The 57,671-nt window shown below is 30.3% G+C and carries 44 protein-coding genes and 1 other annotated feature (1 of these 45 running past the window's edge); of the genes, 36 read left to right on the top strand and 8 right to left on the bottom strand.

The window, feature by feature from the left end:
- From VIM70_RS06905 to VIM70_RS06885, 5 genes are all read left to right on the top strand, one after another.
- Positions 1 to 437, top strand: the 3' portion of a protein-coding gene (locus VIM70_RS06905; RefSeq protein ID WP_331945007.1) for a heme-degrading domain-containing protein. The gene continues 34 nt to the left of window position 1, outside the view; 437 of the gene's 471 nt are visible here — the last part of the coding sequence; its start codon lies beyond the left edge, outside the window; its stop codon occupies positions 435 to 437.
- A gap of 12 nt (positions 438 to 449) precedes the next feature.
- A complete protein-coding gene (locus VIM70_RS06900) occupies positions 450 to 1,340 on the top strand; it encodes a Cof-type HAD-IIB family hydrolase (RefSeq protein WP_331945006.1) in 891 nt (296 codons plus the stop codon).
- A 110-nt stretch (positions 1,341 to 1,450) separates the two neighbouring features.
- Entirely contained in the window at positions 1,451 to 2,212 is a 762-nt protein-coding gene (locus VIM70_RS06895; RefSeq protein WP_331945005.1) for a DeoR/GlpR family DNA-binding transcription regulator, read from the top strand.
- Positions 2,213 to 2,234: 22 nt separating this feature from the next.
- Positions 2,235 to 3,275, top strand: a complete 1,041-nt coding sequence (locus VIM70_RS06890) for a Gfo/Idh/MocA family oxidoreductase (protein WP_331945004.1) — start codon at positions 2,235 to 2,237, stop codon at positions 3,273 to 3,275.
- A gap of 1,193 nt (positions 3,276 to 4,468) precedes the next feature.
- Complete coding sequence (locus VIM70_RS06885; RefSeq protein ID WP_331945003.1) at positions 4,469 to 6,127, top strand: glutamine--tRNA ligase/YqeY domain fusion protein; 1,659 nt, start codon at positions 4,469 to 4,471, stop codon at positions 6,125 to 6,127.
- Positions 6,128 to 6,207: 80 nt separating this feature from the next.
- Here VIM70_RS06885 and thrS read toward each other — a convergent pair whose 3' ends face one another.
- Positions 6,208 to 8,145 (bottom strand): threonine--tRNA ligase, encoded by a 1,938-nt coding sequence (gene thrS / locus VIM70_RS06880; protein WP_331945002.1) that lies wholly within the window; start codon positions 8,143 to 8,145, stop codon positions 6,208 to 6,210.
- Between the two features lie 119 nt (positions 8,146 to 8,264).
- Positions 8,265 to 8,468: a binding site (T-box leader), on the bottom strand.
- 250 nt (positions 8,469 to 8,718) lie between these two features.
- Between thrS and VIM70_RS06875 the strand changes: the two genes are divergently transcribed.
- Positions 8,719 to 10,842 (top strand): putative bifunctional diguanylate cyclase/phosphodiesterase, encoded by a 2,124-nt coding sequence (locus VIM70_RS06875; protein ID WP_331945001.1) that lies wholly within the window; start codon positions 8,719 to 8,721, stop codon positions 10,840 to 10,842.
- 89 nt (positions 10,843 to 10,931) lie between these two features.
- Here the strand turns inward: VIM70_RS06875 and VIM70_RS06870 are convergent, their stop codons facing one another.
- Positions 10,932 to 11,141, bottom strand: coding sequence for a DUF1450 domain-containing protein (locus VIM70_RS06870; RefSeq protein WP_331945000.1), 210 nt, complete (start codon positions 11,139 to 11,141; stop codon positions 10,932 to 10,934).
- A gap of 175 nt (positions 11,142 to 11,316) precedes the next feature.
- Between VIM70_RS06870 and VIM70_RS06865 the strand changes: the two genes are divergently transcribed.
- The 3 genes from VIM70_RS06865 to VIM70_RS06855 all read left to right on the top strand — a co-directional run bounded on the left by VIM70_RS06865 (position 11,317) and on the right by VIM70_RS06855 (position 13,620).
- Positions 11,317 to 11,997, top strand: coding sequence for a response regulator transcription factor (locus VIM70_RS06865; RefSeq protein ID WP_331944999.1), 681 nt, complete (start codon positions 11,317 to 11,319; stop codon positions 11,995 to 11,997).
- A gap of 3 nt (positions 11,998 to 12,000) precedes the next feature.
- Positions 12,001 to 13,404: a sensor histidine kinase gene (locus tag VIM70_RS06860; protein WP_414648676.1), complete on the top strand. Its 1,404-nt coding sequence runs from the start codon at positions 12,001 to 12,003 to the stop codon at positions 13,402 to 13,404.
- An 84-nt stretch (positions 13,405 to 13,488) separates the two neighbouring features.
- On the top strand, positions 13,489 to 13,620 hold the full coding sequence (locus VIM70_RS06855) for a hypothetical protein (RefSeq protein ID WP_331944998.1): 132 nt from the start codon (positions 13,489 to 13,491) through the stop codon (positions 13,618 to 13,620).
- A 33-nt stretch (positions 13,621 to 13,653) separates the two neighbouring features.
- On the opposite strand, the gene VIM70_RS06850 is transcribed toward VIM70_RS06855, so the two are convergent.
- On the bottom strand, positions 13,654 to 14,565 hold the full coding sequence (locus VIM70_RS06850; RefSeq protein WP_331944997.1) for a transposase: 912 nt from the start codon (positions 14,563 to 14,565) through the stop codon (positions 13,654 to 13,656).
- A gap of 324 nt (positions 14,566 to 14,889) precedes the next feature.
- On the opposite strand from VIM70_RS06850, the gene VIM70_RS06845 reads away from it, so the two are divergent.
- Positions 14,890 to 15,828 carry a serine hydrolase gene (locus tag VIM70_RS06845; protein ID WP_331944996.1) on the top strand — a complete coding sequence of 313 codons (939 nt, stop codon included), beginning with the start codon at positions 14,890 to 14,892 and terminating at the stop codon, positions 15,826 to 15,828.
- Positions 15,829 to 15,945: 117 nt separating this feature from the next.
- Here VIM70_RS06845 and VIM70_RS06840 read toward each other — a convergent pair whose 3' ends face one another.
- Positions 15,946 to 17,100: an acyltransferase gene (locus VIM70_RS06840; RefSeq protein WP_331944995.1), complete on the bottom strand. Its 1,155-nt coding sequence runs from the start codon at positions 17,098 to 17,100 to the stop codon at positions 15,946 to 15,948.
- A gap of 245 nt (positions 17,101 to 17,345) precedes the next feature.
- Between VIM70_RS06840 and VIM70_RS06835 the strand changes: the two genes are divergently transcribed.
- Both VIM70_RS06835 and VIM70_RS06830 read left to right on the top strand, forming a co-directional pair.
- Complete coding sequence (locus VIM70_RS06835; RefSeq protein ID WP_331944994.1) at positions 17,346 to 19,070, top strand: phospho-sugar mutase; 1,725 nt, start codon at positions 17,346 to 17,348, stop codon at positions 19,068 to 19,070.
- Positions 19,071 to 19,181: 111 nt separating this feature from the next.
- On the top strand, positions 19,182 to 19,526 hold the full coding sequence (locus VIM70_RS06830) for a hypothetical protein (RefSeq protein WP_331944993.1): 345 nt from the start codon (positions 19,182 to 19,184) through the stop codon (positions 19,524 to 19,526).
- Between the two features lie 163 nt (positions 19,527 to 19,689).
- On the opposite strand, the gene VIM70_RS06825 is transcribed toward VIM70_RS06830, so the two are convergent.
- Positions 19,690 to 19,959 (bottom strand): late competence development ComFB family protein, encoded by a 270-nt coding sequence (locus VIM70_RS06825; protein WP_331944992.1) that lies wholly within the window; start codon positions 19,957 to 19,959, stop codon positions 19,690 to 19,692.
- A 184-nt stretch (positions 19,960 to 20,143) separates the two neighbouring features.
- Complete coding sequence (locus VIM70_RS06820) at positions 20,144 to 20,350, bottom strand: TIGR00366 family protein (RefSeq protein WP_333783842.1); 207 nt, start codon at positions 20,348 to 20,350, stop codon at positions 20,144 to 20,146.
- A 79-nt stretch (positions 20,351 to 20,429) separates the two neighbouring features.
- On the opposite strand from VIM70_RS06820, the gene addB reads away from it, so the two are divergent.
- The 4 genes from addB to VIM70_RS06800 all read left to right on the top strand — a co-directional run bounded on the left by addB (position 20,430) and on the right by VIM70_RS06800 (position 33,117).
- Positions 20,430 to 23,984, top strand: a complete 3,555-nt coding sequence (addB, locus tag VIM70_RS06815) for a helicase-exonuclease AddAB subunit AddB (protein WP_331944991.1) — start codon at positions 20,430 to 20,432, stop codon at positions 23,982 to 23,984.
- Complete coding sequence (addA, locus tag VIM70_RS06810; RefSeq protein WP_331944990.1) at positions 23,984 to 28,081, top strand: helicase-exonuclease AddAB subunit AddA; 4,098 nt, start codon at positions 23,984 to 23,986, stop codon at positions 28,079 to 28,081. The genes addB and addA overlap by 1 nt, the downstream gene beginning before the upstream one ends.
- A gap of 88 nt (positions 28,082 to 28,169) precedes the next feature.
- Positions 28,170 to 29,429: an exonuclease SbcCD subunit D gene (locus VIM70_RS06805; RefSeq protein ID WP_331944989.1), complete on the top strand. Its 1,260-nt coding sequence runs from the start codon at positions 28,170 to 28,172 to the stop codon at positions 29,427 to 29,429.
- The gene (locus tag VIM70_RS06800; RefSeq protein WP_331944988.1) at positions 29,410 to 33,117 is read left to right on the top strand and encodes an AAA family ATPase; all 3,708 of its coding nucleotides are present in this window, start codon (positions 29,410 to 29,412) and stop codon (positions 33,115 to 33,117) included. Before VIM70_RS06805 ends, VIM70_RS06800 begins: the two co-directional genes overlap by 20 nt.
- Before the next feature lie 365 nt (positions 33,118 to 33,482).
- On the opposite strand, the gene VIM70_RS06795 is transcribed toward VIM70_RS06800, so the two are convergent.
- On the bottom strand, positions 33,483 to 34,328 hold the full coding sequence (locus VIM70_RS06795; RefSeq protein ID WP_331944987.1) for a DUF4405 domain-containing protein: 846 nt from the start codon (positions 34,326 to 34,328) through the stop codon (positions 33,483 to 33,485).
- Positions 34,329 to 34,629: 301 nt separating this feature from the next.
- Between VIM70_RS06795 and VIM70_RS06790 the strand changes: the two genes are divergently transcribed.
- Complete coding sequence (locus VIM70_RS06790; RefSeq protein WP_331944986.1) at positions 34,630 to 34,899, top strand: DUF1294 domain-containing protein; 270 nt, start codon at positions 34,630 to 34,632, stop codon at positions 34,897 to 34,899.
- A 360-nt stretch (positions 34,900 to 35,259) separates the two neighbouring features.
- Here the strand turns inward: VIM70_RS06790 and VIM70_RS06785 are convergent, their stop codons facing one another.
- Positions 35,260 to 36,048, bottom strand: coding sequence for a nitrilase-related carbon-nitrogen hydrolase (locus VIM70_RS06785; RefSeq protein ID WP_331944985.1), 789 nt, complete (start codon positions 36,046 to 36,048; stop codon positions 35,260 to 35,262).
- 338 nt (positions 36,049 to 36,386) lie between these two features.
- On the opposite strand from VIM70_RS06785, the gene VIM70_RS06780 reads away from it, so the two are divergent.
- The 19 genes from VIM70_RS06780 (at position 36,387) to ltrA (ending at position 57,492) form a co-directional block, all read left to right on the top strand.
- Positions 36,387 to 37,223, top strand: a complete 837-nt coding sequence (locus VIM70_RS06780; protein WP_331944984.1) for a YihY/virulence factor BrkB family protein — start codon at positions 36,387 to 36,389, stop codon at positions 37,221 to 37,223.
- A gap of 852 nt (positions 37,224 to 38,075) precedes the next feature.
- A complete protein-coding gene (galU, locus tag VIM70_RS06775; protein WP_331944983.1) occupies positions 38,076 to 38,984 on the top strand; it encodes a UTP--glucose-1-phosphate uridylyltransferase GalU in 909 nt (302 codons plus the stop codon).
- Positions 38,974 to 39,750, top strand: a complete 777-nt coding sequence (locus tag VIM70_RS06770) for an acyltransferase family protein (protein ID WP_331944982.1) — start codon at positions 38,974 to 38,976, stop codon at positions 39,748 to 39,750. Before galU ends, VIM70_RS06770 begins: the two co-directional genes overlap by 11 nt.
- Before the next feature lie 136 nt (positions 39,751 to 39,886).
- Positions 39,887 to 40,555: a sugar transferase gene (locus tag VIM70_RS06765; RefSeq protein WP_331944981.1), complete on the top strand. Its 669-nt coding sequence runs from the start codon at positions 39,887 to 39,889 to the stop codon at positions 40,553 to 40,555.
- A gap of 190 nt (positions 40,556 to 40,745) precedes the next feature.
- Positions 40,746 to 41,660, top strand: a complete 915-nt coding sequence (rfbA, locus tag VIM70_RS06760; protein WP_331944980.1) for a glucose-1-phosphate thymidylyltransferase RfbA — start codon at positions 40,746 to 40,748, stop codon at positions 41,658 to 41,660.
- An 81-nt stretch (positions 41,661 to 41,741) separates the two neighbouring features.
- A complete protein-coding gene (rfbB, locus tag VIM70_RS06755; protein ID WP_331944979.1) occupies positions 41,742 to 42,818 on the top strand; it encodes a dTDP-glucose 4,6-dehydratase in 1,077 nt (358 codons plus the stop codon).
- A complete protein-coding gene (gene rfbC / locus VIM70_RS06750) occupies positions 42,805 to 43,362 on the top strand; it encodes a dTDP-4-dehydrorhamnose 3,5-epimerase (RefSeq protein ID WP_331944978.1) in 558 nt (185 codons plus the stop codon). Before rfbB ends, rfbC begins: the two co-directional genes overlap by 14 nt.
- Positions 43,363 to 43,410: 48 nt before the next feature.
- Positions 43,411 to 45,492: a glycosyltransferase gene (locus VIM70_RS06745; RefSeq protein WP_331944977.1), complete on the top strand. Its 2,082-nt coding sequence runs from the start codon at positions 43,411 to 43,413 to the stop codon at positions 45,490 to 45,492.
- A gap of 13 nt (positions 45,493 to 45,505) precedes the next feature.
- The gene (locus VIM70_RS06740; RefSeq protein ID WP_331944976.1) at positions 45,506 to 47,023 is read left to right on the top strand and encodes an oligosaccharide flippase family protein; all 1,518 of its coding nucleotides are present in this window, start codon (positions 45,506 to 45,508) and stop codon (positions 47,021 to 47,023) included.
- Between the two features lie 73 nt (positions 47,024 to 47,096).
- On the top strand, positions 47,097 to 48,053 hold the full coding sequence (locus VIM70_RS06735) for a glycosyltransferase (RefSeq protein WP_331944975.1): 957 nt from the start codon (positions 47,097 to 47,099) through the stop codon (positions 48,051 to 48,053).
- A 5-nt stretch (positions 48,054 to 48,058) separates the two neighbouring features.
- Positions 48,059 to 49,063, top strand: a complete 1,005-nt coding sequence (locus VIM70_RS06730) for a glycosyltransferase family 2 protein (protein ID WP_331945018.1) — start codon at positions 48,059 to 48,061, stop codon at positions 49,061 to 49,063.
- A gap of 102 nt (positions 49,064 to 49,165) precedes the next feature.
- Positions 49,166 to 50,221: a glycosyltransferase family 2 protein gene (locus tag VIM70_RS06725; RefSeq protein ID WP_331944974.1), complete on the top strand. Its 1,056-nt coding sequence runs from the start codon at positions 49,166 to 49,168 to the stop codon at positions 50,219 to 50,221.
- A gap of 50 nt (positions 50,222 to 50,271) precedes the next feature.
- On the top strand, positions 50,272 to 50,934 hold the full coding sequence (locus VIM70_RS06720; RefSeq protein ID WP_331944973.1) for a hypothetical protein: 663 nt from the start codon (positions 50,272 to 50,274) through the stop codon (positions 50,932 to 50,934).
- Positions 50,935 to 50,972: 38 nt separating this feature from the next.
- Entirely contained in the window at positions 50,973 to 51,602 is a 630-nt protein-coding gene (locus tag VIM70_RS06715) for a CpsD/CapB family tyrosine-protein kinase (protein WP_331944972.1), read from the top strand.
- Between the two features lie 37 nt (positions 51,603 to 51,639).
- Positions 51,640 to 52,791, top strand: coding sequence for a beta 1-4 rhamnosyltransferase Cps2T (cps2T, locus tag VIM70_RS06710; RefSeq protein ID WP_331944971.1), 1,152 nt, complete (start codon positions 51,640 to 51,642; stop codon positions 52,789 to 52,791).
- 93 nt (positions 52,792 to 52,884) lie between these two features.
- Positions 52,885 to 54,201, top strand: coding sequence for a glycosyltransferase (locus VIM70_RS06705; RefSeq protein WP_331944970.1), 1,317 nt, complete (start codon positions 52,885 to 52,887; stop codon positions 54,199 to 54,201).
- 49 nt (positions 54,202 to 54,250) lie between these two features.
- Positions 54,251 to 55,462, top strand: coding sequence for a hypothetical protein (locus tag VIM70_RS06700; RefSeq protein WP_331944969.1), 1,212 nt, complete (start codon positions 54,251 to 54,253; stop codon positions 55,460 to 55,462).
- 61 nt (positions 55,463 to 55,523) lie between these two features.
- The gene (locus VIM70_RS06695) at positions 55,524 to 55,703 is read left to right on the top strand and encodes a hypothetical protein (protein WP_331944968.1); all 180 of its coding nucleotides are present in this window, start codon (positions 55,524 to 55,526) and stop codon (positions 55,701 to 55,703) included.
- A 517-nt stretch (positions 55,704 to 56,220) separates the two neighbouring features.
- Complete coding sequence (gene ltrA / locus VIM70_RS06690; protein ID WP_331944967.1) at positions 56,221 to 57,492, top strand: group II intron reverse transcriptase/maturase; 1,272 nt, start codon at positions 56,221 to 56,223, stop codon at positions 57,490 to 57,492.
- Positions 57,493 to 57,671 lie beyond the last annotated feature (179 nt).

The raw sequence follows: 57,671 nt of genomic DNA, 5'->3' as shown, positions 1-57,671 counted from the left end.
AAAAACAAGAGGAAATGATACAATTTACTGAATTTACTAATGAAACTGCACTGCAAATAGGTTTGAGATTAATAGAAAAAGCAAAAGAAGAGAATTTATCACTAACAATAGATATTACAAAATGTGGTCAACAATTGTTTCACTGTGCATTAGAGGGAACTTCTCCTGATAATGATGCTTGGATTATTAGAAAAAACAGAGTTGTAAATAGATTTTGTACTAGCTCATTATACATTGGCACAAAACTGAAACTTATAGAAAAGACTATTGAAGAAAAGTATTTTATATCATCTCAGGAGTACAGTGCTCATGGAGGTGCATTTCCAATAATAATTAAAAATGTAGGGGTAGTAGGGACGGTTACTTCTTCTGGTGCTCAGCAAATAATAGAGCATAATCTAATAGTTGAGGTGTTGAAAGAATTTTTACAAAAATAAGGGGACTTTTAAATGTATAAATTATTAGTGTTAGATATGGATGGGACATTGCTTTCTGATAATAAAAAAATATCTAAAGAAAATGTTGTAGCTATTAAGAAAGCAAAAGAGAAGGGGGTTAAAGTTGTAATTGCCTCAGGACGTGCAATTCAAGGTATAGAAAATTATTTGGAAGAGTTAGACTTATTAAGTGATGATAATTACTGCGTAGTGTGTAGTGGATCAATGGTTATGAATAATACAAAACAACGGATAATTCAATGTGACCCAATTAGTCCTGAAGATATTAGCTATGTATTTAATTTAGCAAAACAGCTTGGTATAACTTTAAATATGTATTCCAATAAAAGTATTTTGATACATTCTAACAATTACTTTAGTAGAATTGATTCTATTGCAAATAATTTACCCCTTCAAGTTATGGACTTTAATTCTCTAGGCAAAGATACTGTAGTAACTAAAATTATGCTAATAAATGAGGATTTAAGCATGATGGAAGAAATACAAAAATTATTTCCAAGTATTATAGTGGAGGACCCTACAATTGTTTCTAAAGAAAGCTACAATAAAGAGTTATTTAAAGACATTTCTAAATTGCCAATGGAGCTTTTAGAAAAATTCACTGTTTCAAAAGTAGCACCTTTTATTGTGGAGGTTATGAAAAAAAACTCAAGCAAAAGATCGGGAATAGAAAAGCTTGCAGAAGAGCTTAAAATAAAACCACATGAGGTTATTTGTATAGGAGATTCAGGAAATGATAAACAGATGATTGAGTATGCAGGACTTGGGGTAGCCATGGGAAATGCATTTCCAGAAATTAAAGAAATTGCTGATTATGTGACTTATACAAATGAGGAAAATGGTGTTGCTCATGTAATAGATAAGTTTATACTAAATATCTGATTAGTTCGATTTTGGATCGACAAGTTCAATTATAGATTGACAAGTTGAATAAAAAATAATATTTTGTGATACATTATATGTGTATATTTTATGGGGTAAGGTGAAATTATATGTTTGCAGAGGAAAGGGTAGAAAAAATTATTCAGCTATTAAATGAAAATCAAAAGGTAGTTGTAAAGGAATTAAGCAAAAGGTTTAATGTAACAGAGGATTGCATAAGAAAAGATCTCAAAATTCTAGAAAAACAAGGGATTATTAAAAGAACTTATGGTGGCGGCGTATTAAGTAGGCAAACTGCCCCACATAATGATATCTTAAGTAGAAAGAATATTAATTTAGAGGGTAAAATAAAAATTGCAGAAAAGGCTTTTGACCTTATACAGCCAAAGGAAACAATTTTTTTAGATATATCATCCACAAACATACTAATTGCAGAAAAAATTGCAAAAGGAAATAAAAATCTTACAGTTGTAACTAACATGATTGATATTTTCAGAACCTTTTCAAATTGTGATCATGTAGACGTAATAGGTACTGGTGGAGTATTTAATAAAGAATTAAATGGATTTGTGGGATCAACAGCTATAGAAATTATATCTAGGCACAAAGCAAATAGGGCATTTATAGGCAGCTGTGGAGTGAATATGTTTGATAAAAGTGTTACAACTTTTGATATGGAAGATGGTAATACAAAAAAAGCTATTATTAGATCAGGAAAAAAAGTTTATCTAGTTATGGAAAACAAGAAATTTTACTATGATGGAACATATAAATTTGCAGATATCGACGACGTAGATGCAATTATAGTAGATGAGGCTCCAGATGAGAATATATGTACTGAACTAGAAAAAATACATGTAGAACTTATATAATATGAAAGCGAGGTATAAATATATGAAGAAAATTAATTTTGCAATGATAGGATTTGGTGGAATAGCAAAAACTCATTCATTAGCAGTTTATGATGCTAATTTAAGGTTTTCACTTCCTTATGAGTTGAATTTAGCGTATATAGTAACTAGAAAACCAATAAATATTCCCCTAAGTGGTGTGAAAAATGTTACGGATATTGAAGAAGTACTTAAAGATGATGAAATCCATTTTATAGATATTTGTACACCAAATGATGCACATTTTGATATCGTAAAAAAAGCAGCCCAATTTGGGAAAGCTATTTATTGTGAAAAACCCCTAGCAGCGAATTATAGCGATGCTATGGAAATGGCTAAGATAGTTAAGAAAAATAATATAATAAATTCTGTAGCTTTAGTTTATAGATTTATGCCAGCTCTAACATTATTAAAAAGAGAACTTGAAAAGGAAACCATAGGAAAGATTATAGATTTTAAGGTGAGAACTTATCATGATAGTTATCTAAATGAAAAGAAAAAGGACACCTGGAGAACTGGGAAAAATTCTGGTGGTGGAGCGCTACTCGATCTAGGAGTTCACTTAATTGATATGATACAATTTACTATGGGTGAAATAGAAGAAGTAGAAGCTAAGACTAGAATTTTCTTTGAGGATAGATCAGAAGTTGATGAAATTGCAAACTGTGATTTTATATTAAAAGGAGGAATCCGTGGAAGTTTAGAGGTTTCAAGAATATTTACTGAAAGAGAACAAACGGATGATTATGTAGTTTATGGAAGTCATGGTAGTATAAAGATAAACTTTAATAATCCTTATGAAATTGAAATATATAATTATGAAAGCAATTCTACTCAAATAAAAAATGTAGCGGCTGGGGATGAACTATTAAAATATTATGCAGATAAAAGAAATTCTTTAGGATACTTCCAAAATTGTCATACCTCATCCCTAATAAATTTTGCTAATAAAATTTATAACAATTCTAATGATGGTATTGATGGCAATTTTGATGAAGCATTAAAATGTCAGAGAATAATTGATAAGGTATATGGTATAAAATGAGTATGAAACAAGATGGAATAGATATTAATGGTAATAATATAGTGTAACGCAACTACGATTGAGCTACATTCAAAAATCATAGTAAGGATGAATAAGTTAACATCCTTTGCTATGATTTTTTAAGAAACTAAAACTCAAATATTTATTGATATGAAATTATTTTTTTTGTACAACAAAAAAACTTTAGCTCTGAGACTGGCTAGTATTCAATATAAAATTGTGTCTTTAATTAAATTAATCGTTAATATTCCTACTTATCAAACACTTTTTACATTCTAGCGCTGCTGGCAGAACATCCTTCCCATTCTTGTAACACAATATAAAATTCCTCCTCTTTATTTTCATTGATATTTAATAAAGCTTTAGAACTTATCATTGAAACCACCTCCTATATTTATTTGTAACTCATCTTTATTTTTCTATAAAAAAATCCCGTGGATATAAAACCATCCACGGGACTGTTAAAAATGACAATAAAAAAAACACGATAACTTCGTGCATTCTGTCAAACTTTAAATCCATATTAACGTTTCAGATGACGGTTATTAATTGTATTTCGAAAGCATAACAAATAAGGATACAATAATCCCTAATTTATTTTTATAGATACAACAAAAAAACTTATCTATAAAATTTTATACAACTTCCGAATAATATTTAGTTATTGATCAAGTACCTCAAAAGCTACAATTAAAGTTATCATTTAACATCATCCTCCTTAATCTGAATTAATATCTTGTATTCATTTTGATTATTTTTATAGTTAATTAATTATTCTAACAATTTGAGTATATTATAAAACACCTTTTATGTCAATAATTCCTAAACTGTGTATATAGGTAAGGAGACTGGTCGCCCCCTTATCTACCTCATATTTAATGGTGAGCTTTCAACCTTTTTATTAGGTCAAAAGCCACCCCCTAGTTAATATCAATATAATCATCTCCTTTCACTAGATTACCGGTTAATTACATTATTGCATATTGTGAATCGTGATCCCAAGTTAAAGAATTATTATAATTGTTTTTTCCGGAAATACATTATAACTTGAAGGATAAGGGAAGACTATATATAGAACTAAAAAAAATGACTTATGTGTTGAAAAACCTAGGAAAAAGTCTGTTTTTGTGATATATTTATTAGAATATAGGTAAAACTTACAAATAAGCTAAATTAAAAGGAAGGTCACGAATATGGAAAATAAAATCACTTCATCTAATTTTATAAGAAACATTGTTAAAGAAGATATAGAAACGGGCAAACACAAAACAATAATTACTCGTTTTCCACCAGAGCCAAACGGATATTTGCATATTGGCCATGCAAAAGCAATTATTTTAAATTTTGAATTAGCAGATGAATTTAACGGTTTGACAAACTTACGTTTTGATGATACTAACCCAGCTAAAGAAGATAAAGAGTACGTAAACTCTATAGAAGAAGATGTAAAATGGCTTGGATTCAAGTGGGACAATTTGTATTTTGCATCAAACTATTTTGATGAAATGTATAAGCGTGCTGTATTATTAATAAAAAAGGGTAAAGCTTATGTGTGTGATTTAACCGCGGAAGAGATGAAAGAGTACAGAGGTACTCTAAGGGAGCCAGGGAAAGATAGTCCAAACAGAAACAGAAGCGTGGAAGAAAACCTAGATTTATTTGACCGCATGAGAAAAGGCGAATTTAAAGATGGCGAGAAAGTAACACGTGCTAAAATTGATATGAGTTCTCCTAATATAAACATGAGAGATCCAATAATTTATCGTATATCACATGCTGTTCATCATAATACTGGAGATAAATGGTGTATTTATCCTATGTATGATTATGCTCATCCAATAGAAGATGCAATTGAAGGGGTAACTCATTCAATTTGTACTCTAGAGTTTGAAGATCATCGCCCATTATATGATTGGGTTGTAAATAATTGCGAAATGGAGAATAAACCAAGACAGATTGAGTTTGCAAGATTAAATATAACTAACACTGTAATGAGCAAAAGAAATCTTAAGCAATTAGTAGATGATGGCATTGTAGATTCTTGGGATGACCCACGTATGCCAACTATAGCAGGGCTTAGGCGTCGAGGTTTCACACCTGACTCTATACGTAATTTTTGTAGAGAAATTGGAGTTGCAAAATCTAACAGCACTGTAGATGGTCAATTGTTAGAGCACTTTATAAGAGAAGATTTAAGCCCGAAAACACTTAGAACTATGGCAATTTTAAGACCATTAAAGGTAGTTATTACAAATTACCCAGAAGCTCAAGTGGAAATGCTTACAATTGAGAATAATCAAGATGATCCTTCAATGGGAACCCGTCAAGTATCATTTTCAAGAGAGATATATATAGAGCAAGAAGATTTTATGGAAAATCCACCAAAAAAATATTTCCGATTGTTCATAGGTAACGAAGTAAGACTTAAGGGCGCATACTTTATAAAATGTAATGACGTGGTTAAGGATTCAGAAGGAAATATTAACGAAATACACTGTACTTATGACATCGAGACTAAGAGTGGTAGTGGATTTACAGGAAGAAAAGTTAAAGGAACAATTCATTTTGTAGATGCTGTAAATGCAGTTCCAGCAGAATTCAGATTATATGAGCCTTTAATTTTAGATGAGAAACAAGAAGAAGGAAAAACCTTTTTAGATCAAATAAACCCAAATTCCATGGAAGTTTTACAAGGGTTTATAGAACCAAATATGAAGGATTCAAAACCACAAGATAAATTCCAGTTCTTTAGACATGGATATTTTAATGTGGATTCTAAATATACAACTGAAGACAAAATAGTGTTTAATAGAATAGTTTCTTTAAAAAGTTCTTTTAAAATTCTAAAATAGTCTTTATAAAATTACAAGAGCCAGTACAAGATAATATCTTGTACTGGCTCTTGTTTATTAGGAGTAGGAGAAGTTTTTTATTATAATATTCTAGTTTCTATTTCTTCTTTAATTCTTGTAATAAATGAGTCCAGCGCAATTGCACCTTCATCTCCGTTTTTACGACTTCTAACAGAAACTTCATTTAGTTCTGCTTCTTTTTCACCAACTACTAGCAGGAAAGGGGTTCTTTCATTACGAGCTTCACGAATCTTGTATCCAATCTTTTCTGCTCTATAATCCGCCTCTACTCTAAGTCCTGATGCTCTTAACTTAGATACTACCTTCTCTGCATAATCATGATACTTTTCAGAAATAGGTAATACTTTAACTTGTAATGGTGCAAGCCAAGTTGGGAAGGCACCAGCATATTTTTCTATTAGTATTGCAAGTGTTCTCTCGTAGCAACCAATAGAAGTTCTATGGATAACATATGGACGTTTTTTAACTCCATCTTTATCAATATAAGTCATGTCAAATCTTTCTGGTAGTGCAAAGTCAATTTGTACTGTAATTATAGTATCTTCTTTACCATGGACATTCTTAATTTGAAGATCAAGCTTAGGGCCGTAGAAAGCAGCTTCACCAATAGCTGTTTTATAGTTTATTCCTAAGTGGTCCAGTATTTCCTTCATTTTAGCTTCAGTATCTGCCCAAGCAGATGGGTTGTCAATATATTTCTCTTTATCATTTATATCACCTTTAGAGAATCTATAAGTTATATCATCTTCTAGTCCTAATGTTTTCATGAAATAGTTAATTAAAGATACAACACCTCTAAATTCATCTTCTAATTGATCGGGTCTAACAACTAAATGGCCCTCTGAAATAGTGAACTGACGAACTCTTATAAGGCCATGCATTTCACCTGAAGACTCATTTCTAAATAATGTTGAAGTTTCAGCATATCTAATTGGAAGGTCACGATAGCTCTTTTGGAATGCATTATAAATTGTAAATTGGAATGGGCATGTCATTGGGCGAAGTGCCATAACTTCCTCATCCTTAGATTCATCACCAAGTACAAACATTCCTTCTTTATAATGATCCCAGTGACCAGACATTTTATATAAGTCACTCTTTGCCATAAGAGGAGTTTTAGTTATAACATAACCTCTTCTTTCTTCCTCATCTTCAACAAAACGCTGTAATAATTGAATTACCCTTGCTCCATTAGGCATAAGTAGAGGTAAACCTTGACCTATAACATCTGATGTAGTAAAGAATTTTAGTTCGCGTCCAAGCTTATTATGGTCCCTCTTTTTAGCATCTTCAACTTTCTCTAAATGGGCATCTAAATCAGATTTTTTTGTAAAGGCAGTTCCATATATACGGCTAAGCATTTTATTTTTCTCATTGCCTCTCCAATAAGCACCTGCAACTTGAGTTAGCTTAAAAGCCTTTACATATTTTGTAGACATTAAATGTGGCCCTGCACAAAGATCAGTAAACTCACCATGTTTGTAGAATGATAAATTTGCATCCTCTGGTAGGTCTTCAATTAGTTGAACTTTGAAATTTTCATCTAAGCCTTGCATAAAGGCGATAGCTTCATCCCTTGGAAGTTCAAATCTTTCTATTGGTAAATCTGCTTTAACTATCTTTTTCATTTCTGCTTCTATTTGTACAATTTCTTCAGCTGAGAAAGAACCTTGTTTATCAAAATCGTAGTAGAACCCCCCATCTATAGCAGGTCCGATGGCAAGTTTAGTATTAGGAAATAATCTTTTTACTGCTTGAGCTAAAATATGAGTAGCAGTATGTCTAAAGGCCTTTTGGCCTTCTTCACTATCAAAAGTTAATATACTAAGCTCACAATCTTCAGTGATTTTGCAACGTAAATCTACAGTTTTACCATTAAGCATTCCAGCACAAGCAACTCTTGCAAGTCCCTCGCTTATATCTTTAGCAATTTCAATTACAGTTATTTCAGATTCATAAGACTTAATCGAACCATCTTTTAGTTTAATATTTATCATATATATTACTCCTTTCTTTTATCTTACCTAATAGAAGGTATTTTTAGAAATATTATTAATAATTTTGTAGAATGTATTTTTAGGGAAATAAAAAAATCCCATCCCAATTCTAACAATAGAAAAGGGACGAGATTATAATTTCCCGCGGTTCCACCCAAATTGTTTATAAAAATAAACCACTTAATAATTATAACGGAATTACCGGACTTTATTAGAGTCACTCAGAGGTGGTCTTCAGCAAATAACATTTGAGAATACTTCCAGCTAAGGTATTCTTTCTCTGTAAATGGGTCATGGCTTACTTTTCTCTTCGTAGTATTATATTATTAACTTACGTTAACATTAATTATATCACTTGTAATAAAAATGTCAAGAAAACAAGAATTTAACCAAAAAATATAAATTAATTTAACAATATAATGATTTAACAAAAATTAAAAGAAAAAAAGATATGTTAATTATAAAAAACCATTAATAAAACTTAAGATTGTACGATAATTACAATAGGATAAAGTAAACTAAAATATAAAACAGCGTTCAATTGCTTTGTAAATGCTAATAGGAGGACCTAGGGTGAATGAAAAAAAGAACGAATCTAACAATACAACAAGAGAAAAATTAATAAGTAAAACTAAAAAACATAATATTGAGTCCTCATTAAATGATGATGTTGTATTAAAAAGAATGGCATTTGAAGTAACTATAGTATATGCTCTTATTGGAGGAATTTGGATATTGTTTTCAGATAGGATTTTGCATGCCCTAATTGAAAGTAAATCTTTAATTCTAAAAGCACAAATAATAAAAGGGTGGTTTTTTGTTTTTATATCAGCTATTATAATATATTTATTAATTAATGGGTTTACTAAAAAAAGTAAGTTATGGTCTCAAAAATTAAAAGAGAATTATGAAGAAATCCAATCCACATATGAGCAATTAATAGCTGCAGAAGAGGAGTTAAGGGCCCAATATGATGAATTACATGAAAAACAAGCAATAATTGAGAAAAGTGAAGAAAGATATAAGTTGGCAGTAGATGGGTCTAATGATGCTATATGGGAAATTGATCTTTTAACAAAAGATTTTTTTTGTTCAGATAAATTCACCGATATTTCTGGATATGATAAAGATACTATAACTTCCATAAGGGATTTAATTAAGTTAATTGTTAGAGAAGATAGAAGAATTGCAATAAATGATTTTAATAATCATATTAATGGTAAAACATTATATTATCAAAGCAAATTGAAAATTAAGTTTAATGGTGGAGGATATAGGTGGGTTTTAATTAGAGGTAAGTGCCTGAGAAATAAAAAGGGAGTTGGAACTAAAATTTCTGGATCTCTTACAGATATATCTGGTCAAAAGGATTTTGAAGAAAAAATTAATAAATTGGAGTATTATGATATATTAACAGGCATACCCAACAGAAAATTATTTATTAACACCTTGAAAAATGAGATTACTAAAGCAAAGGATAAGGATGTTAAAATTGCTGTATTGTTTATTGATTTAGATAATTTCAAAGAAATTAACGATACTTTGGGTCATGAGTATGGAGATGAATTGTTAAGAAATGTTGCAATATCGTTTAGAGCCTCTATTAGAGAAGGAGATCTTGTTTCAAGGGTAGGTGGAGATGAATTTTTTATTTTAATGAAAGATATTAAAGATTACAATCAGATAAGTTCTTTTTGTGAAAAACTACTAAGTTTATTAAACTGTGAAATAAGTATAGATGATAAGCATGTATATACATCAGCAAGTATTGGTATTACTGTATATCCAGATGATGGTTATAAAACAGTTAGTCTATTAAAGAATGCAGATACCGCAATGTACAGTGCTAAATATAATGGTAAATCTAGATATTCTTTTTTTAATAAGGATATGAGAGATGTAGTGGAGAGGCGTGTTGAAATAGAAAAAGGGTTAAGGTATGCTTTGAAAAACAATGAGTTTGAAATACATTATCAACCACAGATAGATATTATAAATAATAAAATAAAAGGATTTGAAGCACTTTTAAGATGGAATAGCCCTGAACACGGCAGAATATCTCCGGATGAATTTATACCTGTCGCAGAACAAAGTGGATTAATAATTCCTATTGGTGACTGGATTATTAAAGCTGTATATCTTCAAAATAATTTTTGGAAAAGCAAAGGGTACCTATATGATACTATTGCAATAAATTTGTCTGCAATTCAACTGGAAAATGACAAATTTGAAGAAACCTTAAAAAATCTTATACTTGAAACAAATATTGATCCTAAATATGTGGAACTCGAAATTACAGAAAGCATATTGATGAAGGATTTTGAAAAGAGTATTAGATTACTTACTGAGATTAGAAATTTAGGTATAAATATTGCCCTAGATGACTTTGGAACAGGATATTCTTCTCTAAGTTATTTAAAACAGCTACCTATAAATACATTAAAAATAGACAAGTCTTTTATAGATAATATTGTTACAAATGAAAGGGAAAGAGCCATAGTAGATGGAATAATACAACTTGCACAAAAAATTGGTTTAGATGTTGTTGCAGAAGGAGCAGAAACAAAGGAGCAAATTAGAATATTACAAAAAATGGGTTGTAATCAAATACAAGGCTATTATTTTAGCAAACCTCTTCCAGCTTGTGAAATTGAAGAAAAATTTTTAAAAACTAATGGGATCGAATCTTATAAATAAAAAAACATTAAATAATAGGGGACGGTTAACAACTAATGATTGTTAACCGTTTTCTATAGTTTCACAGGTCCGAAAACATTATTCATGAATTATAACTTGTTAGTTATCTTATTACATAAATCTTTTACATCTGTACCTACTAATATTTCATTATCCACCTTCGCTATAGGTTGAACTTTACATCTACGGCATTTTCCAATACATTTTTTTGTAGATATATTTATATTTGGATGAGTTTCGGTTATGATAGTAATAATAGCATTTGTCCATTTATTTTTCTTGCATAATTTCAAATTCATATTATCAACTCCTATATATTATGTTATGTTAAGTATTAGGTGAATATAATACGCTGTTGTGATTATTCCAAAACAAATAGGTGGGGACGGTTAACAATTTTTTAGCTTCTAGGTAACTAGATGCGAGATATTTATAAAACGGTTAATTATTGATTTTATAGAGGGGTGTATAAACTTGGATAATATATTAATTATTGAAGATGAAGAAAAGGTTTCAGAAATACTGAAAGCATATCTTGAAAAAGAGGGATATAGTGTTCATTGTACTACAAAGGGACTAGAGGGCATAAAACTTTTCGAAAAAAATAAATTTGAACTAGTTATATTAGACCTGATGTTACCCGATATATCTGGTGAAGAGGTGTGCACTGTTCTAAGGAAAATATCTGAGGTTAACATATTTATGCTTACAGCAAAGAGTACCTTAGAGGATAGAATACAGGGTTTAAACCTTGGAGCAGATGAGTATCTAGTAAAGCCTTTCAGCCCGCGAGAACTAACCGCAAGAGTAAATGCGTTATTTAGAAGGATTAATATAAATAAGTGTGAAACAATAAGTTATAATAATGGAGATTTAGAAATTAATTACGATAAAAGAATAGTCAAAGTACGTGGAGTAGAAGTATCTCTTACTCCAAATGAATTTGACATATTACATATTTTATCATCTAATAGAGGTAAAGCATTTACAAGAGAAAAACTTATTGAAAGAATTATGGGAATAGATTTTCAAGGATTTGATAGAACCATAGATGTGCACATTAAAAATATACGTAAAAAAATAGAAGAGGACAGCAGAAATCCTAAATATATAATAACTGTAACTAGAATTGGTTACAAATTTGGTGGTGATTAATTTATGCGAAGCAGAAACTTTATGCGTAGCAGAAACTCTATGCAAAGTATAAGAAAAAGATTAAGTATTATTTTGGTGTGCACTTCTATATTAGCACTTTTAATATCCACGCTATTGGTGAATATAACAATAAAAGGAACATTTAACAAATACTTAGCTGAGATACAAAATCAGAGGGATACTAGAATAGTAAAATATTTAGAAGAGATATATAAACAAAAGGGCAAGTGGTCAGGAACTTCAGGTATAGAAATTACGCATGAAGCTTATATGAGCAGCTATTGTCTTACTCTTAAGGATCAAAATAAAAAAGTAGTTTGGGGAATGAACGCTAATGACATATCACACAATAACAATATTAAGATGCAAGGAAAAAATGAAGGAGTTTATACTACAAGGACCTTTAAAATACAATCTAAAAATAGAATTGTAGGATATATAGAAATAGGCCAATATGCACCTATATTATTATCAGAAGATGATGTGAATTTCAAAATATCAATAAATAAAAGCATTATTTTAAGTGTTATACTTTCAATTTTAATAACAATATTAATTAGTTTATTTATTTCAAAACAATTTTCAAATCCACTAAGGCGAGTATCTAAAATATCAGTTGATCTTTCAAATGGGAATTATAAGGAAAGGTCTTATGACAAAAGTGGTATTTTAGAACTTGAGGATTTAAGAAATAGTATAAATACACTTGGAGAAAAACTTCAGCATCAGGATATGCTTAGAAAAAGATTAATATCAGATATATCTCATGAAGTTAGAACACCACTCAATATTCTTCAAAACAATTTTGAGGCTATGATTGATGGTATTTTTCCAGTGGATAATGAAAGATTGGCATATCTTAATGAAGAAGTTATTAGATTTGGAAAACTTATAGATAATTTTAATTCTTTAAAAGAGGTTGAAGGCGAAGAAACAGTCTTAAATATGGAAAAGATTTCGTTGAATGATGTCCTTTCACCAGTTGTAAAAGAATTTGAATTACTAGCAGAAAACAAAAATATAAACATGACATTAGAATGTAGCGTAAGTAAACAATATAACATTTTAGGTGATAAAGATAAAATAAAACAGGTAATTATTAATTTACTCTCAAATGCAGTTAAATTTACTCCGGAGCAAGGGAAAATAAGCATTTCCTTAAAAGAATTTGACGAGAAAATAATATTAAAAATAGAAGATACTGGTATTGGTATCAATGAGGAAGATTTACCTTATATATTCGAAAGACTATATAGAGGAGATAAAAGTAGACATGAAATAGAAGGTTCGGGAATAGGGCTCACCATTGTGCGCAACATATTAACGCTGCATAAGGCAGGCATAGAAGTGAAAAGTAAAAAAGGGTCAGGTTGCACAGTAATAGTTGAATTTAATAAGGTTTTGTGACATCCACAAAGAGAAATGGTGGGACGGTTAACAATTAATGAAAACAAATAAATGATGAATTAAGTTGGGGACGGTTAGTAATTAATGATTACTAACCGTTTTGCATTGGAATTTTTTATTATAGAAAAAGTAAAAATAGCAGGGTTAACTATAGATATTGCTTGTCCAATTTTTTCTCTCAAAAGCAGTTACTTGTTAATGTCTAAAACTTTTTAATTTTTATAATGGATTAATTCTAATAAATTATTACTAAGCATGACATTTTATAAATTCACTAATAATGTTTTCATATTTTTCTTCGGCTCCAATTAATTCAATTCCAATAGTGCTTAACCTAGATACTCTAGCCTGACTAATGTTCCCAAGTGTGCGTGATATATCGCTGGACTTAAAATTGCATAGGCTCCTCATTAGAACAACTGTTAACGCTTTTGCTTGCACAATTTTTCTACTATACTTCATATAAAGGTGAATCTTTGATATTTTCATCCTTGACGCTATAAATTCTATTATATCGTCTGGTTTAAAGTTTCTTACAATCATTTCTCTTTCACTTTTGTATTCTGTTTTTTCATCTTCAAATTCAATTTCTTGTTTGAATTTTTCTTCGTTACACCGAGAAATGAGAATATAGTAGGCTTCCCTTGCACTTTTGATTGTGTTTCCAAAAAGGCTCATAACAAAGATATAATCAATTAAGTTCAAGTAATCACGCCTTTTTCCTATATATATTGCTAAACTAGAAAAGGCATAATCTTCAGGGCAATTTTTATATTCATCTATAGATCTAGGGTTATTGTGTGTATATAGCGTTAAAGTTTTTAAATATCTTTCATTGGCAACAATTAAACTCTTAAATCTGTCTCTAAAAAGGGGACCTAACCTTTTATGTTTTTTATTGAAATACATTGCATAGGAAAAATTTATTCCGTGCATTACCTTTGATATATCTGAACCATTAGCATCAATTATTAAATGTAAATGGTTATCCATTAGACAGTACCCGTAAAGCTTAAAATCATATAGAATCTTATACTTTTTTAATAGAGATAAATACTTATTTTTATCATCAGGGTCCTTGAATAAGTTCACTTCAGTGATGCTTTTGCACATAATGTGATATATAGATTCTTCATTTTTTAATCTAAATGTTCTTGGCATAAAAACTCATCCCTTCTCATTAGCTTTTTTTAGATTATTGCCTATGAGATGGGATGATATTCATCTTATTCATTTTATTGAAAAGATGAGATAGTTGTTAACCGTCCCTGTCCTTTCCTGTCCTTTTAGATTATTTTTCCGAGATACATAAATTTTGATAGAATTTAAGGTATAATGTAAATTAGAAAACAAATTTATACTTTATTAGTACAATTATCATTAAAATGTAATAAAATGGTAAATAATAGAAAATTGTAGTGCGGTTTGATTTGGTAACAATTTTAATTGTTACTTTTAATAGATAATGTTAGGGGGGATGTTTAGATGGAAACTAGGAATAGTGTCATTTTGCTAGCAATAATGCTGTTTTTTTCAACATTGTGTATAAGCAAGGGTCAGGTAGTAGCCAGCGAAAGTATTCCCACGGTGAATTATATACTCGATAATAATAATGAAAGTAACAATTACGGATTAACTGAAAGAAAATATATATTAGAGTACAAGCAAAGAATGATTAAAGAAAATCTTCAAGAGAAAACCAAGATAGATATTTTAGAAAAGGGAATTAGAATTCTTGTAGGTGATGATATAAATAAATTTGGAATGGTTTATTATGATATAAATTCAAAAGAAACCATAGAAATAAATGAGGACAAGCAGTTTGTGGCAGCCAGCACAATCAAAGTACCTATAAACATGCTTTTGTATGATATGGTTCAGGATAAAAAAGTAAATATAAATGAAAAATTAAAATATATGGATGTTGATTTTGAAAATGGAGCAGGAATACTTCAAAAGATGGATTTAAGTAAACCTATTTCCATAAAGACATTAAGTGACTATTCTATAATATATTCGGATAATATAGCAATAAATATGATTTTAAGAAAAATAGATAATGAAAACAAATATAAATATATTGAAAAAATCGTCGGACATCCTATAGTTCATGAAGGAAATAATATTACACCAAATGAGTCTTTTAAAATATTAGAAAGATTATATTTAAATCCTGATAATAATAAATACTATAGTGGTATTATTGAAACCATGAAAAAAACAGAGTACCATGATCGAATAGATAAGTATATTCCACAGGAAATTGTAGCACATAAAATCGGAGACTTTGGCGATTATGTAAATGATACAGCAATTGTATGTAAGGAAAACCCATATATTCTTGTTATATTTACAGAGGGAATTTCAGACGCAAACGAAGTAATTGCACAAGTTTCTAAGCTAATATATGATTCCTCAAAATAAAAGTCAGCATCGGAAGCGGTAATAATTGAAAGCATATATGTCAGAAAAAATTTCTGACATATATGCTTTTTTATATTATATAATGGTAAGAATTCAAATAACGTAAGTATTATAATTCTATTTTATTTTATTAGACCTACCTCCTGTAATAATATTATAAAACCAATAAGCATTTTTTTTCAGTATTGTTGCAACAATAACTGATGAAGTTATTATAATAACTGGTGCAATAAGATACACAAATAAATTCGTAAAGCTTGAAATACCAACAGACTTTAAAATCAATCTTTTTAACATAGATAATATAGGTTCATGGGAAGCAAAAATAAAAAACGTAAATGAACTCAAATAGAGTAATTTATCTTCTATCCACTTATTTTGTATAATTAAATCATAATTAAACCAAATAGTAAATATTCCAATAATTGTAGAAATTTTATTAAGGTAATAATCATTTGGAACACCTTTAAGCTTCAGATATGTCATTAAAACTAAAATAACAATCCATATAAAAGGAAATAATCTACGAATTTTTTTAGATTCTATTTTTAAAATATCCAATTCAAGTCCTTTGATGGCCAAAAATGCTCCGAATATAAAGAATAAAATTCCATCAGTTCTCAAAACTAAAATATCAATATCAAAAAACCAAAATAATAGAAAAGGAGCAATTGAAAAATAAGAAAATCTAGATATATAAAAGTAAATTATAGGTGAGAAAATAACAATCTTTAAAAGTTCACTAATAAACCATAATTGGTATGGAATTAGGTCTATGAATATTGTATTGATGAGCTTTTTAATTGAATAAGATCTTATCAAATTGCTTGTAATAATTTCTTTTGGAAAAATAATTGATTGTATTAAAAAATAAAATAAAACACCCAATATGCTCCAAAATAAAAAAGGTACTAACAATGAAAAAAATCTCTTTTTATATTTAATTAAAAAACTATTTAGTGATGGTTTAAAGTTTAAAAAAAACAAATAACCAGAGATACAAAAAAACAGTGGTACTGCTATTCGTGTAATCCCATTTGTTATGAATTCTTGTACAAAACTATTGAGATCGAATCCTGTTATATTCGGATTGTTTAAAAAACTAGTATTTAGATTGTATGAATGTAAATACACAACCATAATAATTGAAATTAACGATATGATTTTAATTTTCTTACTTAAATATGTGTTAATAATACTACCCCCTGATATAAAGTACTTGAAATCATCAACATAATTCAGCACATTACATAAATATATTATCATTTTCATTGTAACCTTTCAACCTTTTAACAAAAAACGACCGAGACAGTCAATAACTAATCGTCTAATCGTCAAAAAACAGTGGGACGGTTAACAATTAATCGGCATTAATCGTCAAAATATGCGGGACAGTTAATAACTATTCCTTTTATATGTAAAACTTATCTTGAGAAATTTCGTTAAATATTTAATATACGGGTAAAATAATGTATAATGATATTTGAAGGTAATTATTTAGAAGGGTGTGAATTAAGATGACTTATATAAAAAAATACGAAGAATGGTTAAATAATGAGTACTTTGATGAAGAGTCCCGAAAAGAATTAAGTTTAATAGCGAAAGACAGTAAAGAAATTGAAGATAGATTTTATATGGATTTAGAGTTTGGAACGGCAGGTTTAAGAGGTAAATTAGGTGCTGGACTTAACAGAATGAACAAATACATAATATCAAGAGCAACTCAAGGGCTTGCAGATTATATTAAAGAGTATGGCAAAGAATATATGGATAGAGGGGTAGCAATAGCCTATGATTGTAGACATTACTCAGTAGAATTTGCAGCTAGAGCAGCGCAAGTTTTAGCGGCAAATGGAATAAAGGCATATTTATTTGAGCAGCTAGCTCCTACTCCAGAATTATCTTATGCGGTAAGAGCGTTACATACTGCTTCAGGAATTGTCGTAACAGCCAGCCATAATCCTAAAGAATACAATGGATACAAGGTATATTGGGAAGATGGAGCTCAAATTTTATCACCTGTAGCAAAGGGAATAACAGAAAAAATTCAGAGTATTACAGACTTTAGTACTATTAAAGTTATGGATATGGACGAGGCAAAGGAAAAAGGCTTAATTGTAATGCTTGGAAAATCCATGGATGATGAGTACACTGAGAAAGTAAAAGCTCTAGCTATAAGAGACAACATAGATAAAAATATAAAAATTGTATATACTCCACTAAACGGCACAGGAAACTTGCTTGTTAGAAGAGTTCTAAAGGAAAGAGGTTTTACAAATATTATAGTAGTGCCAGAGCAAGAAAAACCTGATCCAGACTTTACGACAGTAGGGTACCCCAACCCAGAGGATGTAAAAGCATTCAAATATGCAGAGGAACTTGGGGAAAAAGAAGGCGCAGAATTATTAATAGCTACAGACCCAGATTGTGATAGGCTTGCAATAATGGTTAGGGATGCAAACGGAAAATATGTTGCTTTTAATGGTAATCAAACTGGGGCTATATTAATAAAATATATAGTTGAAGGAATGAAGGAGAAAGGTACACTTCCAAAGAATGCGGCTATAGTAAAATCCTTAGTAACAGGGGATTTAGGCAGAGCTATAGGAAAAAAATATGGCGTGGAAACATTTGAAGTGTTAACAGGTTTTAAAAATATTTGTGGTAAAATTCATGAGTTTAAGAAAGACAAAAGCTATGAATTCATATTTGGATATGAAGAAAGTATTGGTTATGTTGCTGGAACTTTTGTTCGTGATAAAGATGCAGTAATAGCTTCTATGCTTTTATGTGAAGCAGCAGCTTACTATAAAAAACAAGGAAAAACTCTAATAAATATATTAGATGAAATATACGCAGAGTTTGGATATTATAGAGAAAACCTAATATCCCTAGTTTTAGAAGGAATTGAAGGACAAGAAAGAATTTCTAGAATGATGATAGAATACAGAAAAAATTATCTAAAGACAATAGGTAATGCGAAACTTACCAAATTTATAGATTATGAAATAGAAAAATCTTATGACCTAGTTAATAACGTGGAAGAACCTAGTGGAATAGAAAAATCAAATGTACTTAAGTTCTATTTTGATGATGAGAGCTGGTATGCTGTAAGGCCTTCTGGTACAGAACCAAAAATAAAAATATATATGTACTCTAAGGGAAAAACACTAAAGGCTGCAGAAGAAAAACTAGTAGAAATGAAAGACATAATCATAACTAAACTTCAAACTACGAAATAAATATAAAGGATAAAACAATGTATTAAAGGGATTAATGTAATAGATGGAATGAATTGTGCCACATTACATTAATCCCTTAATACATAATACATTAGGAAAGGATATTTTATTATGTTAGTATTTAACTCAGTATTTATTGTAATAGCATTAATTTTTATTGGTTTAGGTTTTAATTTAAAATATAATAAATATAAAAAAATTAATGATTTAAATTTGAAATTAAAATTACTTTTCAATCCAGTATTAGAAGAGCAATTAAATAAAAATTATAAAAGTGTAGTTGAATTAATCGGAAGAAGTGACATAGTATTAGGAGTAGTATTTATAATGTATGTATTGTTACTTATATTAATCCCAGACAACACAAAAATTAATAATATTGCTTTCATTATAATTACCGCGATTTTAATTATGTATCAGGTTATATTAAAGTGGAAACTTAAGAACATAAAATAAATAATATACATATATTGTTTCACAATTATCTGCAAAAATTTATTGGCTTGTCTTAAGTAGACAGGCCAATTCTTATGCTCAAATCGATAAAAATGCAAATATGTCCAACCTTGTTTTTAATGCATTACACTTGAAATGGGTTAAAGAATAAACATATAAAAAATTAATGCTTAGGATTAGCTGATACTATTGCTATAGCCTTTGTAATAGCAGTAGTAACATCGATTGCCTGCTGTTTGTTGACCTCAGCTAATGCACTTGCATATATTTCGCCTTGCTCAGAAACAGTATATTTCGCAGACAAAGAGTTAAGGGTTAAAGCTGCAATATCTAATTTACACTTTTCGCATTTGCAAATATTATCATAACGTTTTAATATTGTGTCTAACAGGTTATTTACTTCAATTTCAAAATGATTTTTCAAATTGTACATTTTAATCCTCCTAGTAATATATTTAATGATAACATAAGAAAATTATAGCACATGTGTTAATATTTAATATGAAAATCTAAAATGTATTATTACGTGCCTAATGAATTCTATGCGTTTACAATACATATAATTCAAAAAAATGACAGCCATAAGGACTGTCATCAGTTATTATAATAAAAGTTACTTAAAAGAAGAAAAATCCTAGTGAAATAATAATACCTGAGTATAATAAGTCAACTATACAAAATCCCATTACGTCCTTAGCACCAAGTCCAGCACTTAAGAAAGTAAATAGTGGGAAGGTATGTTGATTAGATATATTAACAAAAGCAGTGGACATAACCCCTGCAAGAGAGAGGCCAGTAGCGCTAGAACCTACCATCATACCCATAATACCTGCGTATTAAGCTATAACCTAAAATTATACATGGTATAATATAATGAATAAAGAAAAGAAGGGACGTGTTTTTGTGAGTTTAAGATTTATCTATGGAGGATCTGGAAAAGGAAAAAGTACTTTCTGCTTAGAGGATATAGAGCAAAGGCAAAAGGTCGAGACTGAAAAGCCACTAGTGCTTTTGGTTCCAGAACAATTTTCTTTTCAAGCTGAAAAAAATCTCATACAGGTAGTTGGATCCACAGGAATAAAAAATGTCCAAGTACTTAGTTTTAATAGATTAGCGTACAAAGTATTTAGCGAGGTTGGTGGCATAACAAGGAAACCCATGGATACCTCAGGAAAGGTTATGCTTATTAATAACATAATGCAAAAAAATGGGGATGAATTCACTGTATTTAAAGGAGCAGCTAGGCAGAAAGGTTTTGTAGATAATGTAGCTAGTGCTATCACGGAGTTTAAAAAATATAGGATTTCTGTGGAAACTTTAAATGGAGCAAAAGAAAATTTACGGGAAAATCCATTACTTGTAGATAAAATAACGGATTTATCCCTTATATATAGAGAATTTGATAATATTTTAAATATAAATTATATGGATCCGGATGATGATTTGACCCGTTTAACTTATGCCCTTGATGACTGTAATATCTTTGATGGTGCGGAGTTTTGGCTAGATGAGTTTAATGGATTTACACCACAACAGTATGAAGTGCTGGAAAAATTATTCAAAAAGGCTAAGAGGATAAATATAACTCTTCCATTAAGAAGCTCAGAGCATTCAAAATTTATGGATGATTCTGATGCCTTTTATTCTATAAAGTTTACAGAAGATAAGCTTTTAAGTTTAGCACAGAGTTGTGGGACAAGTATCGATGCTCCTATAGAACTTCAGGGAAATAAAGATTATAAATTTAAAGACAATGGGGAGCTTTCTTTTCTTGAGAAAAATTATTTTGCATTTCCATATTCCAGTTCTACGGATATTTGCAAAAATATAAAGGTATTTAAAGCGCTTAATGGCTACTCCGAAGTCGAACACGTAGCACAAGACATTTTAAAATTATGCAAAGATGAAAATATGAGGTTCAATAAAATAGCTGTAGTAACTAGGGATTTGCCAAGTTACGAAAAACTAATTAAAGCAATATTTACTGAATATAACATTCCATTATATATAGATAAGAAAAAAGATATAACAAGTAATCCTCTAATTGTCCTAATAACATCAACTGTTGAGATTTTCACTAAAAACTTTAGCTATGAATCAATGTTTAGATATCTTAAAACAGGGCTTTTAGATATAGAAAATGAGCATTTAGATATACTAGAAAACTTCATCATAGCAACCGGCATAAAGGGCAAGAAGAAATGGACAGATTCTGATCTATGGCAGGAAAAGATAGAATTTTATTTTAGAGATTACTATAGTAATGACAAAGAAATTAAAGAGAAGGATCAAGAGAAATTCGCAAAGAAAGCGCAAAAAATCGAAGCTACTATCAAAATCTTAAATGAAACAAGAGATGTTATTATAAAACCACTTTTAGAGTTTAAAGAAAAACTAAAAGGTGGAGTCACCACAATAAAAATTTGCACAAGTCTATTTGAATTTCTAGAAACCATAAATGTATATAAAACCCTTGAAGAGTGGATAGTGAATTTTAAAAGGGAAGGTGCACAGGAACTGGTTATAGAATACAGTAAAATATGGAATTTAGTAATGGAACTTTTAGATCAGATGGTGGAGGTCCTAGGCAAGGAAACCCTAAGCTTAGAGGATTTTGTAAAGATATTATCAATGGGATTTAGTAAACATCAAATGGGACTTATTCCATCAGCACTAGATGGAGTAACAATTAGCAGCGTGGAACGTATAAAAAGTCATGAAATAGAAGCGTTATACATTATAGGGGTAAATGATGGTGTGTTTCCAAAGGCAAGCAAGGAAGAGGGAATATTCACAGACAATGATAGGATAATTTTAAAGGAAAGTGGAGTAGAACTGGCAAATGATACAAAAACTGAGGTATTTAATGAGCAGTTTTTAATTTACGCCACCATAACCATTCCAAATAAATATTTAAACATAAGTTATCCTATAGCAGATTACGAAGGCAAAACATTAAGACCTTCTATTATAATATCTAGATTTAGAGCTTTATTTAAAGGGTTAGTAGAAGAAAGCAATATAACACTTTCAAATGAGAGGTTAGAGGACCATGAACTTTACCAGGTATGTGCTAAAATTCCAACATTTAATAATCTAATATTCGCCTTACGAAAATATTTAGAGGATGGATATATATCAGATCTTTGGGTCCAGGTTTTTAAGTGGTATCAAAAGGACCCTGTGTGGAAAGAAAAGAGTAACAATATGTTTGAGGGTTTTGACTATAAAAATGAAGCGAAAATGCTACAAAAGGAAAAAGTGAAATTACTTTATGGTTTAAAAAATTATTTTAGTGTATCCAGAATAGAAAAATATGAAGAATGTCCCTTTGCTTATTTTGTACAATATGGCCTAAAAGCAAAGGAGAGAAAAACTTTTACATTTTCATCACCAGATTTAGGTAGTTTTATGCACAGTGTGCTTGACAATTTTTCGAAACTTGTGGATAAAAGTGAAATAAAATGGGCGAATCTTGATAAATTGTGGTGTGAGGAAAAGATCGCAAGCATTGTAGAAAAGGAAGCCTCAGAAGGTTCTAGTGGGTATATATTAAACAGCACCCCAAGGTACAAGTACTTTACAGAGCGGTTAAAAAGAGTTTTAAAGAAAACTATCTACGTTATAGTTGAGCAAATGAAAAACAGTGGGTTTGAACCTTTTGGATATGAAGTTTCCTTTGGTTTTGAAGAAGGAGATTATCCACCAATACGAGTAGAATTATCCACAGGAGAAACTGTGAATTTAGTTGGAAGAATAGATAGGGTAGATAAGCTAATAAATGAGGGAGAAGAATTTTATCGGATAATAGATTATAAATCAGGCAATAAGGATTTTAAACTATCCGATGTATATTACGGACTTCAAATACAACTATTGACTTATTTAGATGCCATGCTTAGAAACGAAAGCGAAATTTCAGAGGAGCCAATTTTTCCAGCAGGCATTTTATATTTTAAAATAGATGACCCAGTTATAAAGGCTAAAAACAATTTAGATGAAGAAGAACTAGAAAAAGCAATAATGAAAGCTTTGAAAATGAAGGGGCTACTTCTAGCGGATACTAAGATAATAAGAGAGATGGATAGAAATATTGAAGGTGCATCTCTGGTTGTCCCAGCATCTATTAAAAAGGATGGCAGTTTAGGTTCAAGATCATCAGTTGCAACAGCAGAGCAGTTTGAAATGTTACTTAATCATGTAAAAGAAAACTTAATAAAAACCTGTGAGGGAATGTTAAGTGGAGAAATAGACATAAAACCTTATAAGAAAAAAGATACTACGCCTTGTAGTTATTGTGAGTACACATCTATTTGCCAGTTCGATCCTACATTAAAGGAAAACACTTATAAGATAATAAAAGATAAGAGAGACAAGGAAATATGGGAGCTTTTATCATCAGCGGCAAATGAAATAGAAAGTGTTGATATACAAGAGAGCGGGGTGGAGAAAGAGTAATGATAAATAAAGAGGACGAAATTAAACATGATGAGCAAAAGGTTATGTGGACAGGGGATCAACAAAAAGCTATTTTAACTAGGGGGTGCAACCTTCTAGTGGCGGCAGCTGCAGGTTCTGGAAAAACTGCAGTGCTAGTTGAGAGAATAATAAAAATAGTGACAAATGAAGAAAAACCTACAGATATAGACAAGCTTTTAGTAGTTACATTTACAAATGCTGCCGCATCTGAGATGAGAGAGAGAATAGCTGCGGCTATTTCAAAGGAATTACACAGAAATCCACAAAGCAAACTACTACAAAGGCAGCTAACATTATTAAATAAATCCAGCATTACAACTATTCACTCCTTCTGTCTTGAGGTTATTCGCAGTAATTATCACGTAGTAGATTTAGACCCGAATTTTAGAATAGCAGACCAAACAGAAGCAGTACTATTAAAACAAGAAGCATTAGAAGAACTTTTTGAAGATAGATATGTATCACTTAACGGTGAAATAATAAACAAAGATGAAAACAATGGGGTAGATTTATTGTCAGATTCATTGGGGACATTTAATGATTTAAATCTAAAAGAGGAAACTCCTAGACCATTAAACCTAGTTGAAACTTCCAGCTTTATAAACCTAGTCGAGGCTTATAGTAATAATAAAGAGGACCTAGGGTTACAATCCATAGTTTTAGGACTTTACAACTTTTCCATGAGTTCTACAAATCCAACAAGGTGGCTAAGGGAAAAAGCCGAGGATTTTAACATCCAAGATGGATACAGCTTTAGCGATACCCCTTGGGCAAAGGTTTTAATGGCAGACATTAAAATAGAACTTTTGGGAATTGAAAAAGTTATGATAAAGGCATTAAAATTAATAGAAAACAATAATGCTATAACATTATATTATGAAGTTTTTAAGGACGATTTAGCTTCAATTGAAGACTTATTAAGTGCTGCAAACAACTGCTTTGAGAACTTTGCGAGCATTATAGAAGATTTAAGCTTTTTAAAACTCCCTACAATAAGAGCTTGCGAAGATAAGGAAAAGCAAAAGAGAGTGCAAGAAATAAGAAACAAAGTGAAAAAACAATTACAGGAGCTGCAAAAGCAGATAATGACTGCAAACTCAGAATCATCTTTATGGGATATAAAAAAATTATATCCGCTAATGATGGAGTTATCGCAGTTAGTTATAGATTTGCAGGAAAAATACAGAGAAAAGAAAAAAGAAAGATCAATTATAGATTTCAACGACTTTGAGCACTACTGCCTTGACATACTTATGAAAAAAGATGATGAGGGAGTAGTAGTTATGGGTGATGACGGAAAACCAGAACCTTCCGCTGTAGCACTGTTACTAAGAGATAAATACGAAGAAATTTTGATAGATGAATATCAAGATAGCAACATGGTACAGGAAACTCTTCTAAATATAATCTCAAGAGAAAAAATAGGGACTCCAAATGTATTCATGGTAGGAGATGTAAAACAAAGTATATATAGATTTAGGCAAGCTAGGCCAGAGCTCTTCTTAGAAAAATATAATAGATATGGTAAGGAAGAAGGAGAGAAAACTAGAAAAATAACTCTATATAAAAACTTCAGAAGTCGAGGGACAGTTATAAATGCTGTGAACTATATCTTCAAACAAATAATGTGCAAAAACATTGGAGATCTTGATTATACAGATGAAGAAGCATTAAATTTAGGAGCTCACTTTGAAGACCTAATCGGCCCGGGAAAAGTTGGTGGGCCAGTGGAACTACATCTTATTGAAAAAGAAATTAAAGACGCCTTTGATGAAGATGCAGGGAATGAGGTCGAAGGCAAAACAAGCGATGTTGAGGATTCACAAGATGAACAAGGGGAACAAGGCGCGGGACAGGGCAAAACAAATGATGATGAAACCCCTACAAATATCGAGTTAGAAGCTAGAATTGTGGCAAAACGAATAAAGGAATTAATGTCACCCAGTGGGGACGAGGATTTTAAAGTCTACGATAAAAACATTAAAGAATATAGAAATGTTCAATATAAAGATATTGTAATATTACTTAGGGCAACCTCAAACTGGGCACCCTCATTTTTGGAGCAATTAAAACTTGAAAATATACCGGTTTATGCAGATACAGGCACAGGTTATTTTAGCACCATAGAAATACAAATAATTATGAGTTTGCTCCAAATTATAGATAACCCAAGGCAAGATATACCAATGCTATCAGTTCTGCGTTCTCCAATAGGGGGATTCACTTCCGAAGAATTAGTAGACATAAGAATAGGCCAAAGGGAAGTTAGTTTTTATGAGGCAATGGTAAATAAGTCAGAACACAGGAAACCTGAATCTGAGGAAGCGTTGCCAGAGGAAGCGAAACCAGACAAATCAGAATCGCAACCAGGAAAATTAGAATTAGAATCTACACAATCAGAGAAATTAGAATCAAATGAATTAAAATCTGAAGAGTCAGAAAAGATCAGTAAGTTCCTAGAAAAACTGAGCCACTTCAGAGAAATTTGTGCTTATATGCCCATTGATGAATTTATCTGGTACTTATACACAGATACAGGTTATTACGGATATGTAGGAGCCATGCCAGGAGGGCCACAAAGACAAGCTAATTTAAAAGTTCTTTTCCAAAGGGCAAGGCAATATGAAGAAACTAGTTATAAGGGATTGTTTAACTTTATAAACTTCATAAACAAACTTAAAGTAAGCAGTGGAGACATGGGTAGTGCTAAAACCTTAGGAGAAAATGAAGATGTAGTTAGGATAATGAGTATTCATAAAAGTAAAGGACTAGAATTTCCTGTAGTATTTCTAAGCGGTATGGGAAAAAACTTTAACCTAATGGATATAAATAAGAGCATATTATTTCATCATGACTTAGGATTTGGACCAGATTTTGTGGACCCAATAAGAAGAATTTCCTATCCTACAGTACTAAAACAAGCATTAAAAAAGACAATAAAAATAGAAAGTCTTGCAGAAGAAATGAGGGTGTTATACGTAGCCCTTACAAGAGCCAAGGAAAAGTTAATAATAACTGGGTCAATGAGAAATATAGAGAAAAATTTAGCTAGAATGAGCTCTAGTTTAGATGAAAATAGTGAAAAGCTAGGTGAATATGAAATACTAAAAGGCAAAAGCTATTTAGATTGGATAGTTCCAGCAGTAATAAGGCATTTAGACGGAAAGCCATTACGAGAGTTATTAGAAATAGAAGATAGTAGTGTTAATTTATTAGATCATCCAGCAAGCTTTGAGATAAGATTTTGGAATAGAGATGAGGTAAAGAAAAACGAGTTAATCGCTGAAGATGTTCTTATTAGTACAAAGGAAAAGCTAATGAGGCTTTCGGAAAAAGCCTCAGATGATAAGTTCGCCTTAGAAATAGAAAGAAGATTAGGATTTAATTATAAATACGAAATGTCCACAAAAATTCCTACAGTACTTACAGTAACCGAGCTTAAGAGAAAGTTCAATGTAGAAATAGATGAGGGAAGTTCGAACAGTCTGTATGTGCCAAGACTTGTAAATAAACCAAAATTTTTAGAAGAGATAAAAGGTCTAACAGCAGCAGAAAAAGGAACCGCTATGCATTCAGTATTGCAAAGATTAGATTTAACTAAAGTATCAAGCAAAAGTGAAATAGAATCACAAATTGAAATGTTAGTTCAAAAACAGCTAATATCAAAAGAAGAAGGCAAAGTAGTTAGAGTAGATAAACTAATAAAGTTTTTTAAAACAAATCTTGGGCTCCGAATGATAAAAGCTTTTGGACTAAAAGCATTAAAAAGAGAAATGCCCTTCCATATGGAAATTAGCAGTACAGATATAGATAAAACTCTTCCCATTGAAATATATGGAGATGAAAAGATAATACTTCAAGGAATAATAGATTGCTATTTTGAGGAAGATGGACAGATAATTCTAGTAGATTATAAAACAGACTTTGTTAAAAATGGGGATGTAGGTCCCTTAGTAGAGAAATACAAAGCTCAGCTGGATTACTATGCAAGGGCTCTTAAGGGTGCATTAAAAAAGGAAGTTAAAGAAAGATACCTATACTTATTTAGCGTTGATGAAGCTATAGAAATCAAATAAAAGGGTAGGGACACTTAATAAATATAGACGAGCATTTAACCACTTAGTTGTTAACCGTCCCCAACTTAAATAAGAAAGGAGTGGCAAAATGAGAATACTTCACACCTCAGATTGGCATCTAGGAAAAACCCTAGAGCAATACAGTAGGCTAGAGGAACAGGAAGAATTTCTAGAGGAATTTACTCAAATAGTTAAAGATAATAATATAGATTTGGTCCTTATAGCTGGTGATATCTATGACAATGGTAATCCACCAGCTAAAGCAGAAAAAATGTTTTATAGTACACTTAAGGATATTACAAGCGGAGGAAAAACAGCAGTTCTAGTGGTTGCAGGTAACCACGATAACCCAGAGCGATTAGTTGCTGCAAGTCCTCTTGCATATGAACATGGAGTTATACTTTTAGGCGAACCAAAAAGTATAGCAAGGCAAGGTGTATTTGGAGGATTTAATTCTGATGATGGATATGATTTTGAGATAGTGGAAAGCGGAGAAGGTTATTTAGAGATTGATATAAGAGGAGAAAGAGCAGTTATTATAACCCTGCCTTATCCAAGTGAAAAAAGGTTAAATGAAGTTCTATCAATAGGTATTAGTGATGAGGAAAGGCAGAAAAGCTATTCAGCAAGAATAGGTGAGTTATTTGAAAAATTATCAACTAAATATAGAGAAGACACCATAAACCTAGTAGTATCACATCTCTATGCTATGGGGGGGGAGGAGAGTGGCTCAGAGAGAAGCATACAACTTGGTGGAAGTCTTTCAGTTTCCCCAAGAGAATTTCCAAAAGCTATGCAATATTGTGCTTTAGGTCACCTTCATAGACCACAAAAGGTACCAGGAACCAAAGGGAAGATAAGATATAGTGGTTCTCCAATACAGTATAGTAAAAGTGAAATAAGCTATAGCAAGGGAGCATATATTGTGGATGTTGAGGCTAACAAAGATGCTGATATTTCGCAAATAATGTTTAGAAACTACAAACCTATAGAAGTATGGAAATGTGAAAATACTGAGGAAGCACTAGAAAAATGTAGGTTAGAGAGTGAAAAGAATATTTGGGTATACCTTGAAATAAAGACAAAGGAAATAATAAGCACGGAGAACATAAAGGAAATGAAAAGACTAAGGGCAGACATAGTTTCTATCCAGCCAATAATAGATGAGCAGGGTAGCGAAGAGGAATTAAAGGAAAGTCTAAGAGAAAAATCCATGGAGGAAATGTTTAAAGAATATTATCTACGTGCAAAGGGAGGCATAGAGCCTTCCAAAGAAATTATGGAATTATTTTTAAGTATAGCATTAGATGAAGAGGAGGGACCGAAAAATGAAGCCAGTAAATCTTAAAATAAAGGGATTGAACTCTTTTGTAGAGCAGCAAACTATTGAATTTTCAAAGCTTACAGAAAAAGGACTTTTCGGTATTTTCGGTCCAACAGCTAGTGGTAAATCAACAATCTTAGATGGGATAACCATAGCCCTCTATGGGAAAGTATCAAGAGACACCAAGGAGTTTGTAAATACAGAAACAAATGTGGTAGAAATAAGTTTTGATTTTGAGATTGGTCTTGGAAAAAGTCGAAAGACATATAGAGCAGAAAGAAGTATAAAGAGATTAAAAACAGGAAACTTCAAAACTGCATATGCAAGGCTTATAGAAATAAATAAAGAAAATCCTGATGAAAACAATGTTATAGCAGAAGGACCTAAAGACGTGGAAGAGAACATCATAAGTATAATAGGACTAAAAGTTGAGGATTTTACAAGGTCAGTGGTGTTGCCACAAGGTAAATTCAATGAATTTCTAAAACTAACAGGAAAAGAAAGAAGAAATATGCTTGAGAGGATATTTGCTTTAGAAAAATACGGAACCAAATTATATGAAAAAATAAGAACTGTTAGAAATGAAAACATTAAAACCCTAAATGAACTTGAGGGAGAAATGAAGGGTTACGAGAATGTCGGACAAGAATTCCATAAAGGAATAAAAGAAAAACTAGATGGTTTAAAGGAAGAGGAAAAAGAACTTAAAACTCAGAAAAAATCCTTAGATAAAGAATATGAAAAGCAAAAAGCTATGTGGGAACTGCAACAAGAAAAAAACAAGTATATAGAAAAACAGAATTTGTTAAATAAGCAAGCTGAAGAAATCAAAAACAAAAAAGAAAAATTCACCAAAGGAACTCTAGCACTAAATGTAAAACCTTTTATTGATAATGTAGATGGAACGAAAAAAAGCTTAGACCTAAACCAAGTTGAACTTGTTAAGTTAAACAGTGATTTTTTATTTATATCTAAAAAGTCAAATATCACAAAAATCTTATATGATAAAGCTTGGAGCTTTAAAAACAATGAACTGCCGATTTTAATTGAGAAAGAAGTAAGCCTTAAGCAAGCTACATATATTGAAGAGAAAATAAGTTATTTAGCTAATGAAAAAGATATTCTTTTAAAAAAGCATATGGAACTTTCGACTTCTATAAAGAAAGAAAATATAAATTACGCTAATATTAATGCTAATAAGACAAATAAAGAAAATCAGTTGTTAATAATTGAAAAAAAGCTAAGTGAAATAGAAATTTTGCCAGAATATAGAGAAAATCTTTATAACACTTATAATAGTGAACTAGAAGTTTTGGCCGTTGCAAAAAATGTAGAAGAGCTTAAAAATAAAGGTGAGGCCTTAAAGAAAGCTTCTCTTGGTACAGAACTAAAACATAAAGAGGCCATTATACTTAAAGAAAATGAAGGAAATAAATTAGCAATTTTAGAGAGAAAAAGTGTGGAAATAGCGAATAATTTCCCGGGAGATAATAATTTGTTGTTAGAGAAACAAGAAGCATATAGCATACTTCGTGATTGCTTAGAAAAAGCTGTAGAAAACCATAAAATAAAGGATGAACTTAAGGAAAAATATAAGAATATCAGCAGTGAAAAAACGAAAATTAGCTTAAATATAAAAAACAACCTAGTGACTATAGAAAGTGTAAAAGCTCAGGTTAAAATTTTAGAAGGTGAAATAAGGTCAATAGAGCGGGAGGGCCTAGCTGCAATTTTAGCTTCTAATTTGCAAGAAGGAAACCTATGTCCAGTATGTGGGTCGGAGCATCATCCAAAAATAGCAGAGACAATAGAAGATACTGTTTTAGAAGAGAAGAAAAGCCTAAAGCAAAATGCTGAATTAAACTTAGAAAATTCATCTAAAGAACTTCAAAAGGATCAAATAAAGTTTGCAGAGTTTTTAAGAGATGAGGAATATATAAATAATCAATTACTTTTAGTATCTGCTAAGCTTAAGGATGTAAATATTGAAGAGATGTTGAAGGAAAAGAACACATCCGAAAAATCATTAATTGAGTTTAAGAAAAAACTCAATATTTACAATAAAGAAAAAACAGAGTTAGACTCCATGTTCCTTAAAATTCGTGATGGAAAAAGCAAAATAGACATGGAGGAAGTTAAACTTGGAGAAGGGTTAAGGAAGGAAAATGAAGCGTTAGGTCAAATAAATTCCGAGCTAACGGCTACATTAAGTCAGTTAAAGATGTTACAAGAAAAATACAAACTTTTAAATCAACAGTTAATCAGTGGAGAGAATTTGAGAATGCAAGAGGCCTTATGTAGGCAAGAGAACTTGCTTCAGCAAGAGGACTTGCTTCAGAAAGAGGACTCCCCTCAGAAAGAGGGCATTAATAAGCAAAACCAAAATGGTAATATAAATACATTGTCGATAAAAGAAAAAATACAACGAGTTAAAGCAATAGATAATGAGGTAATAAAACTAACCGCCACCATGAAAAAACTTCGAGTAGAACTCGTAATTTTGGAAGAGGAAAAAGTCGAGGTGGATAAGTCTTTAAGGGATCTTGGAAGTTTAAAAACAGAAATAGAAACCAGTGGTAAGGAGAAAAAGTCGGAAATAGATCGTTTGACTAAACAAATAGTTGAACTCTGTGGATTCACACCTTCAATTGCAACTGATTTTTTAGAGGCGATTACTCCAAAAACTGAAATAGAAAAGGTAAGAAATAAAATAAAAGATATCACTTTAAAAGAAGCCAGTTTAAAAGACATTTTAGAAAGAGAAAATTCAGAAAAGCAAAATGTACTTACTCGTAAGACCAGTGAAGAAAACAAAAATGAGATGCTTTTAAAGATGCTTACAGGCGGACAAGAAAGATTAAATGTATCTCTTAAAGAAAATCTATTTGAAACTAGCACAATAGCTTGCCTTTATTTAATTCCAAGACAAACATTGATATTACTTGAAAAAGAAATAAAACAATACGAACAAGCGCTAAGTAGCATCCTAGATAATTTGCAAAGACTAGAAAAAATGCTCCAGGGAAAAGACATAGATGTGACCCTATTTGAAGAATTAAAAGAAAAAAGAGAAATAGTTGGAACATTTTTAGAGGAAAAAACCAAAGAAATAGGCGCTCAATTTAGAGCACTTGAGGAAATGGAAAGAAAAATTGGAGAAGTTAAGGCCCTTTTAATAAAAAGGGGTGAAGTAGAGCATAAGCTTGGTCTTCTAAGAGAACTTGACACTTTAATTCAAGGAAATAAATTTGTAGAATATGTAGCTATGAAGCAACTTAAATATATATCAATGGAAGCGTCTGAGCGGCTAAAAGACATAACAAGAGGACGGTATGCATTGGAGCTTGACGCTGATGGAGCCTTTGTAATGAGGGATGACTTCAATGGAGGAACAAGGCGTGAAACCAATACATTGTCCGGTGGAGAAACTTTTTTAACGTCATTATGTCTTGCACTTGCACTTTCCTCGCAGATTCAATTAAAGGGTAGTGCTCCACTAGAATTCTTCTTCCTAGATGAGGGGTTTGGAACATTAGATACAGATTTATTAGACACAGTAATGAATTCACTTGAAAAACTTCATTCAAGTACATTGTCTGTGGGGATAATAAGTCACGTGGAGGAACTTCGTAGTAGAGTTCCAATAAAATTGATAGTATCTCCGGCAGAGCAGGGACAGGGAGGCAGCAAGGTAAAACTAGAATATACGTAAGCAGAGAGTATCGCAATTCTCCGGCGTGCCTTGCAATTAGAGCTTGAGACTGGAAATTGCATTAAGAAATTCTAATCATTTGCGAATACGCTTCTAATTGCAAATCACTATGGAGAATTGCGATACTGTTATGTTTAGTTACCCTGCGTGTGTAACAGATGGGGATGCTAAAGGGAAAAATAGAGTTTCAATGGTTGGCAGGCGTGCTTTGGCAGGCGAACGCTAAATACGTGGCTAAATAAAAAAACATAAAAGTAATAATAATTAGATAAAATTTGTAGACTACCGGCTTAAGGAATTGGTATGAGTATAGAAAAAGCAGAAGGTTTAAAACACAACCGTCTGCTTATCTTTAGTATACGCACCTACCCTACTTCTTTCTTCCTTTTAGAGAATAGTTTTTCTATATAAAATGTTATTATAGAAAATAAAGATATAACTCCAAGGTTTGAAGTTATTACTCCTAAAACACTTGGATTATTTAATCCAATACCCTTTGATTTCCCATTTTCTTGAGGTGAGCCACTGGATCCTTCCATTGGTTTTCTCTTTTCTTGTGTTGAACCATCGGCTCCTTCAATTGATTTAAAACTTCCCTTTTTCATCTCGTTTTCACCACTACTAGGTGAGGTAAAACTACTAAATACTGGAGTTATTGAAATTTTGGATACAAAGTTTACTGAATAAGCACTATAAATGCCAAAGGTTAATACTAAAATCATCAAAATTTTAGAGATATAATAATATATTTTCTTTTTATCAGTTATTTTAAATATTTTTCTGAAAGTAATCATTACCCAATTCCAGTGAAGACCTACATGGATTCCTATTAACAAAAGACAAAAATAGGATAAAGATATGTGTAAAATCTGTAGAGACTTACCAACACTTAGTGTGAAACCAGGAAATAGCTTTTTAGAAATAAGTACTCCACTAATAATTATAATTATAACGTTAATTAACAAAAGTATGTTTAGAAAATAACCAATTCTAGTTTTTAGCGGTAATTTGCTTTTAAATATTTTTAAAGTTACACCTTTTATCCATTTCCAATTTAATCCGCAATGAAGTAAAATTACTGCACCAATAGCTAATCCTACTACTTCGTGAAATAGCATCCCCAACACCAGGTAATTGTATAATAATACAAAAATAACTACCATAAGGGTGTCTATTACAATTTTTAAATGATTAATTTTTTTTATTTTCATAACTAAATCCTCCTTGCTGCAAATATAGTGTTAATACTATCCATAATAAACATTGTGTTGTTTTTAACTTATATTAATAAACAACTATATTATATTGAAGATTAATATTTTTTTAAGGTCTTCTATGTTTTTATATTAACATGCAATTATAGAAAAAATATCAAATGTTTATGTGAACTCTATGTGATTCATACTAGCAGAATCCTTAGTATTATTTTTGATTCTATTAAAAGAACACCATTGATTTTGACCTTGTATTTATTATATAATTAAACTAATAGAATTTAGATGGAGGCAGAAAATGGAAATATTTTTGTATTATATTTTGGCTATTAACTTATACGGTATTTTTGCTATGTATTCAGATAAGAAGAAATCACGAAAGGGTGGATGGAGAACTCCAGAGAGAACCCTTTTCACTATAGCTTTTGCTTTTGGAGCTTTGGGTATATTTATAGGTATGCGTTTATTTAGGCATAAAACTCAACATAATAAATTTGTAATAGGAATACCAGTGATAATGTTAGTGGAAATATTTATATTTTTCACATACATTTATAAACTACTATAAATTGATAATTTTACCTTGAAATTTTAGGTTTTTCAGGGTATAATAAAGGCGGGATTGAGGTAATAAATTGTTAACTTTTTCTAAGTTAATAATGTTATGAATACTTTAAAGTTATTTCATGCCTGTGTATAACTATTCTGTTAAATCTAATAAATTTACATAAACAATGTATTTATTGGTATTTTATGGTTTATTAAGTGACTAAATATAAAAAGTTATCCTCTTTTAGTGGATAACTTTCTTTAAATTGTGGATAAATTTTTAATTATCTGAAAATAGATTAAACAAATTAATATGACATTTCAATAGTTTTGTCGCTTTTTGCGCAAGGTGTTATGGCGAAATTTCTTACGGTTATGTCTAATTATTACTAGGACAATACATATTATAATATAACGTTTCTTTTCTATCTTCTTTAAGTCTAAATGTTTTTCTAACCTCAGTTACGTCATCAGTGTTGATATAAGCTATAACCAAACCTTCCTCCATATATAAGGTGCTTATTATATTCCCTAATGGATCTACAATCATGGAGTCGCCACTGTAGTTTAAACCATTGCCTTCTCCAACTCGGTTTATCCCTGCTATGTAACATTGATTTTCTATAGCTCTTGATTTTAGTAGAGTTACCCAGTGATCACGACGTTCTATAGGCCAATTAGCTGCAACAGTAATAAGGTTTGCAGTTTTAGAAGTTAACTGAAATATTTCTGGGAAGCGTAGATCGTAGCAGATAAAAGGAGATATGGTGAAACCAAAAGCGCTAAATACTTTGATTTCATTTCCACTTTCATAAAAATTATTTTCCTCTCCAAATGAGAACGAGTGAATTTTGTTGTAATTTACAAGTTCCACACCACTAGGCGCCACTACAGAATATTTATTTTTACAATGTGACGTTCCTTCCACATAACCAAAACCTATAAAAATATTATATTTAAAACTCATTTCCTTGAAAAAATCTAAGGTTTCATTATTATTTTCACCTACATAGGAAGTATTCATAGAAAACCCGGTTAAAGTCATTTCAGGGAAAAAAATCATATTCACTTTTTCAGAGACTGCGTATTTTATGTAATACATGACAGTTTCTTTATTTATAACTTTATCTTCAAAGGTAATATCTAATTGAGCTAGTGCTAATTTCATATTTTTGACCTCCTCACTAATAATATCTCTCTATAATACATATTATATCAGAGTAGGTATTAAAATTCTCTACAACATATATTAAGCCTTCAATATAAGTATAGTAAAATTCATAGCCAATCGTTATATAATTTAGCAGTAGAAGTTAATATAACTAGATAATTTATAATCAGTGAAGGTGAGAGTATGTATAAGCAGTGATAGATAGTATATAATGAGTCTATTAACGAATGCTCTACAATAAGAACAATCTACATGCCGAATCTTCTAGATTACCTAGAATAGTAGATTACTTATAGTAGTGGATAAATTCTCAACTTAGAAAAGAGGTAACATTTATGTTTAAACAATTAAAAGAACTTTTTTGTAGAGTTATAGATGATGATATTAGTGCTTTGGCAGCTCAGCTTGCTTATGATTTATTGTTATCGTTTTTTCCTTTTTTAATGCTAATACTTATCATATTAGGGTATAGTGATTTAAAAAGTGGGGATGTACTTATATATCTATACCAAATAGTACCCAAGAGTGCTTTTGATTTAATATACACTACAGTAACAAGTATGTCACGCTCAGCAAATGGGAATATATTATCATTAAGTATAATAGGTATAATTTGGTCGGGGTCCAATGGATTTAGAGCCATAATAAGGGGATTAAATAAAGCTTACGACGAAGAAGAAACAAGACCATATTGGAAAACTCTAACTATATCTATATTGTTTATGGTAGGACTTGCCATTGTAATAATAGTGGCAGTAGCTTTAGTAGTATTTGGACAAATGATAGGGAGAACCATTGCGACACGCTTAAATCTATCAAGTAATTTTATATTAAATTGGGATATCATAAGGTACTTAGTATCTCTAAGTGGTATGGCGTTTGTATTTGCAGCATTATATTATTTTACTCCTTGTAGAAGATTAACATGGAAAGAGGTATTGCCTGGAGCAATTTTTAGTACTTTAGGTTGGTTAATATCCTCTTTAGGGTTCGCATATTATGTGAATAATTTTAGCAATTATGCTAGTATATATGGCGGGATAGGAGCAGTAATAGTACTTATGCTGTGGCTTTATATAACCTCAGTTATAATACTTCTTGGTGGAGAGGTTAATGCACTATTAGCATTCCAGCGAGAAGGTAAACAAAAGCCAAAGTGCAAGAGGTATTAAGTGTTAAGTATCCTAAATGCTGAATCATCATAAAAAATATTAACTACTTTACTATATTTGCAAGTTTACAAAATGTTTATATTCATAAATGCGGAATTTATAAATGAAATTTAAGTATTATTTATAGACACTATTAAGGGAAAATAAGCAAAATTTCCATATTTAATCAGTAATTGCCATGAAAATAAAGGAAATTAATTTAATGTATTTATAAAAAATCAAAAGATTTATGTAAAAACTTTTGATTTTTTTTTGCGTGGAGATGTAAAGGGTTTTAAAAGCAAGTTAAATTAATGTATGTAAAATTCATTTTTGATATAGGATAATAATATGGAATGTGTTATACCAGTATACATCTGTGCTGACAATGGTTTTAATTGCAGCTATTATGCAAAAGTGGTTTCAATTAAAGTTTAAAAAGAAAAATATGTAAGATCCATTTAAAAAGCATGTAAAAAAGAGAAAAAAAGATACTTTTATGTCAAAATCAATGCTACATTAATGCAAGCTTAATGGAATCTTAACATAAAATTTGCACTATTATGTTATACTTTAGCAGAGGAAAAAAGAAATTCTACTTAATACAATTACTAATTACAACCAATTACATAGAAAAATTAAAATGAAAACATACGTTTTAATACATATAAAATATCAGGAAATCATAATATGTTGATAAATGTAAAATGATCAACTGATCAAATCTTACATTTTAGAAGGAAAAATATTTTTAAAAAAATATTGAGATAAAACTACATTTTATTAAAATTTTTCTAAGTGTGTAAATTAATAAAGAATTCAATATATTGAAGGACGGGATCGTTCTTGACCCAAATTTGAGGAGATGTATAAATGAGAATTAAAAAAGCTATTATACCAGCAGCAGGACTTGGAACAAGGTTTTTACCAGCTACAAAGGCACTACCTAAAGAAATGCTACCTATAGTTGATAAGCCTACTATGCAATATATTATAGAAGAAGCTATTGCATCTGGTATAGAAGAAATATTAATTATTACGGGAAGAAACAAAAAATCTATTGAAGATCACTTTGATAAATCAGTAGAACTTGAGTTAGAACTAGAAAATAAACATAAAGATAACCTTTTAAAACAGGTTAGAGATATATCAAACATGGTAAATATACATTTTATAAGACAAAAAGAACCGAAAGGACTTGGACATGCTATTAATTGTGCAAGAGCTTTTGTAGGAAATGAACCTTTTGCTGTTATGCTAGGTGATGATATAGTTGATGCAAAAATCCCATGTTTAAAGCAACTTATGGATTGTTTTGAGGAAAAAGGAACGTCAATTTTAGGTGTTCAAGAAGTACCTAAGGAAAATGTCGATAAATATGGAATAGTTGATGGAATTCAAATTAGTGATAAAGTATACAAAGTAAATAATCTTGTTGAAAAACCTGGAGTTGATGTAGCACCTTCAAACATCGCTATACTTGGTAGATATATAATAACTCCTGAGATATTTGATATATTGGATAATACTAAACCTGGTAAAGGCGGAGAGATTCAATTAACTGATGCATTAAAGACATTAATAGCACAGCAAGATATGTATGCGTACATATTTGAAGGACGTAGATATGATGTTGGAGATAAATTAGGCTTTCTAGAAGCTACAGTAGAGTTTGCCTTAAAAAGAGATGAGTTAAAAATTCCATTTATGAAGTATCTTCAAACTTTAAAAAACAATGAAAACTTTAGCAGCCTTTATGAAGAAGTAGCTTGTGCAGAGTGAGAGCTATGAGTTTACAAAATTACATACTCAAATAGCAAAAGGTGTTGCAATTACCCTAATGATGATTCATCATTTATTTGCTTTTCCAGATAGAATACAAGAGGTATCTTATATTTCTATCGTGCCTTTTTGGAACTTTAGTCTTTATCAAAATACAAGTATTGAATTTTTCTTAGGTGGTTTTGCAAAGATATGTGTAGCAATGTATCTATTCTTAAGTGGATACGGATTATGTATAAGCTCGCAGAGAAAAGACAAATTTACAATTAGAGATTCAATTAAGAAAATGATGAAGTTTTTAATAAACTATTGGGCGGTTTTTATTATATTCGTCCCAATTGGTCTAATATGGTTTAGAGGTAATACAGGTTATCACCTTAATATAGTTGAATTTATAGCGAATTTTTTAACTTTAAGTTCTTCTTATAATTATGAGTGGTGGTTTGTAAGATTGTACATAGAATTATTATTGCTGTTTCCACTTATAAAGAAATTATTAAAAGGTGGTATTATTTCTTCATTTGCCACATCGTTAGGTTTCTATATTATATCTATTGTTGTGGAAATAATAGTAATCAAAAGACCCCAATTATTATTTCTAAAAAAGAATTTTTTTTATAATGATATAATATTCCACAAATATATGGTTAACTCATACTTTCTTCTGCTTTTATTACTTTCAAAGATTTGTATTCTTGCCTTGATTATCTATATTGATTTTAATCTGGCTAGCTGTTTTAAGTCTTTGTTCTTCTATATTTATTAATTTTATAATTAATTCATCGGAAGGATTACTGAGAAAATTTATTAGAATTAAAGAAATAAGTCGTTAAATTTATGGGTGGGCAGTGAAGGATAGGGTATAAAAATTAGAATACCTTATAAAAAAGGAGGAAATATAGATGCAAGAAACAAGAACAAATTCAAGCGTTATACCGGTAGAGGGTGCTTGTGAATATAAGAAAAGTTTAGGATATTTTATCATCAAAAGAATAATTGATATTATTGGAGCACTAAGCGGACTAATATTAATAAGTCCTGTGATGATTATTGTAGCTATTTGGATAAAGCTCGATTCAAAGGGACCAGTTTTATTTGCTCAGGATAGGGTAGGTCGAGATGGTAGCAAATTTATAATGTACAAATTCAGGTCTATGTGTTCAAATGCGGAAGGTCTTTTAGGTAAACTTAAAGATGAAAACGAGATGTCAGGACCTATGTTTAAAATGAAAGATGATCCTAGAATAACTAAAATTGGTAAGTTCATACGTAAGACAAGCATAGATGAACTCCCACAACTTTTTAACATATTAAAAGGGGACATGTCCTTGGTAGGTCCAAGACCAAGTCTGCCAAAAGAAGTAGTACAGTTTACATCTTTTCAAAAACAAAGATTAATTGCAAAACCAGGATTAACTTGTTATTGGCAGGTTAGAGGTAGAAGTGATATTAGTTTTAAAGAATGGATGAAAATGGATGTTGCGTACATAGAAGAAAGAAATACATGGATAGATATAAGTCTTATTTTTCAGACAGTAGGGGTACTGTTTGGAGATGAGGGAGCAAGGTAGGGAAGTTACTAAGTAATATGAATTATATTAGTAAAACAGATTCAAGTTGGAAAGAATTTCAATTTGAAATTAAAAATCAAAAATTAATAAGAGATGAAGCTTGGGAGCTTTGAAAAAATATGAGCATAAATATTTATGCCCATATTTCAAGTTAATCGTTATTTTTTTTATGAAATGGAGGAATATGGTTATGAAAGGTATTATATTAGCAGGAGGGTCAGGCACGAGGCTTTATCCAGTTACAAAAGCAACATCAAAACAGATGGTACCAATATATGACAAGCCAATGATCTATTATCCTATGTCCGTCTTAATGTTAGCGGGTATAAGAGAAATATTAATAATTTCAACACCAAGAGATTTGCCAGGCTTTGAGGAACTATTTAAAGATGGCAGTGAATTGGGACTTAAAATAGAATATGCTGTTCAAGAATCGCCAAATGGATTAGCTGAGGCCTTTATAATTGGAGAAAATTTTATTGGCGATGATAATGTTGCCATGATACTTGGAGATAATTTGTTTTGGGGACAAAGTTTTTCACAGAGTCTTAGCAAAGCTGCGAATCTTGAGGATGGTGCTGTCATCTTTGGTTATCATGTTAAAGATCCAAATTCATTTGGAGTTGTTGAGTTTGATGAAGATGGAAATGTAATTTCACTGGAAGAAAAACCTGAGAATCCAAAATCGGAGTATGCTATTCCAGGATTATATTTTTATGATAACACTGTTGTAGACAAAGTTAAAAAATTGAAACCTTCAAAACGAGGAGAACTTGAAATTACCGATTTAAATAGAATTTACATGGATGATGGAAAACTTAAGGTAAATCTACTTGGACGTGGACTTGCTTGGCTTGATACAGGAACTCATGCTTCTATGCTAAAGGCTTCAAATTTTGTAGAAGCAGTGCAGAGTACTCAAGGTACGTATATTGCCTGCCTTGAAGAAATTTCATATAGAAGTGGTTGGATAACTATGAAGCAACTTAAAATATTAGCTTTACCACTTTTAAAGACTGGTTATGGAACTTATTTAATGGATATTGCTATGGAATATAAAAAAGCTAATAAAGAGGCATTAAAAGAAGTGGCCGCTAGTCTGTAGTTATAACATTTTAAGTTATAAAAATCAGAGGTAAAAATATGAAGATATTAAATCAAAAGATATAAAGTTTGGAGGAATAAAATGAAAACTTATTTAGTAACAGGCGGAGCGGGATTTATAGGATCAAATTTTGTTTTATACATTTTAAAGAAATATTCGAATGTTAGAATAGTGAATTTAGATAAGCTAACTTATGCAGGAAATTTGGAAAACCTTAGAGAGATTGAAAATAATCCAAATCACATCTTTATTCAAGGAGACATATGTGATAAAGAATTAGTAGAAAAGTTATTCAAAGAATATGATATTAATTATGTTATAAACTTTGCTGCTGAGTCACATGTGGATAGAAGCATAAAAGACCCCGAGATATTTGTTCAAACAAATGTGCTTGGAACAGTAAATCTTTTAAACAATGCTAAAAATGCATGGGAGATCGAAAATGGCTTTAAGAAAGATGTAAAATTCCTTCAAGTGTCTACTGATGAGGTATATGGATCACTGGGTGATACCGGTTATTTTATAGAAACAACTCCTATAGATTCACATAGTCCGTATGCTTCATCAAAAGCCGCTAGTGACTTGATGGTAAAAGCATACTTTGATACATACAAAATGCCAATGAATATAACTAGATGTTCAAATAATTACGGACCATATCAGTTTCCAGAAAAACTTATACCTCTTCTAATAAACAATTGCTTGAAACACGCGGATTTACCTGTATATGGAGATGGAATGAATATAAGAGACTGGTTATATGTAGAAGATCATTGCAAAGCTATCGACATGGTATTAGGTGGTGGACGTCCGGGAGAAGTTTATAATGTTGGTGGTCATAATGAGAAAACAAATATTCTAATAGTTAATAGTATTATTTCTTATTTAAATGAAAATGTAGATAAAGAAATAACAGAAGAGTTAATTAAACATGTTGAAGATAGAAAAGGTCACGATAGAAGATATGGAATAGATCCGAGTAAGATAAAAGATGAACTCGGTTGGTATCCTGAAACAACTTTTGAAGTAGGAATAAAAAATACTATTCAATGGTATCTGGATAATAGAAAGTGGATGGAGAATGTTACCACAGGAGAATATCAAAAATACTATAAAAAGATGTATGAAGGAGAACAAAAATATAATGAAAAAATTTAAATTTATAAATACGAAAATAAAAGATTTATATATAATAGAGCCTACGGTTTTTGGAGACGACAGAGGATATTTTATGGAAACTTATAACTATGAAGAGTTTAAAGAAGCTGGCCTCGATATGGTGTTTGTTCAAGATAATCAATCTAAATCGAAAAAAGGAGTACTTAGGGGACTACACTTTCAAAAGGAGTATTCTCAAGGAAAACTTGTTAGAGTTCTTAGTGGTGAAGTATTTGATGTAGCTGTGGATTTTAGAAAAAACTCTGAAACTTATGGTGAATGGTTTGGCGTAATACTAAATGAAGAGAATAAAAGACAGTTCTATGTACCGGAGGGTTTTGCTCATGGATTTCTTGTAACCTCAGATAAAGCAGAGTTCGTATATAAATGTACTAATTTATATCACCCTGAGTTTGAAGGCGGAATTGCTTGGAATGATCCCGATATAGGAATAGAATGGCCTCTTGAAAATATAGAGGATGTGCTGCTTTCAGAAAAAGATAAAAATGCAGACTGTTTATCAGCTGTGAAGGTGATATTTTAATCATTAAGTTAAAGAGATAGGAGTGGCAGCTCCAAAGGAGATGATTTAATGCACAACCCCTTAATTTCAATTATAGTACCAATATATAAAGTAGAGAATTATATTAGAAATTGTGTTGATAGTATATTAAATCAAACATATAAAAATCTTGAAGTTATCCTTGTTGATGATGGATCCCCTGATAATTGCGGAAGTATTTGTGAGGAATATTCATTAAAGGATAATAGAATAAAAACAATACATAAAAAAAATGGAGGATTAAGTTCAGCAAGAAATGCAGGACTTGATATTGCCAGGGGTGAATATATAGGATTTATTGATTCGGACGATTGGATTGAAAGTGATATGTATGACTCACTGTATAACGCTCTAATTGAATATAATGCTGATATTTCAGTTTGCGGTAGGTATATTGTTAAAGAAAATAGAATAACAACAATTTCAGATAGTGAAAAAGCTCAAATATTTACAAGACGCGAAGCATTGGCAGAATTAGTTCTTGATGAGTATAGTGGCATGAAGAATTTTGCATGGGACAAACTTTATAAAAAAGAACTATTTGAGAATATTAGATATCCAGAAGGAAAGTATTTCGAAGATATATTTACTACCTATAAATTATTTTCAAAATCAACTAAGATTGTGGATATAAAAAGTCCTAAATATTATTATTTAATGAGAGAAGACAGTATTTGTGGAACAAATGATGCGAGCAAAAGATATGATTATTATAAAGCAAACATCGAGTGTTTAGAACACATAAAAAAATTAGAGCCACAGTTGTCTGAAATGTGTGACAAGCAATTATTTAATAGAATACAGTTCTGTTTAAATGATATATTGTTATTAGATTACAAAAAAAATGAATATACAGTTCAAATAGATGAAATTTTAAAGAAATTAAAAGAGAACAATCTTAATTTAAAAAATAGTAAGGAAATGGGTTTGAAACAAAAGCTATCTTTGATGTTTATAAGTAAAAATCCTAATTTATATTCTTCTATTTATCCTAAACATAAGTCTAGCAAGACAAAAATTGAATATTTAGTAAAACCAATTATTCCTGGAAGAGTTATAAATAAAATGAAATACCATAAAGAATATGAAAAAGGATACAAAGAAACAAATCATTTATATGAAAGAGATGGAGGTAAAAACAACATTTTTCTTATAGGAACGCCGCACCACGGCAATTTGGGAGATCAAGCTATTGTATATGCGGAAAATAAGATATTAGAAGATAATTTTAAGGACCATACAATTATAGAAATCACTACAGTAGATCTAATGAACCATTTGAAAAGTTTAAGAGTGAATGTTAAAAAAGATGATGTTTTCGCTCTACATGGTGGTGGAAACCTTGGGGACGAATATTACTGGGAAGAAGAAGGCAGAAGAAAAATTATTTCTGAATTTAAAGACAATAAGATTATTTTATTCCCACAATCAATCTATTTTAAAGACACTGAAAATGGAAAAATAGAGTTTGATAAAACTAAAATGATTTACAATAAACATAAAAACTTAACTCTAATTGCAAGAGAAGGTACATCATACAATATAATGAAAAAGGCCTTTCCAAATAATAATGTAATTTTAACTCCAGATATTGTTATGTATTTAAATAAGACTTATCCAATATTTGAGCGAAAAGGTGCACTATTAAGCCTTAGAAAAGATAGAGAAGGTGTTTTATCTTTAAAGCAAAAAGATGAAATTAGAAATATGGTAGAAAGCAATTTTGACGAGATAATTATTACAGATACAGTGGCTGAATTTATTAATAACGAAAATCAAGTTTTGGAATATATGATTAATGTAAATCAAAGAGAAAAACAATTAAACAAAAAATGGGATCAATTTAAAAAGGCTGAAGTAGTTATTACTGACAGGTTACATGGAATGGTATTTTGTGCAATTACATCAACACCTTGTATTGTTATCGCAAATTATAATCATAAAGTTAAAGATACATATGCTTGGCTTAAAGATCTAAATTATATTAAATTTGTAAATGATATAAATGAAATTCCTGGATTAATAGAAGAACTTAAAAATATTGAAATTAAAGTATATGATAATTCATTCGCTATGAAGAATTATGAAAAAATAATAGAAGTAATGAAATAGAGGTGAAAAAGATTTGAAGAATGGTATGAGAAAAGCTGTAGTTATAACATACATTACCATAATAGTAGGAAATGTAATTTCATTGATGTATACGCCATTTATGTTATCAAAACTCGGAAAAGCTGAATATGGATTATTTTCTTTAGTAAATTCAATAGTTGCATATATTTATCTTCTAGATTTGGGATTTGGAAATGCAGTTATTAGATATAATTCTAAATATATGGTAGAAAAAAATGAGGATGGACGGAAAAAAGTAAATGGAATGTTTTTAAGCTTGTATTTGGTTTTAGCTTTGATATCCATAGTAATAGGAACAATAGTTTATCTCAATTTGGGAAAAATGATGAGTAAGAGTTTAAGTGTGGATGAAGTTATTAAAACAAAGCAAATGTTTATGGTTGCTATTGTTAACATTTCACTATCGTTTCCTTTAAGCATATTTAATTCAATCATAACAGCATATGAAAAATTTGTTTATATAAAAATAATTAATCTATTAAGAACAATTATGAATCCTGCTATTATGATAACTATATTACTATTTGGTTATAGAGCATTTGGAATGGTAGTGGGTTCAACAATCTTTAACATAATGCTCGGGTTAGTTAATGTTATATATTGCTTCAAGGTACTAAATTTAAAAATAAAATTTGCCGGGTTTGATAAAGCACTATTCAAACAAATATTTAATTATTCATTTTTCGTGTTTTTAGGTGCAATAGCTTATCAAATATATTGGAATACAGATCAACTTATAATAGCAATGTTCGTTGGTGCAGCACCTATTGCTATATATGCAGTTTCATCACAATTTAATACATACTTTATATCTTTGTCTAATGTTTTATCAAGTATGTTTTTGCCTAAATTAACAAAAATGGTCACAGTCGAGGCAAACAAAAAAGATCTAATGATATTACTAACAAAAGTAGGCAGAATTCAATATTACATATGTAGCTATATTTTTGTTGGTTTTATCTTAGTAGGTAAACAGTTTATTGTGCGGTGGGTTGGCGATGGATATTCATATTGTTATCTCATTGCAATAGTACTTATGTTTCCTCAAATATTTTCAATCATTCAATCATTATTTGCTACAATGCTCGAGGCAATGAATATGCATAGAGTGAAGGCGTATATATATTTGTCTATTGCAATCATCAATGTGCTTATATCAATATTACTAGTAAAGAAATATCAAGGGATGGGATGTGCAATTGGTACAGCAATAGGCATGATTATAAATGCTGTTGCAAATAATATATACTATAAATATGTTATAAAGCTAGATATTAAGTACTTTTGGATTCAAATGTTGAAATTATTAATTCCAACTTCAATTTCATTTATAATTGGGTTCTTTGCTTTACGTATATTTAGTTTGACCTCATATGTTTCAATATTGATGTTTGGTGGTCTATTTACAATGATATACTTTATTGTATTTTGGGTATTGGGATTTAATGAGTACGAGAAGAAAATCTTTATCTCAGCATTGAAGATGCGAAGGTTTAGGAAGCAAGTTTAGAATAGATGAAACAAAATTATGAGGCCTTGTAGGGCTTATAAGAAACAATAGAATATTTAGCGAGGTGTTTTCCATGAATAGCGATAAACAACTATTGGTGTCTGTAATTATGAGTGTATATAACGAAAAAGAAAAATGGTTAATGGAAGCAATAGAATCAATACTTAAGCAAAGTTACAAAAGTCTAGAATTTATTATTATTTTAGATAATCCGGATAATGAGAAATTGGATAACATAATTAAATTTTATTGCAAAAAAGACGTTAGAATAAGATATTTTAAAAATGAAAAAAACATGGGATTAGTTAAAAGCTTAAATAAAGCATTAACGTATGCAAAAGGTGAAATTATCGCAAGGATGGATGCAGACGATATATCTATGCCTGATAGGTTTGAAAAACAAATGAATTATCTTAATGCCCATCCTGATGTTGATTTTTTGGGTGCTAGATGTATTAATATAGATGAAGAAGGCGCAGAATTATATAGAGATTCAATAGTACCTGAGGATATGAAATTAATAAAAAATTGTTTAGTAAATGTAGATTTTGTTAATCATCCAACATGGTTTTTCAAAAAAAAATGTGCAGAAAAGAACGAAGGCTACCGGGAAATTACATGCGCAGAAGATTATGACTTCTTATTAAGACTTATAACTAATGGATTTAAGCTTGCGAATACAAATGAATTTTTAGTTAGATATAGAATAAGAAAAAGTGGAATTTCTCAAAGTAATTCACTTCAACAGCTTTTATACTCTAAACACGTTGTTAAGATGTATAAAGATAGAGTGAAATATGGAAATGAAAAAGAATCAGTAGAACATTTAAAGAATATTAAAATTGATGCAAATGATGAGAAAAAGTATAGTTTAGCATTAGAAGGACTTAGTAAATCAAAACTCTATAAGAAAAAGAATGAGTTTTATAGAATTTATTTAATCCTTAAAAATTATACTTTATCAAAACATCTACGAATCTTATTAAAAGATATCACAGTTTATAAATTAAAGAAGGTGGTGTCTCGTTGAGTAGAGTGGATGTCAGTATTATAATACCTGTTTATAATGTACAGGAATACTTATCTGTTTGCCTAGATAGTGTCATTAAGCAAACTATCCAAAATAAAGAAATTATCGTAGTAAATGATGGGTCTACAGATAGGTGTAATGAAATACTTACAGAATATAAGAGAATATATCCTGAGATAATTATTATAAATCAGAAAAATAGAGGTATTAGTGAAACACGAAATGCTGGGCTCAAAGTAGCCAGTGGAGAATACATTGCATTTGTTGATTCAGATGACTTTATTGAATTAAATATGTTTGAAAAAATGTATAACAAAGCTAAAAGACAAAGTGCAGATGTAGTTATTTGTAATTATATATTGTATAACGATATGTCTGATAAACAAGAATCTAAGAATCAGAAAATAGAAGGAATTGATAAAGAGGGTTATATAGATAAAGTTGAAGCTCTTAAAATGTTTTTATTAAATGATATTAAGGGTTATGTATGGAATAAGATGCATAAAAGGGAACTTTTTATAACAAACAGCATTACATTTCCTGATTTTATAGTATGTGAAGACACTCCGGTTGGATTTTTATTACTGGCAAACTCTCAGAAGATTTATTCAATGAATGAACCACTATATTATTATAGGCAAAGAGAAAAATCACTTACAAAAATATTCTCAATTAAAGCAATGAAAGATATGCTTGATGGGTGTTATATCATGAGAAACCATATAATGAAGGATTCACTCCTTTATGAAAAATTAATTGATTATTATAGAGTGTATATGATAAAAACACTATGGGCAATCCATAATAAATATTGGATACAATATTGTGAAACTAGAGAAAAAAGTAATTATTCTGAGTTTAAAAAGGTGGTTTCCAAGGAGATAGATGCTTTAAAAATTTCTGAGATAATAGGTAATAGTAAACTGACACTTAAAGATAAAGTCAATGCGTTACTTATAAAGACAAGAATTTACGGCATTATATTCCCTATATTATATAAGCTTAGATAGTTAAAAAAATAACAACACCATAAGGTGATGAACAGCACCATAAGGTGATGAACAGCACCGAAAGTGATGAACCAGCAAATGTGGTTATTAAGGAGTGTTATTATGCCTCAGTCAGAGATTTTATCTCAGATAAGTATTATAGTTCCCATTTATAATGGAGAAAAATACATAAACGAATGTATAGAAATGATTTTAAACCAAACATTTGAAAACTTTGAATTAATAATAATAGATGATGGATCTACTGATAATAGTAAAAAAATGTGTAGTGAATATGCTGAAAAAGATAAAAGAATAAAATTAATTAGTAAAAAGAATGAAGGAACTTGGGCAGCTAGAAATAGAGCGATAGATGAATCTACAGGCAAATACATTATATTTTTTGATTGTGATGATTGGTATGAACCCAACTTACTAAAAGAAATGTATGAAAAGATCAATAATAATGATGTAGATTTAGTTATATCGGGTCAAATTAATGTTACTGTAAACAAAAACGGAAAAACTATAAGAACAGCTAAGGTGTTACCAAAAGAACATTTTTTTATGTCTAAAAATGAAATTTTAGAAAATTATATCAATTTGAGAGAAGAAGAAATTGGGGATACTCTATGGAATAAGATTTACAAATCAGAAATCATAAAGAAATATAATTTGAAATTTGAGAATTATAAACGTGGTGAAGATACAATATATAATGCTAATTATTATGAACATATAGACAAATGTATAGTTGTTAGCAGAGTTTTATACAAATACAGAATTGAGAATTTTAATCCAGTATGGTTAAAGTATTCAGAAAACTATTTAAATATCGTTTTAGAAGAAAATAACATGGTTATAAATAAGCTAAAACAGTGGGATAAATATAACAAGGAAGCTATAGAATATCAATCGACTCATTTTATTTATCGTATAATTGAATATTTCTATGGGATAGTTTATCCGAAAAATAAATTAGATTTTAAAAGTAAATTCCATAAAATAACGGACTTAATAACTGATGAAGATGTTATAAAAAATTTAAATAATTCTAATGTGAATGGAAAATTTAATAAGTTAATTATTAAGTTAATGAAATCAAAAAATATTGTATTAATAATATTCTTAGTAAGAATCAAATTAATACAAAGCAATATAAAAGATTATAGAATTTGAAATTAGTGAAACAATATTATAATGATAAAAATTACCATGGAGGTATTAAAATGAACAATGAAAATGCCGTAGGCTATAAAGAGTTTATAAATGTTATTAAAAGAGGAAAATGGATTATATTACTGATAACTGTGTTATTAACATTATCAGCAACTTTTATTAGTTACTATTCAATGAAAGGTTCAAAACCAGCTTATCAAACAAAAATAAGTCTTATAATAGGCAGGCAAGCAGATATAATTAATGCGAAAGGGTTTATTACTACATACGAACAGATTGCAAACTCTAGCTCTACTGCAAAGAATGCTAGTATTTTATTAAAAGGCACTGTTCCTGTCCTGAAAATTCAAAATAGCTACAATATTCTTGTAGCAGCTGATGCTCCGATTTTGACAATTACAACTAGTGGAGACACTCAAAAACAATCCTTGGATATAGCTAATGCAGTTTGCACAGCATTTTCAAGAGAAGTAAAGAGCATATATCCCACAGAGACCGTTAAAATTATGGAGGTTCAGACTGATCTCTTAAATAGTAAATTTAAAGTTATGAATGTTGTATTAGCATTTTTACTTGGACTTTTTCTTTCAATATTTATTGTAACCTTTATAGGTTTCTTTGATGAGAAAATTAGGACTAAAGATGATGTAGAGAAATATTTGGGACTCCCAGTTCTCGGGAATTTGCCTAATAGAAGAAAAATGGACATTTAAAGAATAGATAATTAACAATGATTGGAGAGGTAATTAAAATGGGAAAAATAAAAAATTCAGAGTATCTAAATTTAGATTCAATTAATGTAAAAGCATTTTACGAATTAAAAGCAAATATACAGTTCCAATGCGCCGAGAAAGAAAGCAAAGTTATCATGATAGCCAGTGAAGAAAAAAAGGTCGGTAAGTCTACTACAGCTGCATATCTTTCGTTGGTGCTTGCAAAGAGTGGTAAAAAAACTATACTTATTGATTGTGATCAAAAAAATTCGAATATTCATAATATATTTAAACTACCTAATGAGAAAGGTCTAGTGAATTTTCTATCTGGAGATATCAATTTGGAGTCAGCAGTTAATACTACAAAGCAAGAAAATTTAACTATTCTAACTTCAGGTCCATTGTCATTAAACTATGCGGAACTTTTTGTCTCATCAAAATTTGATGAATTAATTCAATCCTTAAAAAAAGATTTTGATTATGTAATTATGGATACGTCACCACTTACAGAGGGCGCAGATGCTGTGGCTTTATCAAAGTATGTTGATGGGTGCGTGCTTGTGGTTAAGTACGGACAAACAGAAAGAAAATCAGCTTTAAAAGCTAAAGAAATTTTGAGAAAAGCTAATGCTAATATTATAGGTATATTTTTGAATAGAACAAAATAACAATTAATTGACGTAAGAAAAATAGGGGTGTTAACAAGTGGCAAATATATTCATTATAGGATCTAAAGGAATACCAGCGAATTATGGTGGGTTTGAAACTTTTGTAGATAAGTTGACTCTCTTTAAAAAAAGTAAAGATATCATGTATCATGTATCTTGCCTTAATGTGAAGGATGATCAATTTTATTATAATAAGGCAAGATGCTTTAATGTAAAAGTTAAAGATATAGGCAGTGCTAAAGCTGTGCTCTATGACATTCAAGCGTTGAGCAAATCTATAAAGTATATTGAAGAACATAAATTATCAAATTCTATTATTCTTATTCTTGCTTGTCGTATCGGTCCATTTATGTGTTTTTTCACGAAAAAATTAAAAGAACTGGGAATAAAACTTTATGTAAATCCTGATGGACATGAATGGAAAAGAAGCAAATGGAGTATGCCAATAAGAGCTTATTGGAAATTATCTGAGAAATTGATGGTTAAACATTCAGATTTACTTGTATGTGATTCAAGGGGTATAGAGGATTATATAAAAACAGAATATGCTTCATATAATCCAAAGACTACTTTTGTAGCTTATGGAGCTGAAATTGATAGATCTAAGCTAATGGACAATGAGGTCGTAGTAACAAACTTTTTCAATAAATTTTCTGTAAGAAAAAAAGAATATTATCTAATAGTTGGTAGGTTTGTACCTGAAAATAATTACGAGACTATGATAAGAGAATTTATGAAATCTGATGTTGATAAAGATTTGGTTATAATTACAAATGTGGAGAAAAACAAATTTTATAATAGTTTACTTAAGGCAACAAATTTTACTAGTGATAAAAGAATAAAATTTGTAGGAACTGTATATGATAGTGAACTTCTAAAAAAAATAAGAGAAGATGCATTTGCGTATATCCATGGACATTCAGTAGGAGGAACAAATCCCTCACTGCTTGAAGCCTTATCAAGTACCGATATTAATTTGCTTTTAGGGGTTAACTTTAATGAGGAAGTTGGTAAAAAGGGAGCTTTGTATTTTAGTAAGCAAGATGGTGATTTATTGGCTTTAATAAATAAGACTGAAAAATTAAAAGAAAATGAGATCGGTGCGATAGCTAATATATCTACAAATATTATTGCTGATTTTTATTCTTGGGACAAGATTGTTAATGATTATGAAGAACTGTTTTTATAGTTAAGGAGGTGCAGGTTTATTAAAATATTGCATTATTCTCTCGGGTTACCTCCGTTTAGGACAGGAGGGTTAACTAAATATTCTGTAGATCTTATGTTAAACCAAGTTAAAAACGGTGACGAAGTTTCACTTTTATATCCAGGAAGTTTTTCACTGAATACAAAATTGCGCCTTATTAAGAATAAACCCTTTAAAGGGATTTCGGTATATGAAGTATTAAATCCTATATCTATTCCATTATTAAGTGGAATACCAAATCCAAAGGGCTATTTGAAAGATGTAGATGTAAATATTTATATCAAATTTTTAAAAGACCTAGATGTAGAGATTATACATATTCACACTTTTATGGGATTCAATAAAGAACTTATAACAGCTGCAAAAAAGTTAAATATAAAAACCATATTTACAACTCATGACTATTTTGGAATATGCCCTAAAGTCAATCTTATAGATTTGGAAGGCTCAATATGTAAGAATTATGACAATGGGAACAACTGTATTGAATGCAATACAAATGGTTACAGTAAATGGCTCGTAATTTTAATGCAGTCAAAGACTTATAGGAAATTAAAAAATAGTTCAATTTTGAAAAAATTAAGAACCTATAAGCAGATGTTAATTATAAAGAAAAATCGTAATCTATCTGAAGTTGAACAGATACAAGAAAAAAATAACAATGTTAAACCTTCTTCGGGTGGGTATGTTAATATAAGAAAATATTATATAGATATATTGAATAATATAGATTACATTCATTATAATAGCACGGTATCTAAATTTGCATATGAGAAATATATAGACAATGTAAATAGCAAAGTATTAAATATCACTCATTCAAACATAAAGGATAATAGAGTGAAAAAACATAGCAATAGTAATGAACCACTAAAGATAACTTATATTGGATCTATAGAAAAATATAAAGGCTTATTTTTTCTGCTAGATGTACTTGGAAATTTATTGAATCATAATATTGATGGATGGAAATTGAATGTTTATGGAAGACATGTAAATGTAAATACGGATAAGTTTATGGGAAAAGTAAATGTAGAGGGTACTTATGATTATAGCGAACTAGAGGATATATTTAAGAATACAGATGTATTAATAGTGCCAAGTATTTGGTATGAGACATTTGGGTATATAGCCCTAGAGGCATTTTCTTATGGAGTACCTGTAATTTTAACAGATCTTGTAGGTTTTAAGGATATGATAAATCCTGGAGTGACGGGAATCATAATCAACGCAAGTAAAGATGAATTATATGATGACTTACAAGCTATAATAAAAGACAGAGAAAAATTATCTTATATTAATCAAAATATAATTGAGTTACCAAGTATTTATCAAATGGGAAAACATACTGAGGATATAATGAAATTGTACACGAATCTAATTAAAGGATAAGATAATATTTGTTTATAGTGAAATTTTAAAGAAATGGAGAAATAATTTAATGGAAATATTAATGGCATTATTGTATTGCTTTCACCAGATGTTTGCCAATTTACCTTTTGTCAGTAAAACTTTAACTGGCAATTTAGACTTATTTTATGCGTTAGGTATAATTGGGACCATTTTCGTTTTATTTAAAAGAAAAAGAGACATTTCACTCTTAATAATATGCGCGTTACCTATTGTATGTTATGGGATACTTCAAGGAATGATTATAAAAGATTTGGAAATGCAAAAGCTTCTCGTTAATATTTCCAAAATTACTATTTGTGTTTCTTTAATGATTTTAGTATCGGGTAAAATGAATTATTTTAAAGTTAAAAAGTTTGTTGATTATATTTGTAGGATATATCTAATTCTTACACCTATTGCTTTTTTATTTAAGTCAAATGAATATTTATGGAGGCTCCATGATACTATAAATAAATATAGCCTTGTAAGACTAAATTTATTTTATATAGAACCTAGCGAACTAGGTTTTCACTTATCTTTTATAATTATTATATTAATGTATTTAATTATTAAGGAAAAGGTTAGGAAAGAAAGGGTTAAGTACATAATATATATGATAGATTGTTTAATTCTATTGGCATTATCTGGGGCTTATGGATCTTCAATAATGCTTGCTGGAACTGTAACATTCGTAGCATTTGTAATTATACTCACAAAACTAAAGTATAAAAATATTTTAGTTGGATATGGATTAATAATAGTTTTCACGATAGTAACAATATTGTTTATCGTTACTAAATCGTCAATTTATATGAGAACTGTTGATACGTTAAATGGAAAAGATTCTTCTAATAGTTACAGAGTAACTGTTACTCAGAAATTCACAGCTACAGCAATAACTGCTACAAACGGTATTGGGGTTGGTCTTGGAAACCTAAATACAGATAATACAAGAAAAGTTTTTCAGGCAACTGGAATGACAGCAGTAGTAGCAGCCTCATATCCGTATTTCATTGCAGAGAGCGGAATATTTGGAATAATATACACCGTTTTATTACTTTTGATTTTATTAATCAATGTCCTCTTCAAAAGGAATATGTTACTGGCAAACCTTCTGTTATTTAGCTTTTTATATCAGATTTACGGAGGCTATTTTACCAATCCAGTAAATTGGATTGTATATGGATTAATTCTAAGTCAATGGACACCAGATAGGATTGAGTTAGAAAACAATTTACACATAGGAAAAGAGATAATCTAAAAAGATTATCTCTTTTTGTACGTCCAGCATGTTCGCTGAGCCGATAGGCTGAAAGAAGCCTATGTCACCTAACCAACGGGAAGACAACCTGAGAGCAAGGGCGCTACTGGTAACGGTAGGGTCTGAAGGAAGCAGCAGGGGAAATGTGGAACATAACGAAAGTAAACCGAAGATGGCTTATAGAGTGGGTAACCCTGCAAAATATGGGAAAGCCCCAAAGTTGGATAACTTTATAAGTTAAGACGGATGCGTTCGCATTTAGGCAGGCAAACCTATCTGGAGAAGCCTGTATTATCCTATTTTAATAGGTAAGTTCAAACAAGTGGGAACACAAGGGAGATACGATGTAGTGCAGGTGGCAGATGAATCCATAGTAGTGATAAACTTTTAGCCAATGAAAACTGGTAACAGTATGGAGGGTAAAACTAAGAGGACATTGTGCAGAAGCTATTATAATAGCAGTCATAATGAGGTATAGATTACCAAAAGTATCTATGCTTGCAAAGGGAGGAAGGCAAAACAAAGTTTGCGACTCAAAATTGTGAATCTATAAACTTATTAGGAAAGATAATCGAAGTTGAAATACTAAGAGGTACTTGTAACTGGTGATGACGAATCTACTGGAAACATAGTCCGTACTAAACAGAGTAATTAGGCTAAGCTAGATATATTGCCGAAAGGCTAAAGAGGTCAGCAAATCTAATGAAGAAACTGTGGTTTATAAGGGAATAATTTAGATAGCAAAGCGAGAGGAGTTTATGATGAAAAAGTGGTATAGCTTGATTGATAAAGTGTATAGAATTGATAACTTAACAAAGGCTTTCAAAGCGGTCAAAAGCAATAAGGGAGCCCCTGGTATAGATGGGGAGACTATTGAAATTTTTGAAGCTAATATGGAAGCTAATCTAGTCAAGCTGAATCATGAACTTAAAACCGAAACGTATGGGCCACTTTCAGTACGTAGGGTGTATATTGATAAAGATGATGGCACTAAAAGGCCGTTAGGTATTCCTACGGTTAGAGATAGGGTTGTCCAACAAGCACTAAAGAATATTTTAGAACCAATATTTGAACCTACATTTCATCCTTCAAGCTATGGTTATAGACCGAATAGGTCTTGTCAAAAAGCTGTAGCAAAAGCTGAAAGATTCATGAACAAATATGGATTAGAGCATGTAGTAGATATGGATTTATCCAAATGCTTTGACACACTTGACCATGAAATAATAATTAAATCAGTAAATGAAAAAGTGAGCGACAGTAAAATTTTAAAATTAATAGGTAAGTTCTTGAATGCTGGAACTATGGAAAATGGAATTTTTGATGAATCTGATATAGGTTGTCCGCAGGGCGCCGTTATTTCACCGTTGCTAATGAATATATATTTAGATTATTTCGATAAAGCAATGATGGAAAAAGGTATCCGTATAGTTAGATATGCAGATGATATACTGATTTTTGCAAAATCAAGGTTATTAGCAGGAAAATATCTAGCTATGGCAATTCATATATTAGAAAAATACTTGAAACTTAAGGTAAATGTAACTAAGACCCATATAGCTGACGTTAATAAAGGGGTGGCTTTTCTTGGATTTATAATAAGAGGAAAGTGGGTTTCAATACATCCTAAAAGAATTGAAGGATTCAAAAATAAAATCAGAAGGCTAACGCCTAGAAACCATGGGATGAATATAGAACAAATAGTTAGAAATTTAAACCCAGTGATTAGAGGATGGGCAAATTATTTTAGAATTGCAAACTGTAAGGGACTTTTTGAGGAACTGTTTAGTTGGATTAAAAGAAGGCTAAGAATGAAGAAAATGAAAGAGTGGAAGGGTTATAAATCTTTGCATAAAGCACTTAGGCGAAGAGGGTATAAAGGTGAATTTAAGAAAATATCAATGGTAAAATGGAGAAATTCAAATTTCACATTGATACACATGGCTCTACCTAACACATGGTTCAAAGAAATAAAGCTTGTTCATTTGTCTGATATACAGGTCGGTATCTTGTCAAATTATTATGAATAAATAATTTTAAGTTTTGCCAGGAGCCGTATGCGGGGTCCGCACGTGAGTCTGTCTAACAATTAATACAGTAAGTTTTAAATCAAAAAGGAATTAGCTCATTGGTGTCGAATATATACTGTAAGGGGTTGATACGATGCCATTTATTGTAGGAGAAGATAGATTCCAAATTAAATTATTGC

Source organism: Clostridium sp. (genome assembly GCF_036569345.1).
In the GTDB taxonomy this organism is placed as follows: Bacteria; Bacillota; Clostridia; order Clostridiales; family Clostridiaceae; genus Clostridium_AD.
The sequence above is the reverse complement of the archived record's forward strand: the minus strand, read 5'-3'. Positions and strand labels throughout refer to the sequence as shown.

Bases quoted from the DNA above. Each gene is read 5' to 3' on its own strand.
- VIM70_RS06715 (WP_331944972.1), top strand. From the start codon at position 50,973: ATGGGAAAAATAAAAAATTCAGAGTATCTAAATTTAGATTCAATTAAT.
- VIM70_RS06780 (WP_331944984.1), top strand. From the start codon at position 36,387: ATGTTTAAACAATTAAAAGAACTTTTTTGTAGAGTTATAGATGATGAT.
- VIM70_RS06785 (WP_331944985.1), bottom strand. From the start codon at position 36,048: ATGAAATTAGCACTAGCTCAATTAGATATTACCTTTGAAGATAAAGTT.
- VIM70_RS06805 (WP_331944989.1), top strand. From the start codon at position 28,170: ATGAGAATACTTCACACCTCAGATTGGCATCTAGGAAAAACCCTAGAG.
- VIM70_RS06835 (WP_331944994.1), top strand. From the start codon at position 17,346: ATGACTTATATAAAAAAATACGAAGAATGGTTAAATAATGAGTACTTT.
- VIM70_RS06735 (WP_331944975.1), top strand. From the start codon at position 47,097: ATGAATAGCGATAAACAACTATTGGTGTCTGTAATTATGAGTGTATAT.
- VIM70_RS06845 (WP_331944996.1), top strand. From the start codon at position 14,890: ATGGAAACTAGGAATAGTGTCATTTTGCTAGCAATAATGCTGTTTTTT.
- thrS (WP_331945002.1), bottom strand. From the start codon at position 8,145: ATGATAAATATTAAACTAAAAGATGGTTCGATTAAGTCTTATGAATCT.
- VIM70_RS06790 (WP_331944986.1), top strand. From the start codon at position 34,630: ATGGAAATATTTTTGTATTATATTTTGGCTATTAACTTATACGGTATT.
- VIM70_RS06895 (WP_331945005.1), top strand. From the start codon at position 1,451: ATGTTTGCAGAGGAAAGGGTAGAAAAAATTATTCAGCTATTAAATGAA.
- VIM70_RS06900 (WP_331945006.1), top strand. From the start codon at position 450: ATGTATAAATTATTAGTGTTAGATATGGATGGGACATTGCTTTCTGAT.
- VIM70_RS06885 (WP_331945003.1), top strand. From the start codon at position 4,469: ATGGAAAATAAAATCACTTCATCTAATTTTATAAGAAACATTGTTAAA.
- VIM70_RS06855 (WP_331944998.1), top strand. From the start codon at position 13,489: ATGATTACTAACCGTTTTGCATTGGAATTTTTTATTATAGAAAAAGTA.
- VIM70_RS06695 (WP_331944968.1), top strand. From the start codon at position 55,524: ATGTCACCTAACCAACGGGAAGACAACCTGAGAGCAAGGGCGCTACTG.
- VIM70_RS06820 (WP_333783842.1), bottom strand. From the start codon at position 20,350: ATGGGTATGATGGTAGGTTCTAGCGCTACTGGCCTCTCTCTTGCAGGG.
- VIM70_RS06800 (WP_331944988.1), top strand. From the start codon at position 29,410: ATGAAGCCAGTAAATCTTAAAATAAAGGGATTGAACTCTTTTGTAGAG.
- addA (WP_331944990.1), top strand. From the start codon at position 23,984: ATGATAAATAAAGAGGACGAAATTAAACATGATGAGCAAAAGGTTATG.
- VIM70_RS06860 (WP_414648676.1), top strand. From the start codon at position 12,001: ATGCGAAGCAGAAACTTTATGCGTAGCAGAAACTCTATGCAAAGTATA.
- VIM70_RS06700 (WP_331944969.1), top strand. From the start codon at position 54,251: ATGGAAATATTAATGGCATTATTGTATTGCTTTCACCAGATGTTTGCC.
- VIM70_RS06825 (WP_331944992.1), bottom strand. From the start codon at position 19,959: ATGTACAATTTGAAAAATCATTTTGAAATTGAAGTAAATAACCTGTTA.
- ltrA (WP_331944967.1), top strand. From the start codon at position 56,221: ATGATGAAAAAGTGGTATAGCTTGATTGATAAAGTGTATAGAATTGAT.
- VIM70_RS06705 (WP_331944970.1), top strand. From the start codon at position 52,885: ATGTTAAACCAAGTTAAAAACGGTGACGAAGTTTCACTTTTATATCCA.
- VIM70_RS06840 (WP_331944995.1), bottom strand. From the start codon at position 17,100: ATGAAAATGATAATATATTTATGTAATGTGCTGAATTATGTTGATGAT.
- rfbC (WP_331944978.1), top strand. From the start codon at position 42,805: ATGAAAAAATTTAAATTTATAAATACGAAAATAAAAGATTTATATATA.
- VIM70_RS06870 (WP_331945000.1), bottom strand. From the start codon at position 11,141: ATGAATTTGAAATTATGCAAGAAAAATAAATGGACAAATGCTATTATT.
- VIM70_RS06795 (WP_331944987.1), bottom strand. From the start codon at position 34,328: ATGAAAATAAAAAAAATTAATCATTTAAAAATTGTAATAGACACCCTT.
- rfbB (WP_331944979.1), top strand. From the start codon at position 41,742: ATGAAAACTTATTTAGTAACAGGCGGAGCGGGATTTATAGGATCAAAT.
- VIM70_RS06765 (WP_331944981.1), top strand. From the start codon at position 39,887: ATGCAAGAAACAAGAACAAATTCAAGCGTTATACCGGTAGAGGGTGCT.
- VIM70_RS06850 (WP_331944997.1), bottom strand. From the start codon at position 14,565: ATGCCAAGAACATTTAGATTAAAAAATGAAGAATCTATATATCACATT.
- VIM70_RS06725 (WP_331944974.1), top strand. From the start codon at position 49,166: ATGCCTCAGTCAGAGATTTTATCTCAGATAAGTATTATAGTTCCCATT.
- VIM70_RS06745 (WP_331944977.1), top strand. From the start codon at position 43,411: ATGCACAACCCCTTAATTTCAATTATAGTACCAATATATAAAGTAGAG.
- rfbA (WP_331944980.1), top strand. From the start codon at position 40,746: ATGAAAGGTATTATATTAGCAGGAGGGTCAGGCACGAGGCTTTATCCA.
- VIM70_RS06830 (WP_331944993.1), top strand. From the start codon at position 19,182: ATGTTAGTATTTAACTCAGTATTTATTGTAATAGCATTAATTTTTATT.
- VIM70_RS06890 (WP_331945004.1), top strand. From the start codon at position 2,235: ATGAAGAAAATTAATTTTGCAATGATAGGATTTGGTGGAATAGCAAAA.
- galU (WP_331944983.1), top strand. From the start codon at position 38,076: ATGAGAATTAAAAAAGCTATTATACCAGCAGCAGGACTTGGAACAAGG.
- VIM70_RS06720 (WP_331944973.1), top strand. From the start codon at position 50,272: ATGAACAATGAAAATGCCGTAGGCTATAAAGAGTTTATAAATGTTATT.